The sequence below is a fragment of the Terriglobales bacterium genome (genome assembly GCA_035651995.1).
Classification (GTDB): Bacteria; Acidobacteriota; Terriglobia; order Terriglobales; family Acidobacteriaceae; genus DASRER01.
This window is the reverse complement of the sequence record DASRER010000008.1, coordinates 57,672-112,469: the sequence shown is the minus strand read 5'-3', so window position 1 is coordinate 112,469 and position 54,798 is coordinate 57,672. Positions and strand designations below refer to the sequence as shown.

Annotated in this window: 50 protein-coding genes (1 of these 50 cut by a window edge); 29 read left to right on the top strand and 21 right to left on the bottom strand. The window is 64.6% G+C overall.

Translation table 11 applies throughout. The features are described from left to right. The 4 genes from VFA60_04450 to VFA60_04435 all read right to left on the bottom strand — a co-directional run. Window positions 1–760, bottom strand: a 760-nt coding sequence (locus VFA60_04450) for a 2-oxoacid:ferredoxin oxidoreductase subunit beta (GenBank protein ID HZQ91022.1), incomplete at its 3' end; no start/stop codon positions are given. Window positions 761–859: 99 nt separating this feature from the next. Further along, a complete protein-coding gene (locus VFA60_04445) occupies window positions 860–2,698 on the bottom strand; it encodes a 2-oxoacid:acceptor oxidoreductase subunit alpha (GenBank protein ID HZQ91021.1) in 1,839 nt (612 codons plus the stop codon). Between the two features lie 151 nt (window positions 2,699–2,849). Continuing rightward, on the bottom strand, window positions 2,850–3,482 hold the full coding sequence (locus tag VFA60_04440) for a TMEM175 family protein (GenBank protein ID HZQ91020.1): 633 nt from the start codon (window positions 3,480–3,482) through the stop codon (window positions 2,850–2,852). 115 nt (window positions 3,483–3,597) lie between these two features. Further along, window positions 3,598–4,905: a hypothetical protein gene (locus tag VFA60_04435; protein ID HZQ91019.1), complete on the bottom strand. Its 1,308-nt coding sequence runs from the start codon at window positions 4,903–4,905 to the stop codon at window positions 3,598–3,600. Window positions 4,906–5,130: 225 nt separating this feature from the next. Between VFA60_04435 and VFA60_04430 the strand changes: the two genes are divergently transcribed. The 4 genes from VFA60_04430 (at window position 5,131) to VFA60_04415 (ending at window position 10,103) form a co-directional block, all read left to right on the top strand. After that, window positions 5,131–6,381 carry a Fe-S-containing protein gene (locus VFA60_04430; protein ID HZQ91018.1) on the top strand — a complete coding sequence of 417 codons (1,251 nt, stop codon included), beginning with the start codon at window positions 5,131–5,133 and terminating at the stop codon, window positions 6,379–6,381. A gap of 1 nt (window position 6,382) precedes the next feature. After that, window positions 6,383–7,654: an ABC transporter permease gene (locus VFA60_04425; GenBank protein ID HZQ91017.1), complete on the top strand. Its 1,272-nt coding sequence runs from the start codon at window positions 6,383–6,385 to the stop codon at window positions 7,652–7,654. Then, window positions 7,651–8,769, top strand: coding sequence for an FtsX-like permease family protein (locus tag VFA60_04420; GenBank protein ID HZQ91016.1), 1,119 nt, complete (start codon window positions 7,651–7,653; stop codon window positions 8,767–8,769). Before VFA60_04425 ends, VFA60_04420 begins: the two co-directional genes overlap by 4 nt. Before the next feature lie 140 nt (window positions 8,770–8,909). Further along, window positions 8,910–10,103, top strand: a complete 1,194-nt coding sequence (locus VFA60_04415; protein ID HZQ91015.1) for an ATP-binding cassette domain-containing protein — start codon at window positions 8,910–8,912, stop codon at window positions 10,101–10,103. A gap of 135 nt (window positions 10,104–10,238) precedes the next feature. Here VFA60_04415 and VFA60_04410 read toward each other — a convergent pair whose 3' ends face one another. After that, a complete protein-coding gene (locus VFA60_04410) occupies window positions 10,239–11,237 on the bottom strand; it encodes an energy transducer TonB (protein ID HZQ91014.1) in 999 nt (332 codons plus the stop codon). Between the two features lie 418 nt (window positions 11,238–11,655). On the opposite strand from VFA60_04410, the gene VFA60_04405 reads away from it, so the two are divergent. From VFA60_04405 to lspA, 3 genes are read left to right on the top strand one after another with little or no spacing between them, the layout of a single operon-like run. After that, on the top strand, window positions 11,656–11,880 hold the full coding sequence (locus VFA60_04405; GenBank protein HZQ91013.1) for a hypothetical protein: 225 nt from the start codon (window positions 11,656–11,658) through the stop codon (window positions 11,878–11,880). A 53-nt stretch (window positions 11,881–11,933) separates the two neighbouring features. Further along, window positions 11,934–14,810: an isoleucine--tRNA ligase gene (ileS, locus tag VFA60_04400; GenBank protein HZQ91012.1), complete on the top strand. Its 2,877-nt coding sequence runs from the start codon at window positions 11,934–11,936 to the stop codon at window positions 14,808–14,810. 42 nt (window positions 14,811–14,852) lie between these two features. Beyond that, window positions 14,853–15,359: a signal peptidase II gene (gene lspA / locus VFA60_04395; GenBank protein ID HZQ91011.1), complete on the top strand. Its 507-nt coding sequence runs from the start codon at window positions 14,853–14,855 to the stop codon at window positions 15,357–15,359. Window positions 15,360–15,428: 69 nt separating this feature from the next. Here lspA and VFA60_04390 read toward each other — a convergent pair whose 3' ends face one another. After that, a complete protein-coding gene (locus tag VFA60_04390; GenBank protein HZQ91010.1) occupies window positions 15,429–15,671 on the bottom strand; it encodes a hypothetical protein in 243 nt (80 codons plus the stop codon). A gap of 121 nt (window positions 15,672–15,792) precedes the next feature. Here VFA60_04390 and VFA60_04385 point away from each other — a divergent pair, with 121 nt between their 5' ends. From VFA60_04385 to VFA60_04375, 3 genes are all read left to right on the top strand, one after another. Beyond that, window positions 15,793–16,152, top strand: coding sequence for a hydrogenase maturation nickel metallochaperone HypA (locus VFA60_04385; protein HZQ91009.1), 360 nt, complete (start codon window positions 15,793–15,795; stop codon window positions 16,150–16,152). A gap of 33 nt (window positions 16,153–16,185) precedes the next feature. Then, window positions 16,186–17,463, top strand: coding sequence for a Glu/Leu/Phe/Val dehydrogenase (locus VFA60_04380; protein HZQ91008.1), 1,278 nt, complete (start codon window positions 16,186–16,188; stop codon window positions 17,461–17,463). Between the two features lie 225 nt (window positions 17,464–17,688). Next, on the top strand, window positions 17,689–18,141 hold the full coding sequence (locus VFA60_04375) for a hypothetical protein (GenBank protein HZQ91007.1): 453 nt from the start codon (window positions 17,689–17,691) through the stop codon (window positions 18,139–18,141). A gap of 84 nt (window positions 18,142–18,225) precedes the next feature. Here VFA60_04375 and VFA60_04370 read toward each other — a convergent pair whose 3' ends face one another. Together VFA60_04370 and VFA60_04365 are read right to left on the bottom strand one after the other, a co-directional pair. Further along, window positions 18,226–20,535 carry a transglycosylase SLT domain-containing protein gene (locus VFA60_04370; GenBank protein HZQ91006.1) on the bottom strand — a complete coding sequence of 770 codons (2,310 nt, stop codon included), beginning with the start codon at window positions 20,533–20,535 and terminating at the stop codon, window positions 18,226–18,228. A gap of 3 nt (window positions 20,536–20,538) precedes the next feature. Beyond that, the gene (locus tag VFA60_04365; protein HZQ91005.1) at window positions 20,539–21,666 is read right to left on the bottom strand and encodes a GAF domain-containing protein; all 1,128 of its coding nucleotides are present in this window, start codon (window positions 21,664–21,666) and stop codon (window positions 20,539–20,541) included. A gap of 312 nt (window positions 21,667–21,978) precedes the next feature. On the opposite strand from VFA60_04365, the gene VFA60_04360 reads away from it, so the two are divergent. From VFA60_04360 to VFA60_04345, 4 genes are all read left to right on the top strand, one after another. Further along, window positions 21,979–22,608: a sigma-70 family RNA polymerase sigma factor gene (locus VFA60_04360; protein HZQ91004.1), complete on the top strand. Its 630-nt coding sequence runs from the start codon at window positions 21,979–21,981 to the stop codon at window positions 22,606–22,608. Then, a complete protein-coding gene (locus tag VFA60_04355; protein ID HZQ91003.1) occupies window positions 22,605–22,865 on the top strand; it encodes a zf-HC2 domain-containing protein in 261 nt (86 codons plus the stop codon). Before VFA60_04360 ends, VFA60_04355 begins: the two co-directional genes overlap by 4 nt. 189 nt (window positions 22,866–23,054) lie before the next feature. Continuing rightward, a complete protein-coding gene (locus tag VFA60_04350) occupies window positions 23,055–23,294 on the top strand; it encodes a hypothetical protein (protein HZQ91002.1) in 240 nt (79 codons plus the stop codon). Between the two features lie 117 nt (window positions 23,295–23,411). After that, the gene (locus VFA60_04345) at window positions 23,412–23,615 is read left to right on the top strand and encodes a hypothetical protein (GenBank protein HZQ91001.1); all 204 of its coding nucleotides are present in this window, start codon (window positions 23,412–23,414) and stop codon (window positions 23,613–23,615) included. 257 nt (window positions 23,616–23,872) lie between these two features. On the opposite strand, the gene VFA60_04340 is transcribed toward VFA60_04345, so the two are convergent. Beyond that, window positions 23,873–25,087, bottom strand: a complete 1,215-nt coding sequence (locus tag VFA60_04340; protein ID HZQ91000.1) for a M48 family metalloprotease — start codon at window positions 25,085–25,087, stop codon at window positions 23,873–23,875. 491 nt (window positions 25,088–25,578) lie between these two features. Here VFA60_04340 and VFA60_04335 point away from each other — a divergent pair, with 491 nt between their 5' ends. From VFA60_04335 to VFA60_04325, 3 genes are all read left to right on the top strand, one after another. Further along, window positions 25,579–26,883: an aminotransferase class V-fold PLP-dependent enzyme gene (locus tag VFA60_04335; protein HZQ90999.1), complete on the top strand. Its 1,305-nt coding sequence runs from the start codon at window positions 25,579–25,581 to the stop codon at window positions 26,881–26,883. Window positions 26,884–27,128: 245 nt separating this feature from the next. Continuing rightward, window positions 27,129–28,262, top strand: a complete 1,134-nt coding sequence (locus tag VFA60_04330; protein HZQ90998.1) for an SRPBCC family protein — start codon at window positions 27,129–27,131, stop codon at window positions 28,260–28,262. A 37-nt stretch (window positions 28,263–28,299) separates the two neighbouring features. Then, window positions 28,300–28,749 carry a CBS domain-containing protein gene (locus VFA60_04325; GenBank protein HZQ90997.1) on the top strand — a complete coding sequence of 150 codons (450 nt, stop codon included), beginning with the start codon at window positions 28,300–28,302 and terminating at the stop codon, window positions 28,747–28,749. 6 nt (window positions 28,750–28,755) lie between these two features. Here the strand turns inward: VFA60_04325 and VFA60_04320 are convergent, their stop codons facing one another. Then, on the bottom strand, window positions 28,756–29,169 hold the full coding sequence (locus VFA60_04320) for a hypothetical protein (protein ID HZQ90996.1): 414 nt from the start codon (window positions 29,167–29,169) through the stop codon (window positions 28,756–28,758). A gap of 150 nt (window positions 29,170–29,319) precedes the next feature. On the opposite strand from VFA60_04320, the gene VFA60_04315 reads away from it, so the two are divergent. After that, a complete protein-coding gene (locus tag VFA60_04315) occupies window positions 29,320–29,847 on the top strand; it encodes a BON domain-containing protein (protein HZQ90995.1) in 528 nt (175 codons plus the stop codon). Window positions 29,848–30,044: 197 nt separating this feature from the next. Here the strand turns inward: VFA60_04315 and VFA60_04310 are convergent, their stop codons facing one another. Continuing rightward, window positions 30,045–31,157 carry an NAD(P)-dependent oxidoreductase gene (locus tag VFA60_04310; protein ID HZQ90994.1) on the bottom strand — a complete coding sequence of 371 codons (1,113 nt, stop codon included), beginning with the start codon at window positions 31,155–31,157 and terminating at the stop codon, window positions 30,045–30,047. 315 nt (window positions 31,158–31,472) lie between these two features. Here VFA60_04310 and VFA60_04305 point away from each other — a divergent pair, with 315 nt between their 5' ends. Together VFA60_04305 and VFA60_04300 are read left to right on the top strand one after the other, a co-directional pair. Continuing rightward, entirely contained in the window at window positions 31,473–32,147 is a 675-nt protein-coding gene (locus tag VFA60_04305) for a DUF4114 domain-containing protein (GenBank protein ID HZQ90993.1), read from the top strand. 75 nt (window positions 32,148–32,222) lie between these two features. Beyond that, window positions 32,223–32,384, top strand: a complete 162-nt coding sequence (locus tag VFA60_04300) for a hypothetical protein (GenBank protein HZQ90992.1) — start codon at window positions 32,223–32,225, stop codon at window positions 32,382–32,384. A 105-nt stretch (window positions 32,385–32,489) separates the two neighbouring features. Here VFA60_04300 and VFA60_04295 read toward each other — a convergent pair whose 3' ends face one another. Both VFA60_04295 and VFA60_04290 read right to left on the bottom strand, forming a co-directional pair. Next, window positions 32,490–33,356, bottom strand: coding sequence for a tetratricopeptide repeat protein (locus VFA60_04295; GenBank protein ID HZQ90991.1), 867 nt, complete (start codon window positions 33,354–33,356; stop codon window positions 32,490–32,492). A gap of 362 nt (window positions 33,357–33,718) precedes the next feature. Beyond that, window positions 33,719–34,939: a pyridoxal phosphate-dependent aminotransferase gene (locus VFA60_04290; GenBank protein ID HZQ90990.1), complete on the bottom strand. Its 1,221-nt coding sequence runs from the start codon at window positions 34,937–34,939 to the stop codon at window positions 33,719–33,721. Between the two features lie 43 nt (window positions 34,940–34,982). On the opposite strand from VFA60_04290, the gene VFA60_04285 reads away from it, so the two are divergent. After that, a complete protein-coding gene (locus VFA60_04285; GenBank protein ID HZQ90989.1) occupies window positions 34,983–36,470 on the top strand; it encodes a hypothetical protein in 1,488 nt (495 codons plus the stop codon). A gap of 143 nt (window positions 36,471–36,613) precedes the next feature. On the opposite strand, the gene VFA60_04280 is transcribed toward VFA60_04285, so the two are convergent. Further along, on the bottom strand, window positions 36,614–37,594 hold the full coding sequence (locus tag VFA60_04280) for a glycosyltransferase family 2 protein (protein HZQ90988.1): 981 nt from the start codon (window positions 37,592–37,594) through the stop codon (window positions 36,614–36,616). Window positions 37,595–37,797: 203 nt separating this feature from the next. On the opposite strand from VFA60_04280, the gene VFA60_04275 reads away from it, so the two are divergent. Beyond that, window positions 37,798–38,037 carry a DUF1059 domain-containing protein gene (locus tag VFA60_04275; protein ID HZQ90987.1) on the top strand — a complete coding sequence of 80 codons (240 nt, stop codon included), beginning with the start codon at window positions 37,798–37,800 and terminating at the stop codon, window positions 38,035–38,037. Between the two features lie 166 nt (window positions 38,038–38,203). Here VFA60_04275 and VFA60_04270 read toward each other — a convergent pair whose 3' ends face one another. Continuing rightward, window positions 38,204–38,740: a hypothetical protein gene (locus VFA60_04270; GenBank protein ID HZQ90986.1), complete on the bottom strand. Its 537-nt coding sequence runs from the start codon at window positions 38,738–38,740 to the stop codon at window positions 38,204–38,206. A 148-nt stretch (window positions 38,741–38,888) separates the two neighbouring features. Then, on the bottom strand, window positions 38,889–39,941 hold the full coding sequence (locus VFA60_04265; protein ID HZQ90985.1) for a DUF2911 domain-containing protein: 1,053 nt from the start codon (window positions 39,939–39,941) through the stop codon (window positions 38,889–38,891). Between the two features lie 483 nt (window positions 39,942–40,424). On the opposite strand from VFA60_04265, the gene VFA60_04260 reads away from it, so the two are divergent. The 7 genes from VFA60_04260 (at window position 40,425) to VFA60_04230 (ending at window position 47,731) form a co-directional block, all read left to right on the top strand. Further along, window positions 40,425–41,102: a succinate dehydrogenase gene (locus VFA60_04260; GenBank protein HZQ90984.1), complete on the top strand. Its 678-nt coding sequence runs from the start codon at window positions 40,425–40,427 to the stop codon at window positions 41,100–41,102. Window positions 41,103–41,104: 2 nt separating this feature from the next. Continuing rightward, window positions 41,105–42,877 carry a succinate dehydrogenase flavoprotein subunit gene (gene sdhA / locus VFA60_04255; protein ID HZQ90983.1) on the top strand — a complete coding sequence of 591 codons (1,773 nt, stop codon included), beginning with the start codon at window positions 41,105–41,107 and terminating at the stop codon, window positions 42,875–42,877. Between the two features lie 2 nt (window positions 42,878–42,879). Further along, a complete protein-coding gene (sdhB, locus tag VFA60_04250) occupies window positions 42,880–43,626 on the top strand; it encodes a succinate dehydrogenase iron-sulfur subunit (protein HZQ90982.1) in 747 nt (248 codons plus the stop codon). A gap of 269 nt (window positions 43,627–43,895) precedes the next feature. Then, on the top strand, window positions 43,896–44,747 hold the full coding sequence (locus tag VFA60_04245) for a DUF5715 family protein (GenBank protein HZQ90981.1): 852 nt from the start codon (window positions 43,896–43,898) through the stop codon (window positions 44,745–44,747). A 166-nt stretch (window positions 44,748–44,913) separates the two neighbouring features. Continuing rightward, entirely contained in the window at window positions 44,914–46,233 is a 1,320-nt protein-coding gene (locus VFA60_04240) for a dipeptidase (protein ID HZQ90980.1), read from the top strand. 61 nt (window positions 46,234–46,294) lie between these two features. Further along, window positions 46,295–47,092, top strand: coding sequence for a peptidylprolyl isomerase (locus tag VFA60_04235; protein HZQ90979.1), 798 nt, complete (start codon window positions 46,295–46,297; stop codon window positions 47,090–47,092). Window positions 47,093–47,203: 111 nt separating this feature from the next. Further along, window positions 47,204–47,731, top strand: coding sequence for a peptidylprolyl isomerase (locus tag VFA60_04230; GenBank protein ID HZQ90978.1), 528 nt, complete (start codon window positions 47,204–47,206; stop codon window positions 47,729–47,731). 135 nt (window positions 47,732–47,866) lie between these two features. On the opposite strand, the gene mdh is transcribed toward VFA60_04230, so the two are convergent. The 5 genes from mdh to VFA60_04205 form a co-directional block, all read right to left on the bottom strand. After that, window positions 47,867–48,793, bottom strand: a complete 927-nt coding sequence (gene mdh / locus VFA60_04225; GenBank protein ID HZQ90977.1) for a malate dehydrogenase — start codon at window positions 48,791–48,793, stop codon at window positions 47,867–47,869. A 10-nt stretch (window positions 48,794–48,803) separates the two neighbouring features. Then, window positions 48,804–49,373 carry a pyridoxamine 5'-phosphate oxidase family protein gene (locus tag VFA60_04220; GenBank protein HZQ90976.1) on the bottom strand — a complete coding sequence of 190 codons (570 nt, stop codon included), beginning with the start codon at window positions 49,371–49,373 and terminating at the stop codon, window positions 48,804–48,806. An 86-nt stretch (window positions 49,374–49,459) separates the two neighbouring features. Next, a complete protein-coding gene (locus tag VFA60_04215; protein HZQ90975.1) occupies window positions 49,460–50,890 on the bottom strand; it encodes an NADP-dependent isocitrate dehydrogenase in 1,431 nt (476 codons plus the stop codon). A 161-nt stretch (window positions 50,891–51,051) separates the two neighbouring features. Continuing rightward, window positions 51,052–53,991 carry a hypothetical protein gene (locus VFA60_04210; GenBank protein ID HZQ90974.1) on the bottom strand — a complete coding sequence of 980 codons (2,940 nt, stop codon included), beginning with the start codon at window positions 53,989–53,991 and terminating at the stop codon, window positions 51,052–51,054. 204 nt (window positions 53,992–54,195) lie between these two features. Beyond that, a protein-coding gene (locus tag VFA60_04205) for a heavy metal translocating P-type ATPase (GenBank protein ID HZQ90973.1) crosses the window boundary here: on the bottom strand, window positions 54,196–54,798 show its 3' portion. The gene runs 1,911 nt beyond the window's last position; 603 of the gene's 2,514 nt are visible here — the last part of the coding sequence; its start codon lies off the right edge, out of view; it ends in the stop codon at window positions 54,196–54,198.

The following is a 54,798-nucleotide window of genomic DNA, read 5'->3' as shown; positions in this document are numbered from 1 at the left end:
TCTCCTCGAAGTACGGGACGTAATCGAGCTCGTGCAGGGCCTCTTCGTGCTCTTTCACGTAGCCGTAGCTCTTGGTGGAGCCTTCGTGGTCGTTGAAAGTAACGCACGGGGAGACCACGTCGATGACCGAGAGGCCGTTGTGCGAGATGGCAGCCTTGATCAGCGCCTGGAGCTGCTTCTTATCGCCGCTGAAGGAACGCGCGACGAACGTGGCGCCCCACTTCAACGCGAGGGCGCAGCAATCGAACGGCGGCAGATCGTTCGGCGAGCCGGTCTTCAGCTTCGAGCCGAGGTCGGCCGTTGCCGAGAACTGGCCCTTCGTCAGCCCGTAGACGCCGTTGTCCTCGATGATGTAGATCATGGGGAGATTGCGGCGCAGCAGATGGACGAACTGGCCCATGCCGATGGAGGCGGTGTCGCCGTCGCCGGAAACGCCGAGCGCCAGCAGCGAGCGGTTGGCGAGCACGGCGCCGGTGGCGACCGAGGGCATGCGCCCGTGGACCGCGTTGAAGGAGTGCGAGCGGCTCATGAAGTACGCCGGGCTCTTCGACGAGCAGCCGATGCCCGAGAGCTTGGCGACGCGCTCCGGCTTCACGCCCATTTCGTACATCGCCTCCAGGATGCGCTCGGAGATGGCGTTGTGCCCGCAGCCGGCGCAGAGCGTGGTCTTGCCGCCCTTGTAGTCAACGACGGAAAGGCCGATGCGGTTTGTTTTCGGCGGCGGAGCCGATGGAGTGCTGGAAGTTGGAGTCGTAGCCATGATTATCGTGTCCCTTAATTGCCGAAGTGCGGAATTGAAAATCAAAGTCGCAGGGGCCGAAGTTCGGCAATTCCGCAATTGCGCACTTCGACAATGTCCCTACTTCCCTTCCTGCGAAATGATCTCGTCGGTCACGCTGCGGGCGTCGATCGGCAGGCCGTTATAGTGCCTCACGCTGCGCAGGCGGGTGACCTTGTCGGCCGGCAGGTCCAGCTTCAGCAGCGAGAGCATCTGCGCGTCGCGGTTCTGCTCCACGACGTACACGCGCTCGTGCTTCTCGACGAACTCGTGCACGTCGCGGTTGAAGGGATACGCACGCAGGCGCAGGTAATCAGTCTGCACGCCGTATTCCTTCTTCAGCTGGTCGCGGCTCTCGAACACCGCCCAGTGACTGGTGCCGTAACAGATGATGCCGATGTTGCTCGTCCCCTCGGCGACTTTTTCGGGTTTCGGAACGAAGCTGCGAGCCGTCTCGAACTTGTGGTTCAGCCGGTCGAGGTTGTTCTGGTAGTCGTCGGGCCGCTCGCTGTACCTGGCGTTCTCGTTGTGTCCGCTGCCGCGGGTGAAGTATGACGCGGCGGGATGGTCGGTGCCGGGCAGGGTGCGGTAGCCGATGCCGTCGCCGTCCACATCTTTGTAGCGCGCGAACGATCCGAGGCGGTCGAGGTCTTCCTTGGTGAGCACCTTGCCGCGGGCGATCGGCTTGGTCGGATACGGGAACGGGTCCGACATCCAGTTGTTCATGCCCAGGTCCAGGTCGCTCATCACGAAGATGGGCGTCTGGAATTTCTCCGCCAGGTCGAACGCCTCGCCGGCCATGGTGAAGCATTCGGCCACCGAGCCGGGGAACAGCATGATGTGCTTGGTATCGCCGTGCGAGAGGAACGCGGTCGAGATGACGTCGCCCTGCGACGTGCGCGTGGGCAGGCCGGTGGAAGGGCCTACGCGCTCGATGTTCCAGATCACCCCGGGGATTTCGGCGTAGTAGCCCAGACCCGCGAATTCCGACATGAGCGAGATGCCTGGCCCGGCGGTGGAGGTCATCGAGCGCGCGCCCGCCCATCCGGCGCCGAGCACCATGCCGATGGCGGCCAGCTCGTCTTCCGCCTGCACGATGGCGAAGGTGGCCTTGCCGTCGGGGCCAATGCGGAAGCGCTTCATGTAATCGATGAGCTGCTCGCACAGTGAGGACGACGGCGTGATGGGATACCAGGTGACGACGGTGCAGCCGGCGAACATGCAGCCCAGCGCAGCCGCCGCGTTGCCGTCGATAATGATCTTGCCCTGGTTCTCGTTCATACGCTCGACCTTGAACGGGTCGGCCTTGGTGAGCGACGCGGCGGCGTAGTCGTAACCGGCCTTGGCGGCGCCCCAGTTCAGGTCGGCGGCCTTCACTTTTTTCTTGAACTGCTTGCGCAGAGCCTTTTCCACCTCGGCCATGTCGAGCGAAAGCAGGTAGCCGACAACCCCGACGTAAATCATGTTCCTGACGAGCTTGCGCAGCTTCGCGTCCGGACAGACAGCGGCCACCAGCTTGTCGTAGGGAACGGCGTAGAAGGTCAGGTCCCTGCGGAGCTTGTTGAGGCCCAGCGGCTCGTCGTAGAGCACGGCGCCGCCGGCGGCGAGCGTCATCACGTCTTCCTCGGCCGTTTCCGGATTCATGCAGACGAGGAAGTCGATTTCCTTCTTGCGCGCAATGTAGCCGTCCTTGCTGGCGCGGATGGTGAACCACGTCGGAAGGCCGGCGATGTTCGACGGAAACAGGTTCTTGCCTGAGACCGGAACGCCCATCTGGAAGATGGTGCGCAGCAGGACCATGTTGGCGGTTTGCGAGCCCGATCCGTTCACCGTGGCGACCTGGATGCTGAAGTCGTTGATGACCGGTTTGCCCCCGGGGCGTTTCTGGCCAGCCTGCGGGGCGATATCAACAGTTGCCATGCGACTGCTTCCCTTTCAGTGCTGAGGAAATAAGACGGTTGGCTTGCTGGTTGTTACGGATAACAGTCGATTATACGGCAGGGGCGCGAGGCGGCGGCAGTGATTTCGGTCACAGACGGAGCGGCATCACGCGCGGCAACAGCGGAATCCGCTATTCGCCGCTGTGCGCCGCGGCGGTGGTCTCCGTCTCATGATGCGAGCCAGGTTTAGCATTTTTTTCGCGAAACCGCGCCACCACGCGACTGCCCATGACCGACAAAGGCACGAGCCAGAAGCTGAACCGTTGGTCGAAGAATGCCACCACGGCGGCGGCGAGCGTCGCGATGGCCAATGCGCCCAAGCGCCAGTTGAGTTTGGCAGCGATGACCGGATCCACCTTCCCCAGCAGCGACGCCCGCCTCGCATAACGCCAATTCAGCACCAGAAATAAGGCAGCCCCAGCCTGATTGCCGAAGTACGCAACCTGCGCGACCGGGTTCCTGATGAAGTGGCCGAGCAGCGCCGCGCTGAACGGGAACAGCGAGATGAAGAACAAGAATCCGACGTTGATGAATGCCAGCTTCTGGTTGGCGTGGGTCACAAACTCCATGCTCAGGTTGTGAAAGAACCAGTACGTTCCGGCGAGGATAAACGTGATGCAGAAAGCCAGGAAAACCGGGCCGAGGTGCTTCAGCTCGTGCAGCAATTCCGACGCGGTGACGGAGCGCGACAGCTCGGGAACTTTCAGTTCGAGCACGAGCAGCGTCATGACAATGGCGAAGACGCCATCAGCGAGAAACTCCACACGAGTCTTCGGGAGCCGGAAGTTGTGCAACCCATCGCGCGCCATCCGCGGTACTCTCGTTCACCGAGGCCGCGAAGTCAATCGGAACAGTTGTGCAGTACTGGAAGGCGCTTACCTACTGCTTCGAAATCGTCAAGTCTCCCGCGCGCTCGCCCGCGACCAGGCGCCAGCCAGGATTCAACGTGAGCGTCCAACCGTCGCCCTTGCTGTCGGCGGCGGAGGCGGGTGCGGGAACGTGGGCGCGCTGCACCTTGCCGGCGGCGTCGCGGATGAGGAGCGCGCTGCCGGAAACGTCGAGGATGCCCCACTCATCGGTGAGGCGGCAGCGTGGATACACCGTATTGTTGCTATCGATGGCGACCACGGTGTTGGGATCGTAGGAGTAGTTGAAGCTGTTGCCAACCGGCAGCACGAGCACGGGCCCATCGATCAGCTTCTTGCGCGCGTCGGCCACACGCTGCTGGCGCACACGGTCGCGGCGCTGCTCAGCGGCAAACACTTCGTCGGCGTTGTACTCGGCGGCGCGGGCTTCCGCTTGCATCTTCGTGACGGGCGATGGCACGCGAATGGAATACGCCGCGGCGAGAAGCTGGCCGAGGTCCTTCACCTCTTTGGCGCGGGGGCGCCACGGCTTGCCGCTCAGGTCGAGCAGCGCACCGTATGCCGGTCCGGACGCGTACGCGAAGGAGCGAACGAAAGTGGCGTTCGCTGTGCCCTGCCGGACCGCGAAGTCGGCAAGCACCGCAAATTCCTCGGGCGTCGAGGCGCTGATCTTCACGCCGGTGTATTCGGCCAGCCCTTCGTTCATCTCCAGCGCGTTCTCGCGCTCGGCTGCGTCGGGAAACAGCGAGCGGCGATAGGCGCGAAACAGCAGCGCGTCGGCGGCTGCCACGCGGCGGTCCTTGCCGCGCTGGCGCAGCGCGCGCTCCAGCGCACGCCACTCGAGTTGCAGCCAGGTCCGTCCCGCCATCGAGTCGAGATGGCTGTTGATGGCGTCCCGGCCGGGGAGGCCGATCGAATCCTGTATTCGATGGAAGCATTCGTGCGCCAGCAACCGGCGGCGCGGCTGCCGGAACTGGCTCACTGGCCACATCACCATCGTCCAATGGACGCCCGCCCAGTTGATGGCGGTGTTGGCCGGGCTGACTTCCGGCGGCAGCGTGCCGGTGAAGACGCTGCCCTGCGGCTTCAGCTTCCCTTCCGCGTCAGCCTGGTTGGCGACGACGGCATGCGTCTCCGGGTCAACAAAGAAGAACGGCCCGCACAGCGGCACGCCCCAGAGTCTGCCGGCGTCGGCGTCAGACGTGGCCTGCAGGTCGCGGATGTAGCCCGCGGCAAGGTCTGGATCGATGGCGTTGGTTTGAGCGTCGGCGCTGGCAGCACAGCCAGCGAGAAGCAGGAGCAATACGCGGGCACGTCGCACGGTGAGACCTCGCAGTTGGACGCCGGATAGACGTGGCGGAACGGGCGCGGTCACCAAGTGGCGGGTCACGGCGCGGCGTGACGCCGCGCGTTGACGCTGCGGCCAAGCGGCGCGTATCATGTCTAGTTGAAAATGAAATTCATTTTCAATTTCATCATCTGCCGTCCGTAATCGCGAACGCGGGCGGCCTGGAGCCGGTTCGCCCGCGTCCGCACAGGCCAAGAGATGCTACAGGCATTCATCATTACCTTGCGTGAGGGCGTGGAAGCGGCCCTGATTGTGGGCATCACGCTCGCCTACCTGGCCAAGATCGGCCGGCCCGAACTCCGCAAACCGGTGTATTGGGCGCTCGGCGCGGCCTTCGTCGCCAGCGTGGCGGCAGCCGTCGCCGTTTCGCGCCTGGACCTGAACCAGGACATCGTGGAAGGCTGGATCATGCTGGCCGCGGCGCTCTTCGTCGTCACCATGATCATCTTCATGATGAAGACGGCGCGCCACTTGAAGGGCGACATTGAGAAGAAGATTGGCGCGCTGGCCGGCCGGGGCTCCGCGCTGGGCCTGTTCGCCTTCGTCTTCCTGATGATGGTGCGCGAGGGCATCGAGACGGTGCTGATCCTCTCGGCCGTGTCGTTCAACACCGCCGAACTGCTCAGCTTCCTGGGCACGATGGCCGGCGTGGCGCTGGCTGTGCTGTTCGGCGTGATGTTCGTGAAGGGCAGCGTGCGGATCAACCTGCAGAAATTTTTCCGCGTGACCACGGTGATCCTCTTCTTCGTTGCCGGGCAGCTGCTGATCTCGGGGCTGCACGAGCTTTCGGAAAACGGCGTGCTGCCGTCGAGCCGGCAGGAGATGGCGCTCATCGGCCCGATCGTGCGCAACGACCTGTTCTTCTTTGTCACCATCCTGGCGCTGGCGGCAATGATGGTCCTGTTCGAGACGCGGCGGCGCGCGCCGACGGCCGAGCCGGTATCGCCAGCGGAGAGGCGCAAGCAGCTGTGGAGCGCGCGGCGCGAGCGGCTGTGGATGGCCGGCGTCTATGCCAGCTCATTCCTGTTCATTGTGCTGGTGACGGCCGAGTTCATCTACGCCAAGAGCACCAGTTCCCTGCCGGCGGCCACCGAGATCGCTTTCGTGGACGGCCAGGCGACGATCCCGGTCGGCGACCTGGTTGACGGCGACCTGCATCGTTACCAGGCGAACGTGAACGGCGCCGAGGTGCGCTTCCTGCTCTATCGCAGGCCCGACGGCAAGGTCGCCAGCATCTTCGACGCGTGCGAAATCTGCGGCCCGGTCGGCTTCATGCGGACCACGACCGGCCTGGTGTGCAAGAACTGCGCCGCGCCCATCAATCCGCAGTCGGTCGGGCAGCCGGGCGGATGCAATCCCATTCCGTTGAAGGCGACCGTGAATGGCGACACGGTGGTGGTCGCGCAGGCCGACGTGGCCGCGGCCGTCGCTACTTTCCAACCACACTGACATGTTCGCGCGCCTCCTCTATCAGTCGTTTCTGCGCCAGCGGCGGCGCAAGCTGCTGGCCGCCGCGGCGGTGGCGCTCGGCGTTGCCGTGGCCACGGCCATGATTGCGGTCGCGACCGATATCGGCGACAAGATCAACCGTGAGCTGCGGACCTACGGCGCGAACCTGGTCGTCTATCCCGCCGACGACACGCTCGAGGTGGAAGTCGGCGGCGTCAACCTGAAGCCCGCCAACGCAGGCGCGTATCTGAGCGAAGCTGAGCTCACCAAGATCAAGGGCATCTTCTGGCGGAACAACATCGTGGGCTACGCGCCCATGCTGCCGGTGGTCGTGAAGATCGAGTCGGCCGAGGGCAAGCCGCTGGGCGGGGCGCAGCTTCTGGGAACGTATTTCAAAAAACAGCTCCGCTTCGGCAAGCAGGAGTTCACTACCGGCGTGGAGGCGGTCAATCCGTGGTGGCACGTGGCGGGAAACTGGCCGCGCGACGATTCGAACGAAGTCCTGATCGGACACACGCTGGCGCAGCGGCTGAACTTCGAGCCGGGCGCGACGCTGCGCGTGAATGGCGAGGAAGTCAAGGTCGTGGGCCTGCTGCTGGCCGACGAGGCGACGAATCAGCAGATCGTCGGGCCGCTCGGGCTGGCGCAGAAGATTGCGGCGCGTCCCGGCGCGGTGCGGCGCGTGATGGTGAGCGCCATGACCAAGCCGGAAGACGCGTTCGCGCGGCGCGATCCGCGCAGCATGAGCCCGGCCGACCGCGATCGCTGGTACTGCTCGCCGTATGCGAATTCGATTGCCTTACAGCTCGAAGAGGCCATTCCCGGCGCCAAGTCGGAGCAGATCCGGCAGGTGGCGCAGAACGAAGGCACGGTGCTGAGCAGGATCTCGGGCCTCATGCTCCTGCTGGCGGTGGCGGCGCTGATCGCGTCGGCGCTGGCGGTTTCGGCGGCCATGGCCAACACGATTTTCGAGCGCCGCGAGGAAATCGGATTGATGAAGGCGCTCGGCGCGGGGCGCGCGTCGGTCGCGGCGCTGTTCCTCGCCGAGGCTGCCATTCTCGCCTTGATCGGCGGCGCGCTGGGATTCTCGCTGGGCGCGCTGCTGGCGCAGCAGATCGGCAGGACGGTGTTCGCCTCGGCGATCGCGGTGCAGCCGGTGCTGGCGCCAATCATCCTGGCGGTTGCCGCGATCGTGACGTTTGCGGGCAGCGCGGCGTCGATCCGGCGCGCGGTGCGGCTGGAGGCGGCGCCGGTGCTGCGAGGTGACGCATGAGCGCGCGGCGCGGCGGGCGCGGGCGCATGTTTCTGCGGCTGATCTGGCGCGCCGCGCTGGTGCGCCGCGGACGCGCACTGACGGCGTTGGTGGCCGTGGCGGTGGCGGCTGCGGTCGCTACGACGCTGCTGAACCTGTACGCCGATTCGGAGGCGAAGCTGCGGCGGGAGTTCCGGAAGTTTGGTGCCAACGTTGTGGTCGTAGCGCGCGAGGGCAATTCCCTTCCGGATGATGCGCTCGCGCGAGTCGAAAAGGCCGCGCCGGGAGCGCTGGCGGTGCCGTTTGCGTACGTTGTAGCCAAGGCAGGAACCACATCCGTGGTCGTCGCCGGCACAAATCTTCCGCAGGCACGCGAAATGAATCGCTGGTGGTCCCTCACGCCTGGTGTCGGCGGCCCTGGAGTAAGCGCGTTGGTGGGTGAGCGTGTAATGAAGGCGCTGAATCTGAGACTCGGGGCGCCTTTCGCGCTCGAGGCGAGCGGACAAACGCGGCAGATCGCCCCGGCGCAGGTCGTGGAGACCGGTGGGCCGGAGGACAACCGGATTTTTGTGAATTTGAACGTCCTGGAAGAATGGACGGGGGTGCGCGCGAGCACGATCGAAGTCGCCGTGTCCGGGACCCGCACGGAAATCGAGTCCGCTATGCAGCGCATCCAGAAGGCGCTGCCCGAGGCCGACGTCCGCCCCATCCGTCAGATTCAGGAAGGCGAGGCCCGCGTGCTGGGCAAGACGCGCGCGGCGCTGCTGGCAGCGACAATCCTCGTCATCGTGACGGCGACGCTGTGCGTCCTGGCCACGCTGATGAGCTGGGTCCTCGACCGCCGGCGCGACTTCGCGGTGATGAAGGCGCTGGGCGCCAGCGAGCGCTTGTTGCGCGGTTTCTTTGCCGCCGAAGCCGGCCTGATCGGCGCGCTGGGCGCCGTGGTGGGTTACGCAGTCGGCCTAGGCGCAGCCCTGTGGATCGGGCGCGTGAACTTTGAGGCGGCTGTTTCGCCGCGATTGAGCGTGTTCCCGCCGGTGCTGGCGGGCGGCGTATTGGTCGCGCTGATCGCGGCGCTGGCGCCGTTGGCGGCGCTGCGGCGCATACAGCCGGCTGTTATCTTAAGGGGAGAGTAGTCCGGCGCGGGTTTGCCGGCAGGACGGCGCCTAGCGCTTAGCACTTGGCATTTTGGCCGTCTGGCTCCTCATGTCAGGGGCCAAGTGCCAACCGCTAGGTGCCCCGGCTGGCAACCGGCAACTGACAACTGCCAACTGCTGTGATCGAGCTTCGCAAAGTCACGAAGGCGTATCCGACCGAGGCGGGCGAGCTGCGCGCGCTCGACGGCGTGTCGTTGCATGTCGAGCCAGGCGAGTGGCTTGCCGTGATGGGCCCTTCCGGCTCGGGCAAGAGCACGCTGGTGAACCTGATCGGCTGCCTCGACCGGCCGACCAGCGGCGAAGTCCTGCTTGACGGTGTGGACGTGGGTGCGCTGAGCGCCACCGAACTGGACCGCGTGCGCGCAGAAAAGGTCGGGTTCATCTTCCAGCACTTTCACCTGATTCCCTACCTCACCGCGCTGGAAAACGTGATGCTCGCGCAGTACTTCCACAGCATGGCCGACGAGCAAGAGGCGATGGGCGCGCTGGAGCGCGTCGGGCTGCGCGATCGGGCGCGGCATGTGCCGAGCCAGCTCTCCGGCGGCGAGCAGCAGCGCGTGTGCATTGCGCGCGCGCTGATCAACGATCCCAAGATCATCCTCGCCGACGAACCCACCGGCAACCTCGACGGCGCCAACGAAGACATCGTGCTCCGCCTGCTGCGCGAACTGCATCAGCAGGGGCGCACCATCGTGATGGTCACGCACGACCCGGTGGTCGCCCGGCTGGCCGACCGGCGCATTGACCTGCACCACGGCAAGATTGCGTCGCAGGAAATCTTCAGCATCGAAGAAGAGCAGCTCTTCGACGAAGTCCTGGAAGAGATGTGGATCCTGTCGGAGAACGGCGAACCGGCCGAGCCGGGACGCATGCACGTGGAAGGCGCGCTGCCGCTGGAGATCGCCATCGAAAAGATGAAGGTCCTGGGCCTGGTCGACTTGCTGCCGCACGACAAGCTCGACGAGCACACTCACAAGCTGGTGCTCAATCGCTGCCACGACACCCTGCCCACGCACGGCGAGGACACCACGCAGCTCCACGACCGCGAGTTCATGCAGTTCACCGCGCGCGGGCGTCAGCGGGCAGCCGACGTGATCCGCCGTCACCGGCTCGCCGAGCGCCTGTTTACCGAGACGCTGCACATCGAGAGCGAGGCCGAGATCGAGCAGCAGGCGTGCAAGTTCGAGCACATCCTGTCGGCCGAGGCGACGACGCGCATCTGCTCGTTCCTGGGACATCCCAAGACCTGCCCGCACGGCAGCCCGATTCCTCCGGGCGAGTGCTGCGGCAAGTCCGGCGCGGCGGCGGACTGAAGACAAGTTCTCAGCTCTCGGTTCCCGGTCCTCAAACCGACCCGCGCGGCGCCCGAAAACGGAGAGCTGAGAACTGACTGAAAAACGGCGGGCCATTGCCCGCCGTTCCTACTTAAACCGTTACTTTAACTTTCGTCAGTACAGCCTGAAGTTCACTTCCACGTTGATCTGGACCGCCACCGGGGTGCCGTCTTTCATAGCGGGCGCAAACTTCCAGGTCCTCACCGCTTCCACGGCCTTCTCGTCGAGGCCCATGCCCAGGCTGCGGGCAACCTTGATGTCGCGCGGGCGGCCGTCAGGACCGACGATGAGCCACAGCATGCAGGTGCCCTGATACTTGGCCTTGCGCGCCTCTTCCGAATATTCCGGATCGGGCGTGTAGAGTCCGCGTGGCGCGCTCACGTTCCCGCCTACGCGGAACACGCCGCCGCCAAACCCGCCGCCGCGTCCCGGACCGACGCCCGGACCTTCACCCGAGCCTACGCCGCCACCGGAGCCCGATCCGATGCCGCCGCCGGATCCGACGCCGTTCGACGGCGGGCCCGAGGGCATCTTCGAAAGCGGATCGCCCAGGTTCGGCATCGCCGATGCGATCTTCACGTTCGGCGGCAGGACCACGGTTGGCTCAACCGCGAGCTTGGGGTGTTCGTTGCGGATGACTATCGCCGGCGGCGTGATCTGCTCCATGGCAGCCTTGGGCAGCTTGCCTTTGGGGGCCTGGAGCTTGTCGCGATCGCCGCCACCACCGCCGCCGCCCATGGGCCGCGGATCGGGCTTGGTGGGGACAAACACGGCGTTATCGCTCGGCACCCAGGTAATCGTCTCTGTCGGTTTTGGTTTGTCCATGATGCGCGGCGCGGCCACTGACAGCCACACCAGGAAGCCGATCATGCCGGCGTGGAGAACGCTCGTCCCGACGCCGGCTTTCTTTTTGTAGTTGTAATCGCCCCAGATGTCGCGCACCTTCACCGGGCGCGAGGTAAGGCGCAACGGTGGCAGCTTGCGCGGAAAAAGCGCGTCGCGAACGTTTTCGCCTACCGTGCTCCACCAGGGCCGATCCAGCTGGTCCGAGATGGGACGCAGGTTCAGCGTAGGTTGAAGCTCCGAGCGGGGGATCAGGACCTGATGCGCCATATTCGCTTTTCCAGGGTTCGGCCAATTGACGGTGAACCGTCGGGACTGCTCACTACCCCTCGGAAGATGAGCACGTCAGTGGCCAAGTTGCTTCTCAGTAAGGAACGCGCCGGCACGTAAAAATTGCGCTTTCTAGAGTCCGGTTTTTTCAGCGCTGCGCCGGGTGAGTCCCTCCATGCCCAGGTTGGATGCTTCGGTTCCCATTAGGGACGCAAGACGAAACAGAGCGATTACGCGGAGTTTGCTCGGCAGTGCATGTACCAGCGTGACGCCCGGGGCGAAATCTGCGCTGTTGCTGCCGCGACCCAGCCATACAGACGGGAACGCAAGTGCGATTCGGGTGTGAGGGATGAAGGCTGCGGAACGGGGCTCGGCCAGGCTCACGCCGTGGCTATGGGGTATTAACGGAGCAACTTCGGTGTGCGCCACTGTCCTGGCCGTCATCGTGTCGCTCACGGGCGGAATCGGGGCCGCGTTCTGGACGGGCTTTGCCGCGTACGGCATCGCAGCGGGCGCGTTCTTGTGGATGACCGTCAAGGTCCACGACCGCTCAAGGCGGTGGCGGGCAGCCGGCACGCCGGCCCCGCGCGCGCATGGCCACGCTGCCGCCGCGGTTGGACGCAATTTTCTGCGCTCCCTATAATGTAATGAAATTTCGCTCCATTTCACTGTTCCGCGAGGCGAGTTGCCGCTCGCGTGAAACTCGAGGGACCGCGCCGATTGCCGCTTGACCTGAAATCAACCATCAGCCTGCCCAGGACCGCCTTCGGCATGAAGGCGAACCTGCCGCAGAACGAGCCCAAGCTGCTGGCGAAGTGGGCCGCGCTCGGCCTCTACGAGCGCATCCGCGAGGCGCGGGGTGGGCGGCCGCTGTACGTCCTGCATGACGGCCCCCCCTATGCCAATGGCCCGCTGCACCTGGGTCACGCGCTCAACAAGTGCCTGAAGGACTTTGTCGTGAAGTCGAAGACCATGTTCGGCTTCGACTCGCCCTACATCCCCGGATGGGACTGTCACGGCCTGCCCATCGAAATCAAAGTGGACGAGGCGCTCGGGCGCAAGAAACTGGAGATGCAGCCGCTCCAGGTCCGCAAGGCGTGCCGCGAGTACGCGGAGAAGTTCGTCAAGCTGCAGCGTGATCAGTTCGTCCGCCTGGGCGTCTTCGGGCAGTGGGACGATCCATACCTGACCATGTCGCCGCGCTACGAAGCGGCCATCATGGAGACGCTGTTCTCCTTTTTCGAAAATGGCCTGATCTATCGCGGGCTGCGGCCGGTGTACTGGTGCATTGTCGACAAGACGGCGCTGGCTGAGGCTGAAGTGGAGTACGAAGACCACACCAGCCCAAGCGTGTGGGTGAAGTACCGGCTGACGAGCGATCCGGCGCAGATCAACTCAGCGCTCGCCGGCAAGAAAGCTTCGACGATCATCTGGACGACCACGCCGTGGACGCTGCCCGCGTCGCTGGCGGTGGCGTTCCATCCCAACGAAGAATACGTCGCGCTGGAAGCCGGCGGCGAGGTCTACATGGTCGCGGCGAAGCTGGCGCGCGTCACGGCAGAGAAAACAGGCCTCGCCGGCGCAAAGCAGATCGCGCGCTTCCCCGGCGAGCGCATGGAGCGGGTGACGTTCGCGCATCCGTTCCTGGAGCGCAGCATCCTGGGCGTGCTGGCCGAGTACGTCACCATGGACCAGGGCACGGGCGCGGTGCATACCGCGCCTTCGCACGGCGCCGATGACTTCTACACCGGCGGGCGCTACGGTTTGGACCAGACCTGCAACGTCGACGAAGCCGGACGCCTGCGCCACGGCCTGCCTGAATACGACGGCGAAACCGTGTTCGATGCCAACCCGAACATCATCGAGCTGCTGAAAACGCGCGGCGCGCTGCTTGCGGAAGAGAAGATCACGCACTCGTATCCGCATTGCTGGCGGTGCCACAACCCGGTCATCTTCCGCGCCACCGAGCAGTGGTTCATCGGCATGGAGAACAGGCTCGCCGGCGGCGAAACGCTGCGGCAAAAAGCGCTCGATGAAGCGCGGCGCGTGAAGTTCGACCCGGCGTGGGGCGAAGAGCGCATTGGCAACATGATCGCCACGCGGCCGGACTGGTGCATTTCGCGGCAGCGCGTTTGGGGCGTGCCCATCGCGGTCTTTTTTTGCGAAGGCTGCGGCGGCGTGCTCAACGACCACGCCACCAACCAGGCCGTCATCGAGCTGTTCCGCACCAGGGGCGCCGACGCGTGGTATTCCACCGATCCGGCCGGCATCGTTCCACGGGAAACAAAGTGCGCCAAGTGCGGCGGCGGCAAGTTCCGCAAGGAAATGGACATCATTGACGTGTGGTTCGAGTCGGGCTCGAGCCAGGCGGCGGTGCTCACCGCGCCCGAGGGCAAGCACGTGCCCGCCGGCCCTTCGGGGCTTCCCTTCCCTTGCGACATGTACCTGGAAGGCGGCGACCAATACCGCGGCTGGTTCATGAGCTCGTTGTTCTGCGCCGTAGGCGCGCGCGGACGGGCGCCCTATCGCCAAGTGGTCACCCCCGGCTGGACGCTCGATGAGCAAGGCCGCGCCATGTCGAAGTCGCGCGGCAACGACGTTGATCCGGTAGACGTCGCCAACCGGCTGGGCGGCGAGATCGTGCGGCTGTGGGTCGCGTCGGTTGACTTCCGCGAAGACGTGATCGGCTCGGAAAACCTGATGCAGCGCGTGGCGGAAAACTATCGCAAGATCCGCAACACGTTCCGTTACATCCTGGGAAACCTGAACGGCTTCGATCCGGCGCGCGACGCCGTCCCGTTCGCCGAGATGCAACCGCTCGACCAGTACATGCTGCTGCGCACCGCCGAGCTGACCGAGCGCGTGCGGCAGTGGTACGAGGAGTTCGCGTTCCACAAAATCTACCACCGGGTGAACGACTTCTGCGTGGTGGACCTGAGCGCGTTCTATTTCGACGTGCTCAAGGATCGCCTCTACACGGCCTCGCCGCGAGGAGTGAAGCGGCGGTCGGCGCAGACGGCGATCTGGAGAATCGGCGAAGCGCTGGTGCGCCTGATGGCGCCCATTATGAGCTTCACCGCCGACGAGATCTGGCAGTTCCTTCCGCCGGTGGCGGGCCGCGAGCCCAGCGCTCACCTCGCGCTTTTCCCCGACGTGAAAGACGCTGCGGGCGACACCGCCGGCGCGGATACGAAGGCCCTCATGGCCGACTGGGACGCGCTGATGGCCGTCCGCCAGCAGGTGTTGAAGCCCTTGGAAGTGGCGCGACAGGAGAAGCTGATCGGCGACAGCACCGAGGCCTTCGTGCATCTTTCCGCCCCCGAGCCCGTCTATACGATATTGGACCGTTACCGGCCCCACCTGCGTGAGCTGCTGAAGCTTTCCGGGGTGAGTGTGGAGCGAGAGGGCGGGAATGGAAGCACACCGCTGCGCGTCAAGGTGAGCAAGGCGCCGGGCAGAAAGTGCGAGCGCTGCTGGAACTATTCACAGCGCGTCGGCGAAGACCCGCAGTATCCTACGGTGTGCGAGCGCTGCGCGCCGGTGCTGCACGAGCTGGAAAACGGCGGCATCTAATCGGGTGCGGCGGGCGGACCAAAGCGAGGGCCTGAGGCGGGAATGAACGGACCCCATGCAATGCGGAAGTATCACTTTCTGATCGCCGGGCTGGTGCTTCTGCTGGACCGCGTGACCAAGCTGGTGGTCGCCAGGAACATTGCCCTGCATGAGAGCATTGCCGTGCTCCCCGGCTTCCGTCTGACGCACGTACAGAACCGCGGCGCGGCCTTCGGGCTGTTCTCCGAGTCACCCTCGGAGTGGAAGGTCGCCATCCTGATCATGTTTTCGCTCGGCGCCCTGGTTGTTGTCTCAACGCTCTTGTGGCGCAACAGCCACGCTATGACCACCACGGGCGTGGGACTGGCGCTCATCCTGGGCGGCGCACTGGGAAACTTGTGGGACCGCGTGATGGACGGCCGCGTGGTTGATTTCCTCGACTTCTACATCTCCGGCTATCACTGGCCGGCCTTCAATATCGCCGACAGCGCCATCGTGATCGGGGCGCTGCTGCTGGTGAGCGAGATTCTTTTCGACAAGACGCCCGACGCGGAAAAGGCCATCGGCTAGCGCGCATGAAGGCACGCGCGGCGCTCCGCCGGAATCGCGCATGGCCAAATCGTGGCGCAACTCGGCCAATCAGAAGCCGAGCGGCAGCGTCGCGCGCACCAGGCGGACGCGCGTTTCCGCTTCGGGCCCGTAGGGGTGTTGTCCGGAAGCGCTGCGGCGGACGCCGCTGAGCAGACGATCGCGTTCATTGAAGCGCGGCGTGGCGTCACTCACGCCGGTTTTTGCTGCCAGCCGGCCGATGCGAATCAGGGCGGGATGATAGACGGCCGGCGCGGGAGAACGTACCGCCTCGCCGCAGAATCCGGACGACACACCGGCGCAAAATTCACCTTGCCCTTCCTTCAGCGGGTGTATGCTTTCAGGAACGGTTCCCCGCCGCGCCCGTTCCCAACGGGGGCAGTGCAACCTCCGGACCAGCTGCAGGAGGTGCCGCATGGATGAACGTGAAATGGCTGCCCACGTCCTGGAGGTCGTGGACCAGGCGGCCTATCGCAACTCGGCCCACCGCGTGCTGAGCGTCAGGGTAGAAATTGGAGGACGCCGCCACCTGGATCCCCTGGGGATCATGCGCCACTTTCAGCAAGCGGCGCGCAATACGGTGGCCAGCGGGGCCCGCCTGGTGATCGAGTTCCTGCCAGTGCGGCGCCACTGCGCCAGCTGCGGCGCTGACTTCCTCGGCGACCTGCGCGACGTCCCCTGTCCGCAATGCCGCTACCCGCACACCGGCGCCGTTTCGGGCGAAGAGTTGCGCGTGGTCAACATCGAGGTTGAACCTCGGGAACCGCAGGCCTGAGGGCTCCGCTGTTTCAGCTCAGGAGGCATGTGCATGGCTGCGATCCAGCGTCCGCTGCAAGTCGAAGAGGACCTCAACCCTTTCCGAATTGCGATGCGGCAGTTCGATACTGCCGCCGACCACCTCAAGCTCGACGCCGGTCTGCGCGAAGTGCTGCGCCGCCCGCATCGCGCGCTCACCCTTTCGCTGCCGGTGAAGATGGACAACGGCAGCATTCGCGTCTTTGAAGGCTTTCGCGTGCAGCATAGCAATGCCCGCGGGCCGTGCAAGGGCGGCATCCGCTACCACCCCAGCGTCAGCTTCGACGAAGTGAAGGCGCTGGCCTCGTGGATGACCTGGAAGTGCGCCACCGTGAACATTCCCTTTGGCGGCGCCAAGGGCGGCATCATCTGCGATCCGCACAAGCTCTCCAAGGGCGAACTGGAGCGGCTCACGCGGCGCTACGCCTACGAGATCTCGCCCATCATCGGCCCGGATCGCGACATTCCCGCGCCTGATGTCTACACCGACTCGCAGGTCATGGCCTGGATCATGGACACCTACAGCATGACCCACGGCAACAACGCGCCCGGCGTGGTGACCGGCAAGCCGACGTTCCTGGGCGGCTCGCTCGGCCGCAATGAGGCCACAGCGCGCGGCTGCCTGTTCGTAATCCGTGCGGCGTGCAAGGTGCTCGGCATCGAGGTCGGCAAGGCGACCGCCGCGGTGCAGGGCTTCGGCAATGCCGGCAGTATCGCTGCCGAACTGCTGGCCGCTGATGGCGTGAAGATCGTCGCGGTCAGCGATTCGCATGGCGGTATCGTGAACCGCGAAGGGCTCGACGTGCAGGCGCTGCTCAAACACAAGCGCAAGTCCGGTACGGTGCTCGGCTTCCCGGGCGCGCGCCAGATCAGCAGCGGGCAGGTGCTGGAACAGGACTGCGACGTGCTCATTCCGGCGGCCCTGGAGAACCAGATCACGCTGGAGAACGCTTCCCGCATCCGCGCGCGCATCGTGGCGGAGGCGGCCAACGGCCCCACCACGCCCGGCGCCGATGCCGTCCTGCACAAGCAGGGGACGATGGTGCTGCCCGACATTCTTGCCAATGCCGGCGGCGTGACCGTCTCGTACTTCGAGTGGGTGCAGGACCTGCAGGAGTTGTTCTGGGAAGAAGACGATGTGAACCGCCGGCTGGAGAAAGTGATGGCTCGCGCCTTCGACAACGTGCATCGCACGGCCACCAACTACAAAGTCGACATGCGAACCGGCGCCTACATCCTGGCGATCGATCGCGTGGCCACGGCGACCAGCGCGCGGGGAATCTGGCCATGAACCGCTAGCCTCGAACCGGACCTGCGATTTACGGGGCCCCGCCAGGGGCCCCTTTTTCTCTTCACGAAAAAGTCCTCATCGCGAATTGATCCCGGGCGCTCTGGACGCCGTATCCAGAGCGGCTTTTGCGGGCTGCTGCGCGAATTGGCGCATCATTTTCCAAATGCCGCGGCATCTCAGTGGCATAGACCGCGGGGTGCATGCAAGCACGGTCAGGGGGACCGCATGAGCCGGTGGAGCAAGATTCTGATTCTGTCGTTGTGCCTGCTGGTGGCGCTGCTGTTTGCCGCGCCGGCCTTCGCGCAACGCGACGTCAGCAGCCAGGACCTCAAAGGGATCAGTCGTAAGCGAAGCCGCTACTTGGTCGCGGTGCTCGGCGGCACGGCGCTCGGCGCCGGCATCGGCGCGGCCGTTGGCGGCTGGTCGGCGGCGGGCAAAGGCATGCTCATTGGCGGCGGCGGCGCCAACGCCTGGTACCTGTCGAAGCATCGCGCATCAACCGCCCAAAAGGACATTGGATTCATCCTTGGAAATACAGCGCTGGTTGGCGGCCTGGGCTGGGCGCTGTGCGACTGCAACGATGGTCTGGTCGCCGGAGCACTCATCGGCGGCGGTGGCACCGCTGCCTATCGGGCCCTGAAACGGGGCGGCCGGTCCTCAAGCTTTCCTTCCCCGTGAGAGCACGCCAACGGGGCGCACACCAACGAGGCCGGAAGGCCTCCCTTTCATCGGCAGAAAACGGTTGACGCGCGGCTGGCTGACTTAAGGCGTGCCGTATAACCGGCGGTAGACGTGCACGTTCCGCATGATGGCCTGCACGTATTCGCGCGTCTCGGTGAACGGGATGTTCTCCACGAACTCGGCGGTGTCGCGATATTTGCCGCTGGCGCTCCAGTCCTCCACGCGATCGGTGCCGGCGTTATAGGCAGCGAGCGCGTATTCCACCTTGCCGTCGTACTTGTCGAGCAGGCCGCGGAAGTAGCGCGTGCCGAGCTGTAGATTGATCTGCGGCATCAGCAAAAGGTCGGTGGAGAAGTTGCGCAGCTTTACCTCTTTGGCCAGCTTCTTCCCTACCGACGGAAGAATCTGCATCAGCCCGAAAGCGTTGGCGTGCGAGATAGCGGCGGGGTTGAATTCCGATTCCTGGCGCACGAGTGACGCCACCAGGAACGGATCGAGCTGATTATCGGTCGAGTAGCGCTTGAAATCGGTCCACCACGGGCGCGGAAAGAGCGCCTCCCAGTACGGGCGCGGGAGGGCGGCGATCTCCACCGCGAAGTAGGAGGGCACGGCGCGCTTGAGCGTCTGCAGCGCGCGGTCGTAGCGCCCGGCGTCTTCATAGACGCGCGCAATCTCGCGCGCCACCCAGGCGGTGTTGTCGTCTTCGCCCGCGGCGGCCTGCAGTTCCTTCACGGCGTAATCGAACAGCGCGGCGTTGCGCAGCACCAGGCTGCGCGCCACGCGAACATTGTCGGCGGGCGGCTCCACGTCACCGCGCGGCGCGGGCCGCTCGCTGATCCCCTGGAATGCAACCGGCTGCGCCACCGGATCGAGCTTGATCTCCTTCAGCCGGTCACGCGCCAGATCGGCGTAGTAGTACATGCGGAAGCGATCGGAGAGCGTGCTGTAGCAGGCGCGCGCGAACGGCAGGTCGCCCTGCTCTTCGGCGACGCGGCCGCGCCAGTAGAGCGCGGGCGCCGCCTCGGCCGACGCGGGATAGTTGCGCAGGTGCTCGTCAAGCAGCGCGCGCGCCTCATCGGTCCGGCCATTGCGAAACGTCAGCCAGGCTGTTTTCCAGTGCGCGTAGGCCGAGCTGCGCCCGTTGGGAAAGCGCTCGTAGATTTCGCGATAGGCGCGCGCCGCCGACTCGTAGTCCTTCTTGAGCAGGTACATGTTTCCGGCCGAGAGCAGCGCGTCGGCAAGGACAGGATCGTTGGGCGCCATCTCGCGCAGCTTCGCGATCATGCGCTGCATGCGGTCTTCGTCGCCCTCGCTGCGGGCGATCTCGCCCAGGTAGAAGTAGCGGCGCGCGCTCGCATCGGCGGGCTGATCGGGCAGTGACTCGAACAGCTGCCGTGCATCGGAACGGTTGCCGGCCTTGTACAGCGCGATCGCCAGATTGAGCTGAAGGCGCGTCAGGTTCCCCGGCTCGGTCCCGGCAAGCAGTTGGCGATATTCGCGGGCGGCGTCGGCGTAGCGGCGAGCTTCGAGCAGCAAGTCGGCGCGCTTCTGCCGATCGGCGAAGGCCGGCGGCGGCAGGTCCGCGGGCAGCGATTGCAGGTCGGCGCCGGCGGCGTCGGCCAGCGGCGAGGCCGGCGCCGTGTAGTAAAGCCGGCGCAGCGCTTCGGCGCCTTTCGCTGTCTCGCCCGACTTGATATAAGCGCGCCCCACCGCCAGCTCAACCTCGGCGCGGAACGGAACGCGATACGGCGCCAGCACGGCCAGCGCCTCCCGTGGCTTGCCGGTCGCGACCAGGCTGTTGGCGGTCAGGATGGCGGCGTCGCGCGCGAAGATGGAATCGGGATAGTTCTTGCCGAATTCGGCGAGCGTGGCGATCGCCTGCTCCGGCTTCCCTCCGGCGGCGTACGAATTGCCAAGGAACCACGCCGCGTAGTCGCCCAGCTCACCGGCGTGCGTCTGCGCGCGCTTGAGGGCGGCAATGGACGATTCAAAGTCGTGGTCGAGGAAGTGTGCGTATCCGACCACCAGCCAGGCGAGCGCGCCTTCCTCGGTGGCGGCGTGCTTCCGCGCCCACGATTCCACGCCGCTGTAGGCCGAGGCGGTGCGGTTCTCGAGCAGCTGCTGCGCCATTGGCTTCAGTTCGGCGGAGGCGACGAAGGCGCGCTTCATGCGGCGCGCCCGCCGCGCCAGCGCGACACGCGCCGCGGCGCTCATCTGCGCACGCGACGGCTTGCGCTTCTTCCAGACCTTCTTTGACGCAGGCTTCTTGGCGGCCGGCTTCTTGGCGGCGGCTTGCGGCTTTGACGGGGCCTTCCCGGTGCTCTGCGGATAGAGCGGCGCGCCGGCAGGCACAGTCAGCAGGAGCAGGAGAAACCAGGTACGCAGGGTCACGGCTCAGGACCGCGGAAAATTGCTGCCCAGCAGAGCAGCATCATTATCCGCCAGAATGCGAATGAGCTCCTGGTTAAAGTAGTCGCCGGCAGCCGCGGGAGTACTGCCGTAGCGCTTATCGTAGGTGGCGCGGCTTTTGTCGATGTCGTCCTTCAGCCGGTCGTATAGATCGCGACGCTGGCGGCCCTCGGCGACCTTGGCCTGGTTGTAGAGGCGAATCTCGTCCACCAGAAGCTTGGCGAAGCGCTTCGCTTTCTTGTGCACCTCTTCGTCGCCGGGCGCGATGGCGGCGGCGGCCGCGGGCTTCGCCGCCGGCGCAGGTGCTGGCGCTGGCTCAGGCGCGAGCTGCGGGGCGGCGGCGGTCAACTTTGCTGAAGATTCCTCCACGCGCTCAGCCGGTTTGACGGGCGGCTGGGGAACCGGCGGCGGCGTGGGAACCGGCTGCTCGACAGCCTTTTCGACCGGAGCAATTGCGGGTTCGGCGATTTTTTCCGGCGCCGGAGCACCCGGCCCGGCACGCCGCGAAGCGATCGCTTCCAGCCACAGGCCGGTCGTGCGCACCAGGATCTCCAGTGCGGAGGAATCGAGCGCACCGCCGGTTCCGGCGTCGGCATAGAGCAGGGCCGGTACTTTGTCGCGCACCAGCAGCGGCAGGACCACGCAATTGCCTCCGGCGGGATTGCCGGCGCGGCTGACCAGGTCAGACGAGAACTCAACGGCAGCCGCCGACGCCGGCATGCGGTCGCGAATGGCGCGTGCCGCCAGGCCGCTGTTGCCGTCCACGGCCAGCGCCTTGACTACGTTGTTGTCAGAAAAGCCGCGCGACTGCCAGCCGTTGGCCGCTCCGCCGCGCATCACGAACAGCGCCGCGCGTCCCGCGAATACGGCAGCGCCCTCCAGCAATGCGGAGAGAATGTCGGCCTGCGACGTGGCCGATTGTATGGAATTGGAGGCTGAATTGAGCTGCGCGCTGGTGTTTCCGCCACCGGCGGGGGCGGGCGCAGCCTCCGGTTCGGGCAGTGCCGCAGCCACCTGGCGTGCAATCTCGGCGCGCAACTCCGGCAAACGCGCTTCCAGCGCCTGCTGAACGGCGGATTCGATGATCTCCTGGAGCTGCTTCGACTCAGACATGACTGTGGCGCGGAGCGCGATTATAGGTGCCGTTCTCCTACTCTACAACGATTTTGGGCCGCGCGGCTGCCCCGTTCGTTGCCTCCGGGAACAAGCACCGTCCGCGCCGGTTTGAACTCCAGTTACCGAACTTACGTATTCATGCTGTGTCAACCCGTGCCCGACAGATCACGGGGCCGGGGCCAGCGTGTGAAGCCGCACCCATGCTGAGCAGAACAGCGTCAAAAATAAACGAAGGATTGGCCCCCGGCTGCCTGCCGGGACAAGTAAAATAGCTAGTTCCCAGCGGACGAGTTTTTGAATCGAGCGCAAATGGCCACAATCCAATCCAAGGTAAGCGAGACCGCCAGCGACGAAATGGCGCTGGTGCAGTCGGCGAAGGCCGGCAGCGTGGAGGCCTTCGAGGAGCTGGTCAGGCGCTACGATCGCAACGTCTTCCGGATTGCGCAGCACATTACGCAGAACCGCGAAGACGCGGAAGACGTGGTGCAGGACGCGTTCCTGAAGGCTTTTCAGAACCTGGAGCAGTTCCAGGGGAACTCGAAGTTTTATACCTGGCTGGTGAGGATCGCGGTGAACGAGGCGCTCATGCGCCTGCGCCGCCGCCGCACCGGTCAGATGGTCTCGATCGACGAAGACATTCAGACGGAAGAGGATTCGGTTCCGCGCGAGATCGCGGACTGGAGTCCGAATCCCGAACAGCTGTACGACCAGGGGGAGCTGAAGGAGATCCTGGGCAAGACGATCCAGGGACTGCCGGCAAGCTTCCGCACCGTGTTCGTCCTGCGCGACGTGGAAGGTCTTTCGACGGAAGAAACAGCCGACGCGCTCGGATTGAGCGTTCCGGCTGTAAAATCACGGTTGCTGCGCGCCCGGCTGCAATTGCGTGAGCGGTTGAACAAGTACTTCAAATCACGGCAAGGCGGAGACGGCAAGCGGTGAACTGCAAAGAATTCCTCAAGGAACTGTCCGACTATCTTGACGGCGCGATGGACGAGGGCCTGCGCTCGGAGCTGGAAGACCATCTGACCTGGTGCCACGACTGCTACGTGATCTGCAACACCACCAAGATGACCATCCAGATTTACCGTGATAATCGAATGTACGACCTCCCCGACGATCTGCGAGGCCGCTTGCACAACGCCATCGTGGCCAGGTGCCAGTCGAGCAAGAAGAAGACCATCCCCGATAAGTCCTGAAGTTCCCTCCCTTTTTCATTCTTTCTTGGCGGCGAATTCACCGCGCCGGACCTGCGCCTGCGCCGGCACGCCAATCTGCGCCACGAAGGCGCTCACCCGATGGCGCCTTTCTTCCCGGTCGAACCTTTTTCGGCTTCTCTGAATCTAAGTAGATGGAAGAGGCGGGACCCCACTCCCAGGGGCTATACCATGATGGCGAATCTGCTCGACATGTTTTTTGGTTGCTGGCACAAAAACTATGGCTTCCCGATCACGGTAAAGCCAGGACAGCGTCGCAACGGCGCCGCGTCCGCCACCGGGACGTACATCGTGTGCCTCGATTGCGGCCGCGAATTTCCCTACGATTGGAAGGCGATGAAGATCGTCTCCGGCGGCGGCGAGCGCGCTGGGCGCCTGGCCGGCGCCGTGGGGTCGTACGTGGGTGAGTAATCGGGCCGGTGCGCGGCGCCTGCCGTGGTCAGCGCGCGATCTCCGCAATTCCCGGCTCGCGGGCCAACTCCAGTCACCCGTCGCGTCTCTTACAGAGTGAACGCACTTTTGTTGGCGATGACCTGCTTCCCGCAGACGACATGGTTGCGCCGCCACGCCATGGTATTGATTTTCTCGGTAGCGTACGTGCTGCTGGCTTTGCTCGTGGTGGAACAGAACCGCACCATCCTGGTGCAGCAGCAGCTCATCCGGCAGCTATTCCACGACAGCCTCGAACTGAACGCCATGCGCTTGCGCGACGCGCGCGCGCACAGCCCATAAAAGATTTTGAGTGGCGACGCGCCTGACCGAGTCGTGGGGGCGAAGCCATGGTTCCGGCGAAGCCGGAACGAGGCGAGTCGCAGGCCTCCTGCGAATGCCGGCACAACCGGCGCCGCCCAAGGTCCCTCGGCCACGAATTCTGGCGCGGTGGCGCTGAGCAGCGCCCTCATGCTGACGGCTCGCGGCATTGAAACCAGGAAAAAACCGGCGGCCGTGAGGCCGCCGGTCCTCATTTCCCCACAACACGTCGTTTGCGGTTAGTCGCGGCGCTTCAGGGTTGGACGGTCATCGTCCTTATCGCCCGACTTCTTGTCCTCGGTCTGCGAGCTGCGGCGCAGCGTCGGCTTGTTCTCCTTGCCGTCGTCGATCTTGCGCCGGTTCTCGATGGCGGCCAGACGCGCCTTCACGTCGTCGAATTCCGAAGTGCTGACGATGTACTGGTCGCGCGGCGGAAGCACGGTGGCGATTTCCCTCTGCGAAGACTCGATGCGGTCGGGCGTCTGCGGATGCGAGGCGAACGCCTTGGCCAGCGTGCCCGGCTTCTTCTTTTCCTGGGCCTCCACCTTCTCGAAGAACGAGATGAAGGCCTGCGGGTCGTAGCCCGCTTTGTACATGTACTCCAGGCCAAGGTAGTCGGCCTCCGCCTCGAAGCCGCGCGAGAACTTCATGAACGTGGCGGGCAGCGCAATGCCGGCCGCCGAACGCACCGCGTACCCGATGCCGCCGCCCATGAAGATGAGCGGAATCGTGGCGATATTGGCGAATTGCCCGCGCGTCATCTGGCGGGTGGCGTGGCGCGCGCAAACGTGCGCGATCTCGTGCGCCATCACGCCGGCCAGTTCCGCTTCCTCGTCGGCCGCCAGGATCAGCCCGGAGTTGACGTAGAAGAACCCGCCGGGCAGCGCGAAGGCGTTGATGGAATTGTCATCCACCACCTTGATCGTGAACGGCACCTGCGCGTCGGAGTTGCGCACCAAGTTCTGGCCCACGCGGTTCACGTACTCGTTCACCACCGGATCGCTGATCAGTTTCACGCTGGCTTCCACTTGCTGGGCGTACTCCTTGCCCATGCGGATCTCGCTCTCCAGCGAATACCAGTTGCCGAACCCGCGGCCGCCCATCTTGCGATTGCCGATGGCATCAACGTCGTCCTTGCCGCCGCTGCCGCGCTTGCCCGCCTCGATGGAGTCCTTAGTGTCCTTGGCGTAGCGGTCATCGTCGCCAGACGCGTTCTGCAAATCTTTGGAATCTTTGGAATCCTTCGCGTCCTTGGAATTCGAAGCGCTCTTTGCATCCTTGGCGGAACCCTTGTCGTCCTTCGGCGGCTGCGTCGAATCCTGCAAGGAGCTTTGCGTGGCAGCGGGTGTGCTGCCCGCCTGCTGCGAGGACTGCTGGTTGTCCTGCGCGAGGCCAGAGGCAGGCAGCAGCCAGAGCGCCAGTACGAAAGTCATTACGGCGGCGCGGAACTTCATAAAAAAGTGCTCCTGGGTTGAGAGCGCACCCCGAACTGTGCGGCGATGGAACTGATTATACGCCCGTCCCGCGCCGTGCCGAGCGGCCCTCATTTGGTTGGACGCGAACACCAGCGGTGGCGTTTTCCGCTCGCAAGCGTCTTCCCTTCTGAGATTTAGAACGCCGCCATCGCGCAAACTTGCGGCAAGCACCGCGAATCTCCACGGTGTAGCGGCGGGCGCCCCCGCCCGCGAGCACCCGGCCACGGCCCTTCAGGAATTGTCATCCTGAGCGGAGCGCGAGGCGCGTAGTCGAAGGGTCCCTACCCGCACCCCGGCCCATCGGGGCGAACACAGCCTGCGTGGCGCCGACGCCCTCGTCCGCGTCCCTCGCTTAGACCTTTCCAGCGAGAAAAAGTTTCCTGCTCCCGCCCGCCGCGGGTAGCATGTGCCGGTCTGGTTGGCTATCGCCAAGGAGCAACACAATGGGACTGGATCGCAGAAGCTTTCTGATGAGCGCCGGCGCCGCCGCCGCCGCGCTGGGTTGCGCGACGAACGGATGGACGCAGCATGCCTGGGAACATCCGTCGTCATTCGAGCCCCTGGCGGCATCGCTGACTCAGCTCCCGCTCCCCTCGGCGGCGCTCTACCAGCGGGACGCCGAGGCTTACTGGCGCGAGCTTCGCCAGCAGTTCCTGATCCCGCCGGACGAGGTTTATCTGAACAACGGCACCGTGGGCTCCTCGCCGCGTCCGGTGCTGAAGGCCATTTTCGACGGCTACAACACCACCGAGCAGATGGCTGACGAAAATCCCGAGGACTACCCGATCTGGGGTTACGCGGCGTGGAACGAGTTCCGCGATCCGCTGGCAAAGTTTGTGGGCGCCGATCGCGACGAGATCGCGCTGCTGCGCAACGCCACCGAGGCCAACAGCTACATTGCCAACGGCCTCGACATGAAAGCCGGCGATGAAGTATTGACCAGCGACCAGGAACATCCCGGCGGCGAGCACCCGTGGAACCTGCGCGCCAGGCGCTACGGCATCGTGGTCAAGAAAATCGCGCTGCCCAAGCCGGTCAAGAGCGCGGCCGACGTGCTGAACCTGGTCAATGACGGCATCACGCCGCGCACGCGGATCATCTTCCTGAGCCACATCTCGACGACCACGGGCGTCGTGCTTCCGGCGAAAGAAATTGCCGCACTGGCGCGCTCCAAGGGCATCCTCTCGGCCTTCGACGGCGCGCACGCGCCCGGCATGATGCGGCTGAACCTGCACGAGCTCGGCTGCGACATGTACACCGCCAGCCCCCACAAGTGGCTCATGGCGCCCAAAGGTTCCGGCTTCCTCTACATGCGTCCCGAAGTGATGGACCGCGTGTGGAACACCATCGCCACCGAAGGCTGGAACGAACCGCAACTCAAGGCCGAGCGCTTCCAGCGCATCGGATCGTCGAACGTGCCGTCGCTGTGGGGGCTGCGCGCGGCCATCGATCTGTGCAACCAGATCGGACTCGACAAGATCGAAGCGCGCCACCGCCAGCAGGCCGACTGGCTGCACGCCGAGATGGTGAAGCGCGGCGCCGAGTCGTGGACCTCGCCCGATCCGGCCTTGCGGTGCGGCATCGCCACCGTGAACGTTCCGCCGATTAAGCGCATGGAGCTGGAGCGCTGGATGTGGCAGAAGCACAAGATCCGGATCCGCGGAGGCGAGCCGTCGAAGCTGCGGCTTTCCACGCCCTACTACCTGTTGCGCCCAGACCTGGAGCGCTTCCTCGCCGCCTTCGACGAGTACCGGAAGACTGCTCCCACCGCCTGAACGACGGCGCTGCTGGCTGCTGGCTTGTTGCTGGCGCAGTTTCCAACCCGCGGTTGACGCAGCAGGCAGCGATTTCTCGTGGGTGGCAGCCGCGGTGTGTTTTTGTGACTCTCTCTTCCCTCGCGGCGGTTCGCCGCCGCTCTGCTTTCCCTCGGCGATCCGGGCAACGAACCGCGCCCTGAACGATTCCTCATATACACGCCCTTGGGCAGAGGTCAGCGCCGATGGAACGAAACAATGGAGTGTTGACTTTACTCGGCGGCGCCGCGGTCGGCGCCGGACTCATGTACTTGCTTGATCCCGATCGCGGCAACCGCCGCCGCGCGCTGCTGCGCGACAAAGCTGTTCGCGCCGAACATGTAAGCGCCTGCGCCGTTGACAAGGCCGTTCGCGATCTGCGCAATCGCGCCCTGGGTGTGGTCGCCGCAACGGTGCGCGCCCTGCGCCGCGGGTCGGTTCCCGACGAGAAGCTGCTTCAGCGCGTGCGCTCCACCCTGGGGCGCTGCTCGTCGCACCCGCACGCCATCAAGGCCGAAGTGCGCCATGCCGTCGTCACCCTGAGCGGTCCGGTCCTGGCCGAAGAAGTGGACTGCGTGCTGAACGGCGCCTGGTCGGTGCGCGGCGTGAGGTCAGTCGAGAACGCGCTGGAGGTCCACGAGCAGCCCGGCGACGTGGCTTCGCTACAGGGCGGCGGCCGTCCTCGCAGCGGACAGCGGCTCGACATCTTCCAGGAGAAGTGGGCCCCCGGCACGCGACTGCTGGTGGGCGCCGGCGGCGCGCTGGCGCTTGCCGTCCCGCTCAGACGCCCCGCTGTTCCCGCGCGCCTCGCCGGCGCCGCCCTGCTGGCGCGCGCAATCACAAACTTTCCGCTGCGCCGCCTCGCCAGGGGCGAGCTGCCCGGCGTGGTCGTGCAGAAGTGCATCTCCATCCATGCTCCGCTGGAGCAGGTCTTCCAGCTCTGGGCCAACCCGGAAAATTTTCCGAAGTTCATGGCGCACCTCGTCGAGGTCAAGCGCCATCACGACAACCGCTATCGCTGGGTCGCCGAAGGGCCGGCCGGCATTCCCGTGGAGTGGGAGGCGGAGATCACCGAAGCGGCGCCCAATCGCCTGCTCGCCTGGCGCAGCCTTCCGGGTTCGGAGATCGAGACCAGCGGCAAGGTGTTGTTTGAACACCAGAACGGCATTACGCGCGCGCATATCCGCATGGAGTACGTGCCCCCCGCGGGGGTCGCCGGACACGCGCTCGCCGCGCTGTTCGGGCGCGATCCAAAGAGCGAAATGGATGAAGACCTGGCCCGCATGAAGTCGCTGCTGGAGCTGGGCAAGACACGAGCGCACGGAAGACGCGTGACGCCGCGGCAGATCGGCGTCGCGTGAAGCGATATTTCACGTAAGCAACCATGAGGAGGAATAGATGAAGGTCCGCGAAGCAATGACGGGAGACCCGGTTTGCGTGCTTGCCACCGACTCGGCGCAGAAGGTCGCGCGCCAACTGTGCGAGCACAACATCGGCTCGGCGCCGGTGGTCGCCGATCACGGTTCCAAAAAGCTCATCGGCATGGTCACCGATCGCGATCTGGCGTGCACCATCGTGGCCGCCGGGCTCGATCCGAAATCGACCACTATCGAGCGCGCCATGACGCGCGAAGTGGTGAGCTGCCGCGAGGGCGAGAACCTGGACAATTGCCAGCGCCTGATGCGCGAGCACCAGGTCCGCCGTATTCCCATCGTGGATGCCAGCGCATCAGTGATCGGCATTCTGTCGCTGGCAGATGTCGCCCAGAAGGAGCACCCGGAGAAGGTTTCCGCCACCGTGAAGGAGATTTCCAAACCCAGTCCGGAAAACGCGAACAAGGCTGCCTGAAGCTGCTCAGCGGTCGCGGCGGCCAAGCACCGGCGTGCGCGAATTGTCGGCGCCGCTGGGCGGAGGCGGAGCACTCTGGCCGGCGGCGCGCAGGATCTCGATGGTGCGGGCCCGCCACAGGCCCTGGCCATTCTCGTCGGCTTCCACGCGAACTTCAGCACCGTGCTTCAGCCCGCAAACGGCGTCGCGCTCACGGATGGCCGCGGGCACGCTCGCCGCATAGCTGACGCTGGCGCCGGCAACGCGTACCTTGCGCAGCGAACCCCTCCGCCCCAGGACAAAGATAGTGTGCGGGCCCGCATCGGCGAAACGTACAACTTCGCCCCGAAAAACGGCGGCTGTTCCCGCGCCGGCCAGCAGCGGCCAGCAGAAAAGCAACAGCAGCGCGAGTCCTGGTAGAAGACGGCGAACCACCCTCATGCCTGCCTTAGGATGCGTCCTTTTGCCTCAGAGTGCCCTCGCAGGGCCGGGGTTGGCCCTCCCACGGCGCGGGCGCGGCATCGTAACAGAACTGGTGCGTTCCCCACCGGGAGGAGGAGTATGCGGAAAGGAAAACTGACTGATGGTCTCTTGGCCCTGGCCCTGATGTTTGCCGTGGGAATCGGCCTGGGTTGCGGCAAACGGAATGGTCCGTCGGTGAAGGCAACGGTCGAGAATTCGATCCAGCAGGCCGGCGTTCAGGACATCAGCGTCGCCGAGGATCGGGACAAGAAGGTGATCACGCTGAAGGGCAACGTGCCTGACGAGGCGCAGAAGTCGCAGGCGGAGCAGGCCGCGACGGCGGCGGCCCCCGGCTGGGTCGTGGCCAATGAGATCGGCGTGCGCCCGGCAGGCGCTGAGGGCGACGCCAAGAGCATCTCGTCCAACATAGACGACGCCATCGAAAAGAATTACAAGGCCGCGCTGGTGGCGAACAATCTCGAGAATGCAGGCATCCACTTCGGCGCCAGGAACGGCGTCCTGACCCTGGACGGCAAGGTGGCCACGCCGCAGCAGCGCGAAGAGGCGCAGAAGCTGGCCGCCACCGTGCCCAACGTTGGACAGGTGGTGAACAAGCTGGAGGTGAAGAACCAGCCGGCGACCATGAGCCACAAATAACGGCCAAACTGCGGAACTGCCGAATTGCCGAATTGGGCGCACCCCCGGTTCGGCAATTCTGTTTGGATTGGGCAGTTGGCGCTTGGCACTTGGCCACGGCGCAGTTCCGGTTGAGTGGCCAGAGGTCGAAGGCCCTTCACACAAAGAAGCGAAGGGTGCACGAGGAGACGAAGGAAACGAGTTCGGCGCTTCAGCGATCAGAACGCTTCCTTGTTCACCACGTACGGCATCTTCTTCACGTCTCCGCCGTAGTTCCCTTCCAGGATGTCGCGCAGGCCCTGTACGGTGCGTCCCGCCATGCCCTTGTCCGGATCAGTGGAGAGGCGGGTGATCGTCGCGCCGCTGGCGAAGTGGTGGAACAGTCGCAGCCGGTCCCCGAGGCCCGGATCGCGCAGCTGTGAGTTGGCGGGTAGCGGCTCTCTCTCGAAGACGTCGAGCGCCGCGCCGGCGATCCAGCGTTCTCTCAGCGCCTTTGCCAACGCGTTCTCGTCCACCACCGGACCGCGCGACGTGTTCACCAAATACGCCGTGGGCTTCATCATGCGCAGCGTCTTTTCGTTGAACAGGTGATACGTGGGCGTGGGGCTCTCGCCTTCGCGCAGCAGCGGCACGTGCACGCTCACGAAGTCGGCGTCGCGCAGCGCCTCCTCGAAACCGCCGTACCTGATCCAGGTCTTCTCCCTCTGAATGCCGCGCGCGTGGCGCAGGTCCATGACCTCCTGGGTTTTCTTCACATAGTCGTGGTTCTGATACGCGGGGTCGTAGCACAGGATGTTCATGTCGAACCCGCTGCACTTTTTGATCAGCGCCAGGCCGATGCGCCCCGTGCCGATCACTGCGATCGTCTTACCCGTAACCTCATCGCCGAGAAACGGCAGGAACGGGTGCCACGAGCCCCATTGGTTCTCGCGCACCAGGTGCTCGCTGGACCACATCTTGCGCGCTAGGACGCCGAGCATGAAGAAAGCGAATTCGGCGGTGGCTTCGGTGAGCACGTCGGCCGTGTGCGTGAACGGAATCTTGTAGCGGTTGGCGTCGGCGCGGTTGATGTTGTCGAAGCCGACGGCGATCTGCGCCACCGCCTTGAGCGTGCCCTTGCCCGCTTCGAACACCTCGGCGTCGATCGCATCGCGCAGCGTGGTGATCAACCCGTCCACGCCGCTGCGCGCCTTTTCCACGATGAGCGATTTGGGCGGCGCGTCCGGGCCGGGATAGACCTCGAGGTCGTAGCCGTTCTGGCGCAGCAGGTTTTCGGCGGCGTCGCCGATATGGCAGGTGGCAAAGACGCGGAAGCGCGGCTTCTCGGGCATTGAGTCCCTCCGACCGGTGAAGACGAACCGAATAGATTACGCCGCCGATGGGCCTGCGGATACTTCGCCGTCGTCGACTTCTCCCAAGGCCACACTCGACGGCTTTTTCCCATTTCGGCGTTTCGCGACATTCTTTCCGACACTGTGCAGTCAATTGCACAGGGTGAAGTTACTCCCCCTCGCCCAGGCCTTTCACTTTCAGCTACTTAGGTTTGCTGCGATTGGAAGTCCAGATGCCTTGGATTAGCGTGGAGGCTCTACGTGTCCAAGCGCTGTCTCATTTTGGTGCTTCTGGCTCTTTCATCTACCGCGACGATGGCGGATACGATTTCCGGCTCGGCGGGCGCGGGCTGGCAATCCTGGACCAACACTAGCCTCAATCAGAACGGTATTCCGTACTGGGACGGCACCAGCTCCGATGGCGCGAAGAAAAACATCGGCTACTGCCTCACTGGCGCCGGCAGCTGCGGCATGTCAAACCCTCCTGGCAACCTGTCGTATTGGGGGTTCTCCAACGGCGCCGCCGACCCGAATATCACCTTCAATGGCACTGGCGGGTCCAACGTCGCCACCATGCAGATTGAGATCGCCGGCTATGCGAACCTGAATCAGTTCGGGTACATGGATTCCACCGGCATGCACGTTTTGTTTACCGGCAGCCAGGGCAGCGGCGCGACCACGACGTTCACCGCCATCGGCAGCTACGTCTTCTTCATCATCTCCGGCAATGGCCAGACCTACTTCACCAACTCGAGCCTCAACCCCAGTGGCGATCAGAACTTCCAGCACTTTGCCGTTTTCGGCGGAGGCACCCCTGGGGTCTTCTACCTCGGCATCGAGGACCTGCCGGGTGGCCAGGGCGACAAGGACTACAACGACATGGTGGTGAAGATCGCGCCCACCAAGGTCCCTGAACCCGGCAGTGTGGGAATGCTTGCGATGGGCCTGGCGGTATTGATGCGCCGTGCGCAGCGCAAAGCACGGGGATAGTGCCCGCCTCCACATCCGGCTTGGTCAGTGCTTCCTTGTGACCTTTCCGGTCCCTTCGGATCTGCATCCATCCGCGTGAAGCTGAGTTCCAAAGGCCAGGTTCTCCGAGCCCGACGCGGGCCCGGCCTTGATGAAGATGTTCCCACCGTCGCGAAAATGGATGAGGTGTTCACCTTCGCCGGCCGCGAGCACATTGCCGTGACCCGCCGCGGCCTGGGCGTGGGCAATGCCTTGTAGCAAAAGTTGGCTGACGGCCACGCCGCCCAAACCGAACAGAACGAGCGACGTTTGTTCTCAGTTGCGTTCATGACCAATCGCCTCCGAGTCGGCGGGAACCTAGGTCTACTTCATCCGCTTCAACTCGGACTCTGAGCAGCGATATCCCCACGGCGGGGTGTATTTGGTCGCGACAGCCTTTTCGAAATATTCCTTCGCCTTGTCATTGCGGCCGTTCAGCAGGTGCCAGAGGCCGATGCTGTAGGCGACGCTGGTGACGGAGAGATTGCCCTCGGAATTCATCTCGGGCAGCAGCTCTTCTTCTTTCTTGTCGCCCTTCATCAGCAGAATGCGGTCCTGGTACCAGACCGGATGGCCGATGAGCTTGGGATCGGGTTGGAATCTGGCGAGGAGGGCCGCGGCGTCCTGCTTGCGCCCGGCGCGGAACAGGCTGGGATAGAGCCAGGCGATGCACTCGGTGGTTTCATCGGACTGCTTGCCCAGGTCGAGGCACTTCTGGAAGGCGTTCGCGGCGGCGGCGAAGTCGCCCTTGATGTAGTTGCCCACGCCGAGATGGTAGTAAACGCCGCGGTCGTTGGGCGCGATCTTTTCGGCTTTGCGCAGATCGGCGAGGCCGGCGGCGACGTTGCCCAGGTTGAGGTAGTAGTGTCCGCGATCGCGGAGAGCGTCGGCGTAGGCGGGACGCAGGCGCAGCGCCTCGCTGCACTCCGGAATGGCCTGGTTGTGTTTCCCGAGTGCTGCCAGCGCATGACACTTGCCGAGGTGGTATTCGGGATTGACGGGCGCCAGCGACAAAGCGCGATCGAACGATTCGAGAGCTTTATCGGGCTGGTTGGCCTTGAGTGCGTCGTTGCCCTTGGTAAACGCCTGCTGGGCCTCGTCGGCCGCGGCCTTTGAGCCGGGGGCCAGGGTTGCCGAAGATTGCGGCGCAAAGGAGAAGCCTGCGAGGAGCGCGATGGTGAGCAGGAACATGCGGAGAAATGTAGCCGAGTTGGCGGAACATTTCCATGCCGCGGCGGGTTGCGTGTCGCACAGGAACTGCCCCCACTCAAACCGAAGGAGGGCTTGAATGCGCCACCCGTCCGCTCGTCCTGGAGAGCGGTAGTGCGGGTAGGGATGCTTCGACTGCGCCTTCGCGTACGCTCAGGCTCCGCTCAGCATGACGGCATCCTTTCTGGTCATTTCGGAGCATCGGAGCGGCAGAGCGCAGACGAGGGCGTCCGCGGCACGGGTTCTTGCTCGCCCTGGAAGCCGTGCTGGCGTGCCGACGGGCGGGGGCGCCCGTCGCTACAACGTGCAAAGCTACCAACCATGGTGACCCAATTGGATGGTGGTCAGCTGCGCACGTTCTTCTTCGCCCACTGCTCCACGCGGTCGAGGGCTGTGTTGATGTTCTCCAGCGAATTGGCCACGCTGAAGCGCAGGTAGCCTTCGCCGAAGGCGCCGAACGCCGTGCCGGCCAGCGCGGCGACGCCCGCGTCTTCCAGGAGCGCGTCGGCAATTTTCTTTGAAGTCCAGCCGGTCGCCTTGATGTTGGGGAAACAGTAGAACGCGCCCTTGGGCACGCGGCACGAGAAGCCGGGGATGCGGTTCACGCGCTCCACGAACAGGTCGCGGCGGCGCTGGAACTCGGCGCGCATGTTCTCCACCGAGTCCTGCGGACCGCGCAGCGCCTCGATGCCCGCGACCTGGGTGAAGGCCGCGGTGCAGGAGTTGCAGTTGGTCATCAGGCGCGCGACGAGCGAGGCGAAGTCGGGACGCATCACGCCCCAGCCCAGCCGCCAGCCGGTCATCGCCCAGGTCTTGGAGAAACCGTCGAGCAGCACGGTGCGCTCTTTGAAGCCGGGCACGGAGATGGGCGAGAAGTGCTCGCCCTCGTAGATCAGGCGGCTGTAAATCTCGTCGCTGAGCACGGCGATGTTGCGGTCGCCGATGGCCGCCACCAGGTCTTCCACGTCCTGCCGCGTGAGGACGCCGCCGGTGGGATTGTGCGGCGTGTTGAGCACGATGAGCTTGGTGCGGTCGGTGATCTGGTCGGCGACCTCGTTGATGTCCAGCCGGAAATCGCGGTCCTCGCGCAGGTGGACCGGCACCGGCCGCGCGCCCAGGAACTGCACCATGGATTCGTAGATCGGGAAACCGGGATTGGGATAGATGACTTCATCCCCTTCTTCAACAAGCGCCAGGAAGGGAAAGAAAATCATCGGCTTGCCCCCCGGCACGATGACGACTTCCTCCATCTTCACCGGCACGCCGCGCGTTTGGCCGATGTAGTCGGCCACCGCCTGGCGCAGTTCGGGCAGGCCGGCCGAGGGCGTGTAGTGCGTCCAGCCGCCTTCCAGCGCATTGACGCCGGCGCGAACCACGTTCTCGGGGGTATCGAAGTCGGGCTCGCCGATTTCCAGGTGGACGATGTCGCGCCCCTTGGCCTCAAGCGAGCGGGCGCGCGCCAGGACTTCAAATGCTGTTTCCGTGCCCAGGTTGGCCATACGCCGCGCCACCGGCAACGGATGAGTGGCGCGGGTTTCTGTAGACAACTCGGTAGTCCGACTCATCGAGCAACATTATAACTCCGGCCAGCGGTTACACTGCTCGGTGATGCCGCCGGCCGCAACGGAGAAAAAATCAGCGGATGCGCGCGAGAATCCGCTGGCGCGAATCTTCGACGGCTTGCTGGCGCTCTCGGCGGCTCTCGCCCTGTGGTTCGAGCTGACGTACCTGTTTCAGCGCATCGGACTGCCGTATCAGCTCGATTACGAGGAAGGAAACATCCTGAACGCGGCCCTGCGGCTCACGCACGGCGTCACGCCGTATCCCGATCCGCACGCCTTTCCCAACGCGCTGAATCCTTACGGACCGGTTCCGTATGTGCTGGTAGCCGCCGCCGTGAAATTGGGCGGACTGCGCTTTCTGCTGCCGCGGATGATGGTGTTCGCTTCGCTGGTCGCGGTGGCGGGAGTGATCGCGCGATTCGTGTATCGCCAATCGCGCTCGCGGCTGACGGCGTTCGCTTTCGGCGCCGTCTTCATGTGCGTGCCGCTGGTCGAGGACTGGTCGCCGGTCCTCCGCGTGGACTTGCTCGGGCTGGCGTTCAGCGTGATCGGCCTGGCGGTGTTCGCCGAACACGTCGGCGGCGGCGAAAAAGACCGGCCACTGCTGGCCGCGCCCTGGTTCACACTGGCCATCTTCACCAAGTACACATTCGTGGCCGCGCCGGCCGCGTGCCTGCTGTTGCTCATCGTTCGACGCCGGTGGCGGCTCGCGGCGCGCTTCGTCGGGATCGGTATGGCGATCGGCGCCGTCGGCTTCGGACTCATGCAATTGGCGACGCACGGACGCTTCGCCTTCCACATGTTCGGCACACACGCCGATCCGTTCTCGTTTGCGATGTACCAGCGAAAGATGGCCGACCTGCTCGTGGCGCACTGGCTGCTGCTGGCGCTGGCGGCGTTCGGCATCGCGTCGCAGTGGGCGCGGCGCGAAGTCACCGCGGCGCAGCTATGGCTGCTCATGGCGGCGGTCACATCGCTCACGGCGGGCAAGGCCGGATCGAACGGCAATCACTTCCTGGAATTTCTGGCGGCGCTCGCGCTGTGCGCCGGACTGGGATACGCCGAGTTGCGGCGCCGCATCACGCGTCCCGCGCCGGCGCTGCTGGCCAGCGGCGTGGCCGCGCTGCTGCTGTGCCTGTTCGTGCTGAGCGCGGGGCCAATCGTGGATCCGGCAGGCAGGACCGGCGGATGCGGCGAGGCCTACGAATATGTACACGGGCATCGCGGCCAGAACGTGCTCTCAGAGAACGTCGGCGCGGTGGTGCTGGCGGGCAAGCCGGTGTTCATCTCGAATCCGTTCGTCTATCAGTTCCTGGTGGCGAACGCGGGCTGGAGCGATGGGCCGATCGTGGATGCCGTGCGACAGCACAAGTTCGAACTGGTCATGCTCTCGGCGCCGATTGATCGCGCGCCGGCGCCGGCCAGCATTGGCGAACGCTGGAGTGCGGCGGTTGTCGAGGCACTGCGGCAGGAGTATCACCCGGTGCGCAGGTTCGGGTGCGAAGACGCGCAAGTGGCGTTGGAGCCGAACTGAGTTGCCAGTTGCCAGTTGTCCGTTGTCAGAGAAACCGGCTCACACAAAGGGCACGAAGGACGCGCCAAGGCCTTCGGGAAGGCGCAACGACCCGTTGACGGATTGCCTTGGCCAAGGGCCAATCGCTAGTGGCCGGGAGCGGTCTAGTTTTCCGAGATTGCCTGCTCGTTCTCCTGCGAACGCAGGACGCGGCTCACGCTGTAGGGCGCGCGGCGCGAGGGCTCGTGGTAATGGCGCACCTGCATCTCGCCGAGCAGTCCCAGCGCGCACAGGTTGACGCCGCCCAGAATCAGCACCGAAGCGAAGATCACCAGCGGCCCGTGCTGCTCCATGACGTGGACGTGGTAGAGCAGCTTCCACAACACCAGCCACATCGCCAGTCCAAGCCCACCCATGACGCCCACCAGCCCCGCTGTGCCGAAGAAGTGCAGCGGGCGCGAGAGGTAGCGCAGCAGAAAGCGAATGGTGATGAGGTCGAAGAAGACGCGCAGCGTCCGCCCGATGCCGTAATGCGACGTTCCCCGCTCGCGGTTCACGTTCTGGATGGGAATCTCGCAGATGGCCGCGCCGTGCCACGAGGCCAGCGCCGGGATGAAGCGGTGCAGCTCGCCGTAGAGCGGGACCTGGTGGAGCAGTTCGCGGCGATACGCCTTGAACGTTGTGCCGAAGTCGTGGATGGCAACGCCGCTCAGGCGCGCCATGAGCCAGTTGGCGACGGCGGAGGGCACGCGGCGCATCCAGAAGTTATCGATGCGGCGGCGGCGCCATCCGCTCACGATGTCGTAGCCTTCGTTGATCTTCTCGACGAAGCGCGGTATGTCGTTGGGATCGTGCTGCAGGTCGCCATCCATGGCGATCACGTAGTCGCCCCGCGCGTGATCGAAGCCGGCGGCCAGCGCCGACGTCTGCCCGAAGTTGCGGCCCAGCTTCACCACCACCACGCGGCTATCCACGGCCGCGATTTCCTTCAGCAGGTAGAAGGTGCGGTCCTTGGAGCCATCGTCGACGAAGACCAGTTCGAACGTCTCGCCGACCGACTCCATGACCACCTTCAGGCGGTCGTAGAGCTCGGTGACGTTCTCTTCCTCGTTGTGAAACGGGACGACGATGGAGTACTTCAGCACTCTGCGATTATACGACGGAAGCTCTCGACTTGTGCTTCCTTCCGTGGCGCGTGGAGCGGCAAGACCGTGCACGCGCGGCACAATTCTCGGCACATCGGCGCAGCCCAGAATCAGGTTTCGCGCAGCAGCTTGCGAATCCCGCCCAACCGGCTCTGGATGTGCGACATAATCGCGTTGGTAGCAAAAATTCCGGAGGAGAAATCATGGCGACCGACAATCGCAGCACCACTCAGGGAGGCAACAATCCGGCGGACACGGGCGGCGGCGACGTTCGCTTCCGCTGCTCCGACGCCGGCCAGGATTGTCCGTGGGAGGTTCGCGGACGCACTGAAGCCGAGATCATGCCGAAGATCGAGCAGCACGGCCGCGAAAAGCACAACATCGCCCAGTTCGACAGCGAAACCCGCGACCGCGTGCGAGGCGCCATTCGCCGCGCCGCGTAGTTGAGTGTGCCCTCCCCCTGTAAGCCGAACGCCGCCGCCGAGGCCCGGCGGCGGCATTTTTTCTTGGCCGTCAGCAGTCGGCATTCAGCCCCTGAGCTTCCGCGCGCCCGGCAACGAGCTGCTGCCCGGCCCGGTCGTTCAGGGGCTGAATGCTGAATGCTGACGGCTACTTGAAGCACTTGGCGATCGCCGCGGCCATGCTGGAGAGCTTGGTCAGGTCGGCCGGGGTGAAGTCGGGCCCGGATGCGGGTGCGTTGGCGCCTTTGCGGGAGACCTGGATGACGCCCACAACGCCGGCGGCGCCCAGCACCGGCGCGGACATCAGTTTCTGGATCATGTGCACGCTGTGATCGTGCTTGTCGCCGAAAGCGTTGGTGCCTTTGCCCTCCAGCTCGACGGACTCGAAGATGGTGGTGTGCTTGGTCTGGGCGAAGTTGTTGATGATCTCGCCACGCTTGCTGTTGACCGTTCGCACCGCCACGCTGCTGGTGGTGTTCAGCGGAATGCTGCCCACGTTGTGCAGCTTGACCGGATAAACAAACACCAGGTTCTGCCGCTCGACCCGCAGGATGCCGACTTCGTGTGTCTGCACGCCGAAAGCGCGCGCGATTTCGGCGCCGATTTTTTCGGCGTTCTTGACGGTGAGCCCGTCGGCTTCGCAGTCCTTAACCAGCTGCGGAAAAGGCACTGCTGGCGTCGCCATGGATCGGGCCTCCTTGGGAGATGTGCGAGTCGGAATTATACGGTCTAAAGTTCTTAATCCCGAAGCGAAGCGAGGGATCCCTATCCCCCGGCGTGCGGTGCCAGGTATATGGATCCCTCACTTCGTTCGGGACTGAATAAGAAAACCACTACTTGTTGATGTCCTGCTTCTGCTCCAGCCGTTTCACCAGCGCTTCCAGTTGCACACGGAAGCCTTGGGGCGCCAGCGGCACCGAGGCTTTCATTTCTTTCACCGCGGTGTCGTAATCGCCTTTGGTGACCGCGAAGCGCGCGGCTTCGTTGTGCGCCGCCCAGCTGTTGGGAAAGCGCTTCATGACCACGCGAAAGACCTCGAAGGCTTCGTCCTGCTTGCCGCGGATCTGCAGAAGCCGGCCATAGGTGTGCAGTTGCGCCGCGTTCCCCATTTCCATGGCGCGCGCGAGCGCCGGCTTGGCTTCGGCCTGGCGGTTGAGGGCGTCGAGCACCTGCGACTTCAGCAGCATGTTATCGAAGCGCTCTTCCACGCCGATGGAAGTGTCGGCGTATTTCAGCGCGGTGTTCAGGTCAAGCTTGTGGTCGTACAGATACTGCGAAGCCTCGGCCCAGCTCTCCCACACGTACTGCGCTCCGCCGCGAAGCTGCTCTTTCAGGCTGGCGGGGACGAGCTGATCCACGTCCACCGCAACCTTGAAGGGCACGGCGAGTTTTTCCCAGCGCAGAGTAACCACAGCGGAGTTAGGCACTGCATCAACGGTGTAGGCGAGCGCCTCCTGCATCTCGGAGGGCTGCGGCTTTACGGTGACGCGCAACGCGTCTTCGTCTTTGTTGTAGCTGAAGCTGCCCCAGGCGCCGGCCTGCCTGGAGAAGATCACCGTCCAGTCATTTTGCGTGGGAAGCATGTGCAGGCCGTAGCTGCCCTTCGCCAGCGGCTGGCCTTCGATGCTGACCGGATCGGAGAACGTAATCACGGTGTTTTCGTTGGCGCCGGCGCGCCAGACCGCGTCGTACGGGACGAGTCCGCCCCAGACCTTGCGTCCATTCACCAGCGGGCGGCTGTACGAGACGCTGATGTTGGTCAGGCCCACGCGCTGCATGACCTCGGCGTGCTGGCTTTGACGGGGAAGATCGAGAATGCTCTGCGCCGCCGCGCCGGTGACCAGCAGGGCTGCAACGGAGATGATGCTGAGAAGTCGCGTCTTCATGGCGTACCTCGGGGAACGGGATTTGGGGTTCTAGGGCTGACAGTCGGACGTGCGGCTGCCAGAAACGTTAACGCGGTGTTCGGAAGCGGACGCAGCGTGGGACGAAGTGCTTCACCGCGGAGACGCAGAAACGCATTCGTTGCAGATGCATGTTCCGGTGCGTTTCGGAGGCGCCGAGATCAATGCTTGCGCCGCGTTCTGCGTCTTGCCGCAAAAAGAGCAGCGCTTCACGTCGTCGTTCAGCGAACCTGCTCCGCAGGAAACGATACGCCTGATGTTCAGCGAAGCACAGCCTTCCTTGACTTGCCCGCGCGTGAAAACCATAATGAAAGGTTCGGCAGTCACTCGGCGAAAGTCATAGGAGCGCGCCTCTTGGCAGCAGCACGTTCGACGGTTCCGGCAGTTCGCGCCGGAGTTGAGCCCCTGCGCGCAGGCCAGGGGCATTCGTTTTGCTGGCGGCGATTGCACTCCCTGAGCGGCATTGTGCCGGTTGGGGCCTTCCTGCTGGAGCACATCCTCATATCCAACGCCACGGCCATCAACGGGCCCGAGGCCTACGCCAACCAGGTGAGGTTCCTGGCGTCGCTGCCCATGGTGGTGGCGCTGGAGGCGCTCGGCATCTGGCTGCCGCTGGCGTTTCACGGCGGATACGGCATTTACATCTGGTGGCGCGGCGACTCCAACGTTGCCGAGTACCCCTGGCAGGGCAACTGGATGTATACGCTCCAGCGCTGGACCGGGTTGATCGCCTTCGCCTATATCGGCTGGCACGTGTGGCATTTACGGTTCGACGGCATTGACCTGCACGCGCATCCCGGCGCGAGTTTCGGCAAAGTGCAGAACGAATTGTTCATCCCCTGGCAGTTCGTGTTTTACGTGGTTGGCCTGCTCTCGGCGAGCTGGCACTTCGCTTACGGTGTGTGGCTGTTTTGCGCGAAGTGGGGTATCACGGTGGGTGAGCGCGCGCGGCGGCGCTTCCTGGTTGTCTGCCTGGCGTTGTTCTTCGTGGTTTCCGGAGTGGGCCTGATGTCCATTACCACTTTCCGGAAAACCCCTCGCCAGCCGATGGATGAGAGCGCCGACATACTGTTGCGCACCAGGCCGGCACCAACGAATGCACCGATCACCCAGCCTCAAACCCAGCCCGCGGAGAAGAAATAGCCATGGCCAGCCCGAAGATCATCGTCATTGGCGGCGGACTGGCGGGACTTGCGGCCGTCATCAAGACGGCCGAGCTCGGCGGCGACGTTGACCTGTTCTCCATCGTGCCGGTGAAGCGGTCGCACTCGGTATGCGCGCAGGGCGGCATCAACGCCGCGAAAAACCTGAAGGGCGAGGGCGACTCCACCTGGCAGCACTTCGACGACACCATCTACGGCGGCGACTTCCTCGCCAACCAGCCGCCGGTGAAGGCCATGTGCGAGGCTGCGCCCGGCATCATTGACCTGCTCGACCGCATGGGCGTGACGTTCAATCGAACGGCGGAAGGCCTTCTTGACTTCCGCCGCTTCGGCGGCACGCTTTATCACCGCACGGCATTTGCCGGCGCGACTACGGGGCAGCAGCTCCTGTACGCGCTCGACGAACAGGTGCGGCGGTTCGAATCCGAGGGCAAGGTAAAAAAGTACGAGCACTGGGAGTTCCTGAGCGCGGTGCTCGATGCCAATCGCGTCTTCCGCGGCATCTGCGCAATGGACCTGCGCAGCATGGAAGTGCGGGTCTTCCCCGGCGATGCCCTTATTGTCGCCACCGGCGGAATCGGCGCGATCTTCGGGAAATCCACGAATTCAGTCGTCTGCACCGGCTCGGCACAGTCGGCGCTGTATCAGCAGGGCTGCTACTACGCCAACGGCGAATTCATCCAGGTGCATCCCACGGCGATTCCCGGCGAAGACAAGCTGCGGCTCATGTCGGAGTCGGCGCGCGGCGAGGGCGGACGCGTTTGGGTGCCGAAGCAGCCCGGCGACAAGCGCGATCCCAAGGCGATTCCGCCTGGCGAGCGCTGGTACTTCCTGGAAGACTGGTATCCCAAGTACGGCAACCTCGTTCCGCGCGATGTGGCCACGCGCGCCATCCACAAGGTCGTGTTCGAGTGCGGGCTCGGCATTGACGGCCAGCCGATGGTCTATCTGGACCTGACTCACATCGATCGCGCCACGCTCGATCGCAAGCTGGAAGGCATTCTCGAGATCTACGAAAAATTCGTTGGCGACGACCCCCGCACCACGCCGATGAAGATCTTCCCCGGCATGCACTACACGATGGGCGGCCTGTGGGTGGATGAAAAGCAGGCGACCAACATTCCCGGCATCTATGCGGCGGGCGAGTGCGAGTATCAATATCACGGCGCCAACCGGCTGGGAGCGAACTCACTGGTGTCGTGCATCTTTGGCGGGTTCGTCGCCGGCCCCGCGGCGCTGGCGTATGCGAAAGGCGCGGCGAAATCCGGCGCGGCGCCCAACGGCGCGGCCGACGCCGAGAAGAAGCGCCAGGAGCAGATCAACGCCGGACTGATGAGCTCCTCGGGCGAAGAAAATCCGTTCCGCCTGTGGCGCGAGCTGGGCGAGATCATGACGCGCAACTGCACCGTGATCCGCTACAACAAGGCCCTTCAGGAAACCGACGCGAAGGCGGTTGAGCTGCTGCATCGCTTCCGCAACATCAACCTGAGCGACAAGTCGCAGTGGGCGAACACCAGCGTCGTGTTCGCCCGGCAGCTCTACAACATGCTGCAGCTGGCGCGCGTGATCGCGCAGGGAGCGGCCCTGCGGAATGAATCACGCGGCGCGCACTACAAGCCCGACTTCCCCGAGCGCGACGATGCAAACTGGTTGAAGACGACGAAGGCGTGCTTCGCGCCGGATGCGGATGAGCCGAAATTCGAGTTTGAACCGGTGGATACGTCGTTGATAAAGCCGAGGGCGCGAAAATACTGACAATGGCCAAGACTGTTCTCCTCAAAATCAAACGCCAGGATTCGCCCACTGCTCCCGCCCGCTGGGAAGACTTCGAGCTCGAACATCGTCCCGGGATGAACGTGATCTCGGCGATGATGGACATTGCCGCGAATCCCGTCACGCGCGACGGCAAGCCGACCACGCCGATTACCTACGACTCAAATTGCCTGGAAGAGGTCTGCGGATCATGCGCCATGCTCATCAACGGCAAGGCGCAGATGGCGTGTTCCGCGCTGGTGGACAAGTTCGAGCAGCCCATCCGCATCGAGCCCTTCAGCAAGTTTCCCGTCGTGCGGGACCTCGCCGTGGACCGTAACGTACTGTTCGAGAACCTGAAGCGCGTCAAGGCCTGGGTGCCGGTGGACGGTACGTACGACCTGGGCCCCGGACCGCGCATCTCGCCGAAAGACCAGGAAGAGGCGTACCCGTATTCGCGCTGCATCTCGTGCTGCTGCTGCATGGAGGTGTGTCCGCAGTTCAACGAGCACACCGGGTTTGTCGGCGCGGCGGCCATCGGACAGGTGCGCCTGTTCAATACGCATCCGACCGGAAAGTTCCAGAAAGACGAGCGTCTGCACGCGCTGATGGGCGATGGCGGAATCCACGAGTGCGGCTACGCGCAAAACTGCGTGGAGATCTGCCCCAAAGACATCCCGCTGACGCGCGCCATCGCCGAAGTGGGGCGTGATGTGATGAAGCAGGCGGTCAAAGACTTGTTCAGCAAGTAGCAGCCCCTTCCAATTGCCGAATTGGGGAATTGCCGGACTGCCGAATGGAAACCCTGGCGCGCGCGCCGCAACTCTTCAATTCGGCGGTTCCGCGGTCCGGCGATTCGGCGGTCGATCAGCTGAATGCTCACTGCCGCTCCCTGCGGTACACGTCCCTCCGTACCCGTTTTCTGCCTGCGGCACCACGAAAGTTAATGCTCGGACCGGCAGCTCTCCTCTAGAATCCCCTCTGCTTCACCACAATCTGGCCGTCCACAAGGGACTCTCGCTTGAAGCAATGGAAATCAAGGCTCCTGGGCCTGGTGTTGTCGGCAGCAGGCTTGCTGTTTCCGGCGGCCGCCGAGGCGCGCGTAGTTGCCGCGCCGGGCATGGCCGTGTACCGCGCGTCGCTGAACGCCTCGCGCGTAACGGGCAACCGTACGCAGGCCCGGCTGTCGCGCACCCGCCGTCGTCCGCTTCGCCGCCAAACTGTCCGCCGTTCAGGCTTGCGTCGCGGCGCTCGCGGACGCGCGCGTTCGGCTCGCTACCGCCGCCGCATCCCGCGCGGATACTTCAGCCCGGCCCTGGCCGGCTCGCGCGAGTCGCTGCTCCGTCAGAATGAGGAGATTGACGCGCAGAACCTGCCGCGCATTCAGGACGACGACCAGCTCCAGGACCTGATTGATCAGAAGGAACTCGTCCCCATGGAGGACACGCGCTACGTCCGCCTGGCGATGCGCGAAGACCGGCGTTGGTGCCGTCCGGCGGCCAACGATTTCATCAATGATCTTGGCAAGGCGTACTACACGAAATTCAAGCGGCCCATCCAGGTGAACTCGGCGGTGCGCACCGTGGAGCAGCAGAAGGAGTTGCGGCGCTGGAACTCCAATGCCGCGCCGGAGACCGGCGAAACCGCCTCTTCGCATCTTTCCGGCCTGACGCTCGACATCGCCAAGCGCGGTATGACGCGCGCCCAGCACAAGTTCGTGGCCGATTATCTCGCCCGTCTGAAGGAAGAAAAAGTGATCGAGCCGGAGGAAGAGCGGCGCCAGCCGGTCTTCCATGTGATGGTGTACGAACGCTATCCGGAGTGGCGCGACGAGCGGGTGACGGCGGAAAAGAAAGTGAATAGTGAAGAGTGAATAGTGAAAGGCTGCGTCGTCCAAACTGCTCACTTCAATTTCACCTGGTCGCTCGGTCGCACCGGCTCGCCGCGCCTCGGCTCCGGCTGACCACTATCCACTAACCACGTTCCACTGCTCTTCGATACAATGCCCGTTCGCCCCGCCAGGCGTGGGCAACCCAACGATGCGTCCAGCATTTATCCTGCTTGTAGTCACACTGCTCTGCCCTGTCCCCATGGCCCAGTCTTCCAGGTCCAAGCCGGCAAGGCCGTCCACGGACCCCCGCGTGGTGCACGCCGCTGCGCTCGTCATTGATACCCACGCTGATACGCCGCAGCGCTTTCTCGACGAGAACTTCGATATCGGCAGCGACGCCGGCGAGGGCGAGATTGACCTGGCCAAGATCGCGCGCGGCAACCTCGGCGCGGAGTTCTTCTCGATCTGGGTTGAGCCGCGGCACAAGGGCCAGTACGCGCGGCGCGCCTTCCGGCTGATCGACTCGGTGTACCGCCAGGCGCAGCTGCATCCCGACAAGATCATGATGGCCTTCAGCCCGGCCGACATCGAGGCCGCACATCGCCAGCACAAGCTGGCCGCGCTGATGGGCATCGAGGGCGGACACGCGATCGAGAGCGACCTCGGCCTGCTGCGCGACTTCGCGCGCCTTGGCGTCCGCTACATGACGCTCACCTGGTCGAACACAAACGAGTGGGCCGATTCTTCCGGCGACATCAGCGATCCCGACGTTCCGCATCACAACGGTCTGACGCCGTTCGGCCGTGACGTCGTGCTTGAGATGAACCGGCTGGGCATGATGGTGGACATCTCGCACGTCGCCGACAAAACGTTCTGGGATGCGATCCAGACCACCAGGGCTCCGGTCATTGCCTCACACTCATCTGCCCGCGCGCTCACCAACGCGCCACGTAACATGACCGACGAGATGCTGAAGGCGGTCGCGAAGAACGGCGGCGTGGTAATGGTGAACTTCTACAACGGCTTCATCGACGATGACTACCGCAAGGCGAACGCGGCGCAGTCGCGGGCGCGCGATGCCGCCGTGGAGCAGGCCGTGGCCGACTGGCAGAAGGCGCATCCCGGCAAGGAAGTTCCCTACTACGTCTCTGAGCGCGTCTCGCGCGAGTGGGCGAAGAAGATTCCGCGTCCGCCGCTGAAAGCTTTGATCGACCACATTGACCACATTGCCAAGGTGGCGGGCGTGGACCACGTCGGCCTCGGCTCGGATTTCGACGGCGTCTCCGGCGGGCTGCCGCAGGGGATCGATTCGGCCGCCGACTTGCCGAAGATCACCGAGGCGCTGATGGCGCGCGGTTACACGGCAGCGGATGTGCGCAAGGTCCTGGGCGAAAACCTGATGCGCGTCTTCCGCGAGGTGGAACGCGTGGCAGCACAGTTGCGCGGCAATCAGCCGGAGTGGCATCCGGCGCAGACCGCGGGAGCGGCGCCGAAGGCAAAAGGAAAGGCGGCGGCTACGCCACGTTAGCGCCGAAAATCGCGGCGCGCACGCGGGCGCCATCGAATCAGACATTGGGAGTAGAGCAGGGATGAAGAATGTAGCGATCGCAATCCTCCTCGCCGCGGCAACACTGGCGGCGCAAACCGCTCCAGCGAAGAAGCCGGCTGCTGCAACGAACAAGCCGGCCTCGTCGTCAAAAACCACCACCACGCCGGCCACGACGGGTCCGCCGACCGCGACCATCCAGACCACAGCGGGTACGCTGAGCTGCGAACTCTTCCCGGACAAGGCGCCCAACGCCGTGGCCAACTTCGCCGGCCTGGCGCGCGGCACCAAGGACTGGACCGATCCCAGGACCGGCGCCAAAAAACACGGTGTGCCGCTCTACGACGGGACAATTTTCCATCGGGTCATCCCCGAGTTCATGATCCAGGGCGGCGATCCCATCGGCACGGGCATGGGAGGTCCGGGCTACGAGATGAAGGACGAGTTTTCGCCTGATCTCACCTTCAATAAGCCGGGCATGCTCGCCTACGCCAACAGCGGCCCGAACACGAACGGCTCGCAGTTCTTCATCACCGAGGTGCCGGTGCCCTTCCTCGATCCCTGCCTGGACGAAGGCGGATGCCTGCGCGGCAGCCGTCGCGTGCCCAAGGGATACGGTTACACCATCTTCGGGCACTGCACCCCGGCGACGGTGGACCTTGTGAAGCAGATCGCGCGGGCGCCGCGCAACGGCAACGATCGCCCAAATGCGCCGGTGACGATCAAGCACATTGCCATCACCGGCTTGAAGCCGGCTGCCAGGCCGGCGGCCAAACCGGCGCCGAAAGCGGGAACGGCCGCGAAGCCGGGGACAGCGGCGAAGAAGGCGCCGGCGAAGTAGTTTTTCGTTGCGAAAAGCAAAAGCGTTTCACACAAGGACACGAAGGTCATATGAAGGGCACGAAGGACGGCGCCGCCGGACATCGCGAGCGCCCTGAAAGAGGAGAGGAAAATGGCACGCCAGCCTGGACTGTACGCAACGCTGAACACGTCGGAAGGCAACGTTGTGGTCCGCCTGTTTGAAAAAGACGCGCCCAAGACGGTCGCCAACTTCACCGAACTCGCCGAGGGCAAACGCCAGTGGACGCATCCGTCCACCGGGAAGAAATCGTATGACCGGCTGTACGACGGCAGCATTTTTCACCGCGTGATCCCGCAGTTCATGATCCAGGGCGGCGATCCACAGGGCACCGGCTTCGGCGGCCCGGGCTACCAGTTCGAAGACGAAACGCGCGGCTCGCCGCACCGCTTCGACAAGCCCGGCAAGCTCGCCATGGCCAACGCCGGCCCCAACACCAACGGCTCGCAGTTCTTCATCACCGTGGCAGCCAGCGACTGGCTCACCGGCAAACACACCATCTTCGGCGAGGTCGTCGAGGGCCAGGACGTGGTGGACAAGATCAGCAAGGTCGCGCGCAACAAGCAGGACAGGCCGCTCAAAGATGTGGTGGTGCAGAGCGTGAAGGTGGAGCGGGTGTAGCGACGCAGATTCTTCAACGCAGAGGATGCGGAGCACGCAGAGAGGAAAAAACCGCCACGGATTCCACGGATCGACACGGATTCTTACCTGGTCCGGGTTGATGCGTGAATCCGTGGCAGATTTGTTTGGCGGCGCTTAGACCCCGATCACCGCGCACAGCTCCTTCACCGAATCAGCGCTCTTCTGGAGCGCGAGCTGTTCTTCCGCCGTCAGCTTGATCTGGATGATCTGCTCCAGGCCGCGGGCGCCGAGCTTGCATGGCACGCCGACGTAGAGGCCGTTGATGCCGTACTCGCCTTCGAGGTACGCGGCGCAGGGGAGGATCTTCTTTTTGTCTTTGAGGATGGCCTCGACCATCTCGGTCACGGCGGACGAGGGCGCGTAGTAGGCGCTGCCGGTCTTCAGATACTTCACGATCTCGGCGCCGCCGTCGCGGGTGCGCTGGACGAGGCGGTCGAGCGTGGCCTTATCCATGAGCTCGGTGATGGGAATGCCGGCGACGGTGGAATAGCGTGCTAGCGGGACCATGGTGTCGCCGTGGCCGCCGAGGACGAAGGCGGTGACGTTCTCCACGCTGACTTTCAGTTCTTCGGCGATGAAGGTGCGGAAGCGGGCGGAGTCGAGCACGCCGGCCATGCCGATTACGCGGTTGCGCGAGAACTTCGAGAGCTTGTAGGCGGTCTGCGCCATGGCGTCGAGCGGGTTCGAGACGACGATGAGGATGCAGTTGGGCGAGTACTGCACGACCTTGTTCACCACGTCCTGCATGATCTTGTAGTTGGTGTTGAGCAGGTCGTCGCGGCTCATGCCGGGCTTGCGCGGCACGCCGGCGGTGATGACCACGATGTCGGAGTTGGCGGTGTCGGCGTAGTCGTTGGTGCCGACCACGTGCGAGTCGCGCTTCTCGATGGGCATCGCCTCGAGCAGGTCGAGCGCCTTGCCCTGCGGCACGCCTTCCACAATGTCAATCAGCACCACGTCGCAGAGTTCCTTCGACGCCATCCAGTGCGCCGCGGTGGCGCCCACGTTGCCCGAACCGACTACGGTGACTTTGTTGCGCATTCTCTTCCTTTCATTTCTTGACCGCCGAGGCGCGGAGACGCGGGGAACTCGTTTCCTCCGCGGCTCCGCGTCTCCGCGGTAATTGGAACGTCCACTTCGTCGTGCTTTGGTCGAAGTCCTTTTCGTGCAGGCCGAAGGCCACGCGCGGCGTTACGGCCATAATCGGGCCGAGCCTGGGATCGAACACCCACTTGTATTTCTTTTTGTAGCTGGCGGAAACTTCCCGCGGAACATCGCGTGGGTCCACAACCTGAGCGGTGCCCTCCACAATAACCGCGCTCGATGCGCGCTCGGTGCCGATGACGCAGGCCGCATTCGCGCTCAGGTTCCGCGCCTTGCGCGACTTGGCGCCCGTGCTGAACCAGAAGCGGCCGCCGATCCAGACGCCCCAGATGACCATCAGGTGCGGGCCGCCCTCGGGACGCGCCGACGCAAACCAGTAGTTGTGCGACCCCACCAGCCGGCGCTCGGCCCACGACCACGGCAGCAGGCCCTTGCCCTGGGTCGCGTCGGGCAGGCCGTAGCCTGGCATGTACGGGCGCGAGGCGCGAGGTGCCGCGGCGGCAGATTTGGCGGGCATGACGGTCAGTCACAGCTCAGCGAAATCAAAAGCGTTCCCACGAAGGACACAAACCATTCACAAAGGGCTGCGGGCCGAAGTTCGAATCAATCCGCCGCCGAACTCTTCCTGGCCCCGTTCATGTTCTGCACGATGTACTCGGCGAACTCGCTCGTCTTCACCTTGGTGGCGCCTTCCATCAGCCGCTCGAAGTCGTAGGTGACCTTCTTCTGCTGGATGGTGCGCTCCATGGAGTCTTCGATCAGGCGCGCCGCTTCTTTCCATCCCAGGAAGTCGAACATCATCACTCCGCTCAGGATGACCGAGCCGGGATTGATCACGTCTTTGTCGGCATACTTGGGCGCGGTGCCGTGGGTTGCTTCGAAGATGGCGTGCTGGTCGCCGATATTGGCGCCCGGCGCGATCCCGAGGCCGCCGACCTGCGCGGCGCAGGCGTCGGAGATGTAGTCGCCGTTCAGGTTCGGGCAGGCGAGAACGCTGTATTCTTCGGGGCGCGTCACCACCTGCTGGAAGATTGAGTCGGCGATGCGGTCATTCACCATGATCTTCTGCTTCCACTGGCCGCGGCCGTGGGTTGCGTAAATCGCGTCGAGAACCTGCTTCACTTCGTCGCACACGGACTTCTGGAAGTCGGGCGAGGCGTACTCCAGGCCAGGCTCGACCAGGTTCGCGTTCTGTTCGATGGTCACGTTCGGGTTCTTGTCCTTGTTGTCGAGGATCCAGCTCTCGCGCTCGGTCACGGTCTGCGCGCGGAATTCCTGCTGCGCCAGCTCGTATCCCCACTCGCGGAAGGCGCCCTCGGTGAACTTCTGAATGTTGCCCTTGTGCACGAGCGTGACCGTCTTCAGCCTGTTCTCGATGGCGTGCTCGATGGCGCGGCGCACCAGGCGCTTTGTCCCGGTAATCGAAATCGGCTTGATGCCGACGCCCGAATCCTCGCGCACGCGCTTGCTGCCGCCCTTGAGCATTTCATTGTTGAGGAAGGCGATGAGTTTCTTCGCGCCGTCGCTTCCCTGCCTCCACTCGATGCCGGCGTAAACGTCTTCCGTGTTTTCACGGAAAATGACCACGTTCATGCGCTCGGGATGCTTCACGGGCGAGGGCACGCCCTGGTAGTAGCGCACCGGACGCACGCAACAGTAGAGATCGAGCACCTGGCGCAGCGTTACGTTCAGCGAGCGGATGCCGCCGCCCACCGGCGTCGTGAGCGGCCCCTTGATGGCGACGCGCAGCTCGCGGATCGCCTCGACGGTGTCGTCCGGCAGCCAGTTCTTGAATTTGGTGAACGCCTTCTCGCCGGCGAAGACCTCGTACCACACCACGCGCCGCCTGCCGCCGTACGCCTTGGCGACCGCCGCGTCAAACACGCGCTGCGATGCCTTCCAGATGTCGCGGCCGGTGCCGTCGCCCTCAATAAAAGGAATGATCGGGTCATCGGGGACAACGAGCTTGCCGTTGGCGTAGCCGATCCTGGCGCCGTCGGTCGGAACTGCGACTCCGTTGTAACTGGCTGGCATTCGAGGGCCTCCCACAATGTGCGATGCGCGCGTGCGCAGAAGAAAACGAGTGATTATAAACTGCTGCCCGCTCCCCGCTCCCTGCTTTCCGCCGCGCTTGGCTTGATCTGGTCTTCGCGCGTTTAGCTAAAGTCGCGGCGAATCGCCAAGAGCGCCTTCCATCATTTCATGACTCGCTCAAACACCTTCCGCACGCGGGTGCGCTCCTGCGCCATCTCCGCTTCAAGCCCTTTGACGAACTGGCGGTTCAGGATCTGCGACGTGAGCCGCTCCACGGTTTGGCGCGCGTGTTCGGCGGCGGGCAGCGACTTTCGCGCGCGTCCCTGCACCAGCCGGACCACGTGCTCTACCGCGCGCAGCAGTTCGGCGGCACGGTCGAGCACGGTGCAGTCATTTTGTGGGAGCGCGCGACGCCGGCGCAGCTCGTCGAGCGTTTGACGGACGTTACCGCGCGGCTGCTCCTGTCCCTGGCGGACGAGCAGGTAACCGCAGATGAAGTCCACATCGTAGAAGCCGCCCGCCTGGGTCTTGAAGTTGTCGCCGCCCGACTCGCGCTCCAGGCGCGTGCGCATGGCCACCAGCGACGCCGCCAAACCGGCATCGTCGCGGAAGCGCGGAAGATGCGAGCGCACGGCGCCCAGCGCGGCGTCGCCGAGATCGCGCGATCCCGCTACGTAACGCAGCTTGCTGTACGTCAGCGCCTCCCAGGGTTGCGCTTCGCCGCCAAAGTACGCGGCAAGCTGCGCCGGCGTGATCACCAGTTCGCCCTCGCCGCCATGCGGACGCAGCCGCGAGTCCACCGCAAAAACGGTGCCCTCGCGCGTGTAGGCGGCCAGCGTTTCCGTCAGACGTTCGGCCGCGCGCGTGGCGTCAGCCGGCGCCGTGTTTTCGTCGCGCAGGAAAAGCAGGTCCGCATCGCTGCCAACATCGAACTCGTGCGTGCCCAGCCGCCCCAGCGCCATCACCACCATGCCGGGAGGCGCATCGGCCACGGCCAGCGCGGCGCGAATGGCGGCGTCGGCGGCGTCGCTGGCGTCGGCGAGCGAGTCGTACACGTTGCGCAACTCCGCCAGGTCGCGCGCCGACGAAGCGAACACCCGCTGCCGGTAGCGTTCACGCAGCAGCGCCAGCTTTTCTCCGTACGGCAGCGCGGCCGCGCCCAGATACTCGAGCACCGCATCGTGTCCCTCGGCGGACGCGAGCGGAACGCCGCCAAACAGCGCCGCCGGACGCCATCCCAGCTTGCGCGGCATGCCTTCCAGCAGCGCTACCTCTTCGGGATGCCGCACCAGCACGTCGGTCAGAAATTCCGAAACTTCAAACAGCAGCAGCGCGCGTTCAACCGCGTCAGGATGCCGCGCCACCGCGGCGTATCGCTCCGAGCCGGTGAAGGCTGAGCTGAAGAAGCGATGCAGGTTGCGCCGGGCCAGCGTCGAGAGGTCAGGACGCGAGGCCAGCGCGTGCAGCGCGGGCGAATCGGCCGCCAGCCGCTCCAGCATCTGCTGATACGAGTGGTCGCTGCCGATTTCCGCTTGCGTGCCGCGGAGGCGAAAGCCTTTCTCCGGCGCGACGACGCGGGTCTGCTGCACCTGCTGCCGATGGATGATGCGGTTGTAGATCTCCGCCACCGCCGCCATGCGGTCGCGGACGGCGGCGGCAATCTGATCGGGCGAACGCGATTGCCCGGGATCGCCGCCCAGCGAGCGCCCGAGCACGACCAGATCTTCTTCGGCGTCCGGCAGCCGATGCGTCTGCTGGCCGCGGCGCAATTGCAGCCGATGCTCGATCTGCCGCAGGAACTCGTAGGCGTTGCTCAGTTCGTGGAAGTCCTTGCCGCTGAGATGCCCTTTGTCGTGCAGCTTTTGCAGCGAAAACAGCGTGCCGCCGGAGCGCAGCCAGGGCTCAGCGCCGCCGTAGACGCGTTGCAGGCACTGCACCAGGAACTCGATGTCGCGGATGCCGCCGCGGTCGAGCTTCACGTCGAGCCCGCCGGCGGCGCTGCGCGGGCGCCGCTTGTCAGAAATCTTCTGCCGCGAAGCGAGCGCGGTCTCGATGGCGGGAAAATTCAGCCGCTGCTGAACCGGGCCGGCCGGGCTCGCGTCCGGCTGTGCGCCCACGTACACCAGCGGCTCGATGCCGCGCAGGAATTCGCGCGTCAGCTCCAGGTCGCCGGCCGAGTGCCGCGCCTTGATGAGCGCCTGCAACTCCCAGTCGTGTGCCACGCGCGTGTAGTAGTCGAGCGCGTGCCTGAGCCCCACCGCCGGCTCGCCTTCGCCGCCCTGGGGACGCAGCCGCAGGTCAATGCGAAACACCGGGCCCTCGCCGGTGACCCGCGAAAGAATCTCGGTGACCTGCTGGGCCAGCCGGATGAAGTACTCGCGATTGGAGATCGCGCCGCCGCCCTCGGCGACACCCGCGTCCCCGTAGAGGAACAACAGGTCCACGTCGGAGCTGTAGTTCAGCTCATTGCCACCCAGCTTGCCGAGCGACAGGACGGCCACGGCCGGCTCGATCCAGCGCCCGGCGGCATCCTGCAGGCGCGGCGCGCCGAAGCGCGCGCGCAGCTGATGCTGCGCCTCGCGCAGCGCCTCGGCGATAAGCACGTCCGAAAGCGCGGAAATTTCGCTGGTGGTCTCCGCGAGCGTTGAGATGCCGAGCACATCGCGCAGCATGATGCGGACATACTCGCGCCGCTTGAAGCGCGCCAGCAGCAGCGACAGATCGGCATCGAGCGAGCGCGAGCGGAACCGCGCCAGCGATTCGCGAAAGTCATCCACGCCGTGCGAGCGTCCGAAGCCCTTGTCGCGCAGCAGCATCTGGAACAGATCGGGATTCTGCAGCAGCGTGTCGCCTAAATAGGGGCTGAAGCCGAACACCGTCAGCGCGTAGTGCACCAGGAACGGATGCCGCTCCAGCAGCGCCAGCAGGTCGGGCGCTGCGGTGGAGCACAGGCGCTCGAAGCCGTTCAGCGCGCTGTCGGCGTCGGGCGACTCGGCCAGCAGGTTGGGCAACGGCCCCAGCACTCCCGCCGGCGCGCACTCGGCCACCCGGGCGAGGTTCTGCCGCGCCCGCTCGGCGTCGCGAAAAACCACGCCATGCATTGCCTCCGGCGACAGTTGCGCTGGGTTAATGGTGGACACGGTGCGGGCCGGTCCAAGGATAGCACCGGGAAAAACTCTCACCGCAGAGTACGCAGAGATCGCGGGGACTCGATTGCCACCCATTTTCACAGATCTTCACGGATCAAAAACGCGCGTTTCAAGACAACTCAGAAAGAGCTTGGGGTTGATCGGTGAAAGTCCGTGTCAATCGGTGGCCAGATTTGCCTTTCTCAACCGCAGCGAGTTCGAGATCACCGAAACCGAGCTGAAGCTCATGGCCGCCGCCGCCAGGATCGGGCTGAGCAGAAGTCCGAAGAAGGGATACAGCACTCCGGCGGCGACGGGCACGCCAAGCGCGTTGTAAGCGAACGCGAAGAAAAGGTTCTGGCGGATGTTGCGCATGGTCGCGCGGCTGAGGCGGCGCGCGCGCACCGTGCCGCGCAGGTCTCCCTTGAGAAGCGTGATGTCGGCGCTCTCGATGGCCACGTCGGCGCCGGTGCCCATGGCGATGCCCACATCGGCCTGCGCCAGCGCGGGCGCGTCGTTGATGCCGTCGCCCGCCATGGCAACGCGCCGGCCCTGCTCCTGAAGTCGCTTCACTGCGGCCGCCTTCTGATCGGGCGCGACTTCCGCCTGGAATTCGCCGTTGCCCAGGCCGAGCGAACGCGCCACGGCGGCGGCCGTGGTGCTGTTGTCGCCGGTGAGCATCACCAGGCGCATGCCTTCGGCGCGCAGCGCGCGGACTGCTTCGGCGGCGGAGGGCTTCAGCGTATCGGCCAGCCCGAGCAGTCCGGCAGGACGGCCATC

Coding starts and splice junctions, on each gene's coding strand:
- VFA60_04270 (HZQ90986.1), bottom strand. CDS start 38,740: ATGGCGACGCCAGCAGTGCCTTTTCCGCAGCTGGTTAAGGACTGCGAA.
- VFA60_04210 (HZQ90974.1), bottom strand. CDS start 53,991: ATGCATGGCGTGGTTTTTCGCGACGCCGAGCGGGCGCGGCAGAACCTC.
- VFA60_04345 (HZQ91001.1), top strand. CDS start 23,412: ATGACCTGCTTCCCGCAGACGACATGGTTGCGCCGCCACGCCATGGTA.
- VFA60_04215 (HZQ90975.1), bottom strand. CDS start 50,890: ATGCCAGCCAGTTACAACGGAGTCGCAGTTCCGACCGACGGCGCCAGG.
- VFA60_04275 (HZQ90987.1), top strand. CDS start 37,798: ATGGCGACCGACAATCGCAGCACCACTCAGGGAGGCAACAATCCGGCG.
- VFA60_04365 (HZQ91005.1), bottom strand. CDS start 21,666: ATGTCTGAGTCGAAGCAGCTCCAGGAGATCATCGAATCCGCCGTTCAG.
- sdhB (HZQ90982.1), top strand. CDS start 42,880: ATGGCCAAGACTGTTCTCCTCAAAATCAAACGCCAGGATTCGCCCACT.
- VFA60_04220 (HZQ90976.1), bottom strand. CDS start 49,373: ATGCCCGCCAAATCTGCCGCCGCGGCACCTCGCGCCTCGCGCCCGTAC.
- VFA60_04310 (HZQ90994.1), bottom strand. CDS start 31,157: ATGCCCGAGAAGCCGCGCTTCCGCGTCTTTGCCACCTGCCATATCGGC.
- VFA60_04285 (HZQ90989.1), top strand. CDS start 34,983: ATGCCGCCGGCCGCAACGGAGAAAAAATCAGCGGATGCGCGCGAGAAT.
- VFA60_04305 (HZQ90993.1), top strand. CDS start 31,473: ATGGCGGATACGATTTCCGGCTCGGCGGGCGCGGGCTGGCAATCCTGG.
- VFA60_04265 (HZQ90985.1), bottom strand. CDS start 39,941: ATGAAGACGCGACTTCTCAGCATCATCTCCGTTGCAGCCCTGCTGGTC.
- VFA60_04445 (HZQ91021.1), bottom strand. CDS start 2,698: ATGGCAACTGTTGATATCGCCCCGCAGGCTGGCCAGAAACGCCCCGGG.
- VFA60_04340 (HZQ91000.1), bottom strand. CDS start 25,087: ATGAAGTTCCGCGCCGCCGTAATGACTTTCGTACTGGCGCTCTGGCTG.
- VFA60_04290 (HZQ90990.1), bottom strand. CDS start 34,939: ATGAGTCGGACTACCGAGTTGTCTACAGAAACCCGCGCCACTCATCCG.
- VFA60_04335 (HZQ90999.1), top strand. CDS start 25,579: ATGAGCGCCGGCGCCGCCGCCGCCGCGCTGGGTTGCGCGACGAACGGA.
- VFA60_04295 (HZQ90991.1), bottom strand. CDS start 33,356: ATGTTCCTGCTCACCATCGCGCTCCTCGCAGGCTTCTCCTTTGCGCCG.
- VFA60_04380 (HZQ91008.1), top strand. CDS start 16,186: ATGGCTGCGATCCAGCGTCCGCTGCAAGTCGAAGAGGACCTCAACCCT.
- VFA60_04420 (HZQ91016.1), top strand. CDS start 7,651: ATGAGCGCGCGGCGCGGCGGGCGCGGGCGCATGTTTCTGCGGCTGATC.
- VFA60_04230 (HZQ90978.1), top strand. CDS start 47,204: ATGGCACGCCAGCCTGGACTGTACGCAACGCTGAACACGTCGGAAGGC.
- VFA60_04320 (HZQ90996.1), bottom strand. CDS start 29,169: ATGAGGGTGGTTCGCCGTCTTCTACCAGGACTCGCGCTGCTGTTGCTT.
- VFA60_04325 (HZQ90997.1), top strand. CDS start 28,300: ATGAAGGTCCGCGAAGCAATGACGGGAGACCCGGTTTGCGTGCTTGCC.
- mdh (HZQ90977.1), bottom strand. CDS start 48,793: ATGCGCAACAAAGTCACCGTAGTCGGTTCGGGCAACGTGGGCGCCACC.
- VFA60_04430 (HZQ91018.1), top strand. CDS start 5,131: ATGCTACAGGCATTCATCATTACCTTGCGTGAGGGCGTGGAAGCGGCC.
- VFA60_04425 (HZQ91017.1), top strand. CDS start 6,383: ATGTTCGCGCGCCTCCTCTATCAGTCGTTTCTGCGCCAGCGGCGGCGC.
- VFA60_04410 (HZQ91014.1), bottom strand. CDS start 11,237: ATGGCGCATCAGGTCCTGATCCCCCGCTCGGAGCTTCAACCTACGCTG.
- VFA60_04385 (HZQ91009.1), top strand. CDS start 15,793: ATGGATGAACGTGAAATGGCTGCCCACGTCCTGGAGGTCGTGGACCAG.
- VFA60_04240 (HZQ90980.1), top strand. CDS start 44,914: ATGCGTCCAGCATTTATCCTGCTTGTAGTCACACTGCTCTGCCCTGTC.
- VFA60_04360 (HZQ91004.1), top strand. CDS start 21,979: ATGGCCACAATCCAATCCAAGGTAAGCGAGACCGCCAGCGACGAAATG.
- sdhA (HZQ90983.1), top strand. CDS start 41,105: ATGGCCAGCCCGAAGATCATCGTCATTGGCGGCGGACTGGCGGGACTT.
- VFA60_04235 (HZQ90979.1), top strand. CDS start 46,295: ATGAAGAATGTAGCGATCGCAATCCTCCTCGCCGCGGCAACACTGGCG.
- VFA60_04350 (HZQ91002.1), top strand. CDS start 23,055: ATGATGGCGAATCTGCTCGACATGTTTTTTGGTTGCTGGCACAAAAAC.
- VFA60_04375 (HZQ91007.1), top strand. CDS start 17,689: ATGAGCCGGTGGAGCAAGATTCTGATTCTGTCGTTGTGCCTGCTGGTG.
- lspA (HZQ91011.1), top strand. CDS start 14,853: ATGAACGGACCCCATGCAATGCGGAAGTATCACTTTCTGATCGCCGGG.